General features: G+C 71.6%; 56 protein-coding genes, 2 tRNA genes, 1 pseudogene and 1 riboswitch (1 of these 60 running past the window's edge). Of the genes and pseudogenes, 29 read left to right on the plus strand and 30 right to left on the minus strand.

All coding sequences use genetic code 11. The annotated features are described in order from the left end of the window. Nucleotides 1–1,069, minus strand: a 1,069-nt coding sequence (locus ABD211_RS17375) for an AAA family ATPase (protein ID WP_344132484.1), incomplete at its 3' end; no start/stop codon positions are given. Between the two features lie 228 nt (nucleotides 1,070–1,297). Continuing rightward, the gene (locus ABD211_RS17380; protein ID WP_344132487.1) at nucleotides 1,298–2,560 is read right to left on the minus strand and encodes a WD40 repeat domain-containing protein; all 1,263 of its coding nucleotides are present in this window, start codon (nucleotides 2,558–2,560) and stop codon (nucleotides 1,298–1,300) included. Nucleotides 2,561–2,617: 57 nt separating this feature from the next. On the opposite strand from ABD211_RS17380, the gene ABD211_RS17385 reads away from it, so the two are divergent. Next, nucleotides 2,618–3,169: a hypothetical protein gene (locus tag ABD211_RS17385; RefSeq protein WP_344132490.1), complete on the plus strand. Its 552-nt coding sequence runs from the start codon at nucleotides 2,618–2,620 to the stop codon at nucleotides 3,167–3,169. On the opposite strand, the gene ABD211_RS17390 is transcribed toward ABD211_RS17385, so the two are convergent. Then, nucleotides 3,154–3,456 (minus strand): hypothetical protein, encoded by a 303-nt coding sequence (locus ABD211_RS17390; protein ID WP_344132493.1) that lies wholly within the window; start codon nucleotides 3,454–3,456, stop codon nucleotides 3,154–3,156. The two genes, ABD211_RS17385 and ABD211_RS17390, sit on opposite strands and share 16 nt — an antisense overlap. Before the next feature lie 10 nt (nucleotides 3,457–3,466). On the opposite strand from ABD211_RS17390, the gene ABD211_RS17395 reads away from it, so the two are divergent. Then, the gene (locus ABD211_RS17395) at nucleotides 3,467–4,129 is read left to right on the plus strand and encodes an SDR family oxidoreductase (protein WP_344132496.1); all 663 of its coding nucleotides are present in this window, start codon (nucleotides 3,467–3,469) and stop codon (nucleotides 4,127–4,129) included. A gap of 144 nt (nucleotides 4,130–4,273) precedes the next feature. Here ABD211_RS17395 and ABD211_RS17400 read toward each other — a convergent pair whose 3' ends face one another. From ABD211_RS17400 to ABD211_RS17410, 3 genes are all read right to left on the minus strand, one after another. After that, nucleotides 4,274–4,885 carry a hypothetical protein gene (locus ABD211_RS17400; RefSeq protein WP_344132499.1) on the minus strand — a complete coding sequence of 204 codons (612 nt, stop codon included), beginning with the start codon at nucleotides 4,883–4,885 and terminating at the stop codon, nucleotides 4,274–4,276. 63 nt (nucleotides 4,886–4,948) lie between these two features. Continuing rightward, nucleotides 4,949–5,557 (minus strand): hypothetical protein, encoded by a 609-nt coding sequence (locus ABD211_RS17405; protein ID WP_344132502.1) that lies wholly within the window; start codon nucleotides 5,555–5,557, stop codon nucleotides 4,949–4,951. A 188-nt stretch (nucleotides 5,558–5,745) separates the two neighbouring features. Beyond that, nucleotides 5,746–6,486 carry a VOC family protein gene (locus ABD211_RS17410; protein ID WP_344132505.1) on the minus strand — a complete coding sequence of 247 codons (741 nt, stop codon included), beginning with the start codon at nucleotides 6,484–6,486 and terminating at the stop codon, nucleotides 5,746–5,748. Between the two features lie 136 nt (nucleotides 6,487–6,622). On the opposite strand from ABD211_RS17410, the gene ABD211_RS17415 reads away from it, so the two are divergent. The 4 genes from ABD211_RS17415 to ABD211_RS17430 all read left to right on the plus strand — a co-directional run bounded on the left by ABD211_RS17415 (nucleotide 6,623) and on the right by ABD211_RS17430 (nucleotide 8,848). After that, on the plus strand, nucleotides 6,623–6,961 hold the full coding sequence (locus ABD211_RS17415) for a PadR family transcriptional regulator (RefSeq protein ID WP_344132508.1): 339 nt from the start codon (nucleotides 6,623–6,625) through the stop codon (nucleotides 6,959–6,961). Next, nucleotides 6,958–7,770: an ATP-binding cassette domain-containing protein gene (locus ABD211_RS17420; RefSeq protein ID WP_344132511.1), complete on the plus strand. Its 813-nt coding sequence runs from the start codon at nucleotides 6,958–6,960 to the stop codon at nucleotides 7,768–7,770. Before ABD211_RS17415 ends, ABD211_RS17420 begins: the two co-directional genes overlap by 4 nt. Then, nucleotides 7,767–8,450 carry a hypothetical protein gene (locus tag ABD211_RS17425; protein WP_344132514.1) on the plus strand — a complete coding sequence of 228 codons (684 nt, stop codon included), beginning with the start codon at nucleotides 7,767–7,769 and terminating at the stop codon, nucleotides 8,448–8,450. The genes ABD211_RS17420 and ABD211_RS17425 overlap by 4 nt, the downstream gene beginning before the upstream one ends. A gap of 86 nt (nucleotides 8,451–8,536) precedes the next feature. Further along, nucleotides 8,537–8,848: a hypothetical protein gene (locus tag ABD211_RS17430; protein WP_344132517.1), complete on the plus strand. Its 312-nt coding sequence runs from the start codon at nucleotides 8,537–8,539 to the stop codon at nucleotides 8,846–8,848. A 71-nt stretch (nucleotides 8,849–8,919) separates the two neighbouring features. Here the strand turns inward: ABD211_RS17430 and ABD211_RS17435 are convergent, their stop codons facing one another. After that, a complete protein-coding gene (locus tag ABD211_RS17435) occupies nucleotides 8,920–9,558 on the minus strand; it encodes a GyrI-like domain-containing protein (RefSeq protein ID WP_344132521.1) in 639 nt (212 codons plus the stop codon). Nucleotides 9,559–9,650: 92 nt separating this feature from the next. On the opposite strand from ABD211_RS17435, the gene ABD211_RS17440 reads away from it, so the two are divergent. The 5 genes from ABD211_RS17440 (at nucleotide 9,651) to ABD211_RS17460 (ending at nucleotide 17,268) form a co-directional block, all read left to right on the plus strand. Further along, complete coding sequence (locus ABD211_RS17440; protein ID WP_344132524.1) at nucleotides 9,651–13,412, plus strand: Ig-like domain-containing protein; 3,762 nt, start codon at nucleotides 9,651–9,653, stop codon at nucleotides 13,410–13,412. Nucleotides 13,413–13,425: 13 nt separating this feature from the next. Further along, nucleotides 13,426–14,394 carry a DUF1152 domain-containing protein gene (locus ABD211_RS17445; protein ID WP_344132649.1) on the plus strand — a complete coding sequence of 323 codons (969 nt, stop codon included), beginning with the start codon at nucleotides 13,426–13,428 and terminating at the stop codon, nucleotides 14,392–14,394. 53 nt (nucleotides 14,395–14,447) lie between these two features. Next, nucleotides 14,448–15,581, plus strand: coding sequence for a hypothetical protein (locus ABD211_RS17450; protein ID WP_344132527.1), 1,134 nt, complete (start codon nucleotides 14,448–14,450; stop codon nucleotides 15,579–15,581). An 89-nt stretch (nucleotides 15,582–15,670) separates the two neighbouring features. Continuing rightward, on the plus strand, nucleotides 15,671–16,003 hold the full coding sequence (locus ABD211_RS17455) for a YciI family protein (RefSeq protein WP_344132530.1): 333 nt from the start codon (nucleotides 15,671–15,673) through the stop codon (nucleotides 16,001–16,003). After that, complete coding sequence (locus tag ABD211_RS17460) at nucleotides 16,000–17,268, plus strand: RNA polymerase sigma factor (RefSeq protein WP_344132533.1); 1,269 nt, start codon at nucleotides 16,000–16,002, stop codon at nucleotides 17,266–17,268. The genes ABD211_RS17455 and ABD211_RS17460 overlap by 4 nt, the downstream gene beginning before the upstream one ends. On the opposite strand, the gene ABD211_RS17465 is transcribed toward ABD211_RS17460, so the two are convergent. Further along, nucleotides 17,189–17,563 carry a hypothetical protein gene (locus ABD211_RS17465; protein WP_344132536.1) on the minus strand — a complete coding sequence of 125 codons (375 nt, stop codon included), beginning with the start codon at nucleotides 17,561–17,563 and terminating at the stop codon, nucleotides 17,189–17,191. The genes ABD211_RS17460 and ABD211_RS17465 overlap by 80 nt on opposite strands. Nucleotides 17,564–17,621: 58 nt before the next feature. Here ABD211_RS17465 and ABD211_RS17470 point away from each other — a divergent pair, with 58 nt between their 5' ends. After that, nucleotides 17,622–18,053, plus strand: a complete 432-nt coding sequence (locus ABD211_RS17470) for a hypothetical protein (protein ID WP_344132539.1) — start codon at nucleotides 17,622–17,624, stop codon at nucleotides 18,051–18,053. A gap of 119 nt (nucleotides 18,054–18,172) precedes the next feature. Here ABD211_RS17470 and ABD211_RS17475 read toward each other — a convergent pair whose 3' ends face one another. Continuing rightward, entirely contained in the window at nucleotides 18,173–18,697 is a 525-nt protein-coding gene (locus ABD211_RS17475; RefSeq protein WP_344132542.1) for a hypothetical protein, read from the minus strand. 17 nt (nucleotides 18,698–18,714) lie between these two features. After that, nucleotides 18,715–19,158: a hypothetical protein gene (locus ABD211_RS17480; protein WP_344132545.1), complete on the minus strand. Its 444-nt coding sequence runs from the start codon at nucleotides 19,156–19,158 to the stop codon at nucleotides 18,715–18,717. A gap of 40 nt (nucleotides 19,159–19,198) precedes the next feature. Between ABD211_RS17480 and ABD211_RS17485 the strand changes: the two genes are divergently transcribed. Further along, nucleotides 19,199–19,666: a hypothetical protein gene (locus ABD211_RS17485; protein ID WP_344132548.1), complete on the plus strand. Its 468-nt coding sequence runs from the start codon at nucleotides 19,199–19,201 to the stop codon at nucleotides 19,664–19,666. Between the two features lie 9 nt (nucleotides 19,667–19,675). Here ABD211_RS17485 and ABD211_RS17490 read toward each other — a convergent pair whose 3' ends face one another. Further along, complete coding sequence (locus ABD211_RS17490; protein WP_344132551.1) at nucleotides 19,676–20,056, minus strand: VOC family protein; 381 nt, start codon at nucleotides 20,054–20,056, stop codon at nucleotides 19,676–19,678. Between the two features lie 136 nt (nucleotides 20,057–20,192). Here ABD211_RS17490 and ABD211_RS17495 point away from each other — a divergent pair, with 136 nt between their 5' ends. Then, entirely contained in the window at nucleotides 20,193–20,582 is a 390-nt protein-coding gene (locus ABD211_RS17495) for a YciI family protein (protein WP_344132554.1), read from the plus strand. Between the two features lie 331 nt (nucleotides 20,583–20,913). Here the strand turns inward: ABD211_RS17495 and ABD211_RS17500 are convergent. The 5 genes and pseudogenes from ABD211_RS17500 to ABD211_RS17520 all read right to left on the minus strand — a co-directional run bounded on the left by ABD211_RS17500 (nucleotide 20,914) and on the right by ABD211_RS17520 (nucleotide 23,371). Beyond that, a tRNA-Ile gene (locus tag ABD211_RS17500) sits at nucleotides 20,914–20,987 on the minus strand. Nucleotides 20,988–21,064: 77 nt separating this feature from the next. After that, nucleotides 21,065–21,628 (minus strand): hypothetical protein, encoded by a 564-nt coding sequence (locus ABD211_RS17505; protein ID WP_344132556.1) that lies wholly within the window; start codon nucleotides 21,626–21,628, stop codon nucleotides 21,065–21,067. Beyond that, nucleotides 21,585–22,622 (minus strand): annotated as a pseudogene (locus ABD211_RS17510) (APC family permease); the annotation flags it as partial. The pseudogene ABD211_RS17510 and the gene ABD211_RS17505, both read right to left, overlap by 44 nt. Nucleotides 22,623–22,867: 245 nt before the next feature. Beyond that, complete coding sequence (locus ABD211_RS17515; RefSeq protein WP_344132560.1) at nucleotides 22,868–23,203, minus strand: DUF2000 domain-containing protein; 336 nt, start codon at nucleotides 23,201–23,203, stop codon at nucleotides 22,868–22,870. A gap of 92 nt (nucleotides 23,204–23,295) precedes the next feature. Further along, nucleotides 23,296–23,371: transfer RNA gene (locus ABD211_RS17520), tRNA-Asn, on the minus strand. A gap of 205 nt (nucleotides 23,372–23,576) precedes the next feature. On the opposite strand from ABD211_RS17520, the gene ABD211_RS17525 reads away from it, so the two are divergent. Then, nucleotides 23,577–23,888, plus strand: coding sequence for a hypothetical protein (locus ABD211_RS17525; protein WP_344132562.1), 312 nt, complete (start codon nucleotides 23,577–23,579; stop codon nucleotides 23,886–23,888). A 19-nt stretch (nucleotides 23,889–23,907) separates the two neighbouring features. Here ABD211_RS17525 and ABD211_RS17530 read toward each other — a convergent pair whose 3' ends face one another. Beyond that, nucleotides 23,908–24,588: a ThuA domain-containing protein gene (locus ABD211_RS17530; protein WP_344132565.1), complete on the minus strand. Its 681-nt coding sequence runs from the start codon at nucleotides 24,586–24,588 to the stop codon at nucleotides 23,908–23,910. Nucleotides 24,589–24,640: 52 nt separating this feature from the next. Between ABD211_RS17530 and ABD211_RS17535 the strand changes: the two genes are divergently transcribed. After that, nucleotides 24,641–25,477, plus strand: coding sequence for an SDR family oxidoreductase (locus tag ABD211_RS17535; protein WP_344132568.1), 837 nt, complete (start codon nucleotides 24,641–24,643; stop codon nucleotides 25,475–25,477). Nucleotide 25,478: 1 nt separating this feature from the next. Here ABD211_RS17535 and ABD211_RS17540 read toward each other — a convergent pair whose 3' ends face one another. From ABD211_RS17540 to ABD211_RS17550, 3 genes are all read right to left on the minus strand, one after another. After that, nucleotides 25,479–25,994 carry a hypothetical protein gene (locus ABD211_RS17540; protein WP_344132571.1) on the minus strand — a complete coding sequence of 172 codons (516 nt, stop codon included), beginning with the start codon at nucleotides 25,992–25,994 and terminating at the stop codon, nucleotides 25,479–25,481. A 2-nt stretch (nucleotides 25,995–25,996) separates the two neighbouring features. Continuing rightward, nucleotides 25,997–27,844, minus strand: a complete 1,848-nt coding sequence (gene dnaG, locus ABD211_RS17545; RefSeq protein ID WP_344132574.1) for a DNA primase — start codon at nucleotides 27,842–27,844, stop codon at nucleotides 25,997–25,999. Between the two features lie 73 nt (nucleotides 27,845–27,917). Then, nucleotides 27,918–28,181: a metal-sensitive transcriptional regulator gene (locus tag ABD211_RS17550; RefSeq protein WP_344132577.1), complete on the minus strand. Its 264-nt coding sequence runs from the start codon at nucleotides 28,179–28,181 to the stop codon at nucleotides 27,918–27,920. A gap of 112 nt (nucleotides 28,182–28,293) precedes the next feature. Here ABD211_RS17550 and ABD211_RS17555 point away from each other — a divergent pair, with 112 nt between their 5' ends. Next, a complete protein-coding gene (locus ABD211_RS17555) occupies nucleotides 28,294–28,674 on the plus strand; it encodes a carboxymuconolactone decarboxylase family protein (RefSeq protein WP_344132580.1) in 381 nt (126 codons plus the stop codon). Between the two features lie 280 nt (nucleotides 28,675–28,954). After that, a complete protein-coding gene (locus tag ABD211_RS17560) occupies nucleotides 28,955–29,662 on the plus strand; it encodes a SanA/YdcF family protein (protein ID WP_344132583.1) in 708 nt (235 codons plus the stop codon). Between the two features lie 68 nt (nucleotides 29,663–29,730). Here the strand turns inward: ABD211_RS17560 and ABD211_RS17565 are convergent, their stop codons facing one another. From ABD211_RS17565 to ABD211_RS17575, 3 genes are all read right to left on the minus strand, one after another. Then, complete coding sequence (locus tag ABD211_RS17565) at nucleotides 29,731–30,648, minus strand: helix-turn-helix domain-containing protein (protein ID WP_344132586.1); 918 nt, start codon at nucleotides 30,646–30,648, stop codon at nucleotides 29,731–29,733. Nucleotides 30,649–30,925: 277 nt separating this feature from the next. Next, on the minus strand, nucleotides 30,926–31,396 hold the full coding sequence (locus ABD211_RS17570) for an OsmC family protein (protein ID WP_344132589.1): 471 nt from the start codon (nucleotides 31,394–31,396) through the stop codon (nucleotides 30,926–30,928). Between the two features lie 10 nt (nucleotides 31,397–31,406). Beyond that, nucleotides 31,407–31,763 (minus strand): cupin domain-containing protein, encoded by a 357-nt coding sequence (locus ABD211_RS17575; RefSeq protein WP_344132592.1) that lies wholly within the window; start codon nucleotides 31,761–31,763, stop codon nucleotides 31,407–31,409. Nucleotides 31,764–32,136: 373 nt separating this feature from the next. On the opposite strand from ABD211_RS17575, the gene ABD211_RS17580 reads away from it, so the two are divergent. The 8 genes from ABD211_RS17580 (at nucleotide 32,137) to ABD211_RS17615 (ending at nucleotide 42,528) form a co-directional block, all read left to right on the plus strand. Then, nucleotides 32,137–33,051: a ribonuclease Z gene (locus ABD211_RS17580; protein ID WP_344132595.1), complete on the plus strand. Its 915-nt coding sequence runs from the start codon at nucleotides 32,137–32,139 to the stop codon at nucleotides 33,049–33,051. An 81-nt stretch (nucleotides 33,052–33,132) separates the two neighbouring features. Then, nucleotides 33,133–33,828 (plus strand): M50 family metallopeptidase, encoded by a 696-nt coding sequence (locus tag ABD211_RS17585; RefSeq protein ID WP_344132598.1) that lies wholly within the window; start codon nucleotides 33,133–33,135, stop codon nucleotides 33,826–33,828. A gap of 27 nt (nucleotides 33,829–33,855) precedes the next feature. After that, a riboswitch (S-adenosyl-L-homocysteine riboswitch) is annotated at nucleotides 33,856–33,934 on the plus strand. Between the two features lie 68 nt (nucleotides 33,935–34,002). Beyond that, nucleotides 34,003–37,554 carry a methionine synthase gene (metH, locus tag ABD211_RS17590; protein WP_344132652.1) on the plus strand — a complete coding sequence of 1,184 codons (3,552 nt, stop codon included), beginning with the start codon at nucleotides 34,003–34,005 and terminating at the stop codon, nucleotides 37,552–37,554. A gap of 216 nt (nucleotides 37,555–37,770) precedes the next feature. After that, complete coding sequence (locus ABD211_RS17595) at nucleotides 37,771–38,622, plus strand: S1C family serine protease (protein ID WP_344132601.1); 852 nt, start codon at nucleotides 37,771–37,773, stop codon at nucleotides 38,620–38,622. Nucleotides 38,623–38,633: 11 nt separating this feature from the next. Next, entirely contained in the window at nucleotides 38,634–39,614 is a 981-nt protein-coding gene (locus ABD211_RS17600) for an AAA family ATPase (RefSeq protein WP_344132604.1), read from the plus strand. Further along, nucleotides 39,611–40,483 carry a DUF58 domain-containing protein gene (locus ABD211_RS17605; protein ID WP_344132607.1) on the plus strand — a complete coding sequence of 291 codons (873 nt, stop codon included), beginning with the start codon at nucleotides 39,611–39,613 and terminating at the stop codon, nucleotides 40,481–40,483. The genes ABD211_RS17600 and ABD211_RS17605 overlap by 4 nt, the downstream gene beginning before the upstream one ends. After that, the gene (locus tag ABD211_RS17610; RefSeq protein ID WP_344132610.1) at nucleotides 40,480–41,442 is read left to right on the plus strand and encodes a VWA domain-containing protein; all 963 of its coding nucleotides are present in this window, start codon (nucleotides 40,480–40,482) and stop codon (nucleotides 41,440–41,442) included. The genes ABD211_RS17605 and ABD211_RS17610 overlap by 4 nt, the downstream gene beginning before the upstream one ends. Beyond that, on the plus strand, nucleotides 41,443–42,528 hold the full coding sequence (locus ABD211_RS17615) for a VWA domain-containing protein (protein ID WP_344132613.1): 1,086 nt from the start codon (nucleotides 41,443–41,445) through the stop codon (nucleotides 42,526–42,528). 154 nt (nucleotides 42,529–42,682) lie between these two features. On the opposite strand, the gene ABD211_RS17620 is transcribed toward ABD211_RS17615, so the two are convergent. From ABD211_RS17620 to ppdK, 6 genes are all read right to left on the minus strand, one after another. Then, nucleotides 42,683–43,303 carry a hypothetical protein gene (locus ABD211_RS17620; protein WP_344132616.1) on the minus strand — a complete coding sequence of 207 codons (621 nt, stop codon included), beginning with the start codon at nucleotides 43,301–43,303 and terminating at the stop codon, nucleotides 42,683–42,685. Nucleotides 43,304–43,305: 2 nt separating this feature from the next. Continuing rightward, a complete protein-coding gene (locus ABD211_RS17625) occupies nucleotides 43,306–44,541 on the minus strand; it encodes an NAD(P)/FAD-dependent oxidoreductase (RefSeq protein WP_344132619.1) in 1,236 nt (411 codons plus the stop codon). Nucleotides 44,542–44,546: 5 nt separating this feature from the next. After that, nucleotides 44,547–45,803 carry a deoxyguanosinetriphosphate triphosphohydrolase gene (locus tag ABD211_RS17630; RefSeq protein ID WP_344132622.1) on the minus strand — a complete coding sequence of 419 codons (1,257 nt, stop codon included), beginning with the start codon at nucleotides 45,801–45,803 and terminating at the stop codon, nucleotides 44,547–44,549. Then, a complete protein-coding gene (locus ABD211_RS17635) occupies nucleotides 45,800–46,918 on the minus strand; it encodes an AI-2E family transporter (protein ID WP_344132625.1) in 1,119 nt (372 codons plus the stop codon). The genes ABD211_RS17630 and ABD211_RS17635 overlap by 4 nt, the downstream gene beginning before the upstream one ends. Before the next feature lie 3 nt (nucleotides 46,919–46,921). Continuing rightward, nucleotides 46,922–47,272: a VOC family protein gene (locus tag ABD211_RS17640; RefSeq protein ID WP_344132629.1), complete on the minus strand. Its 351-nt coding sequence runs from the start codon at nucleotides 47,270–47,272 to the stop codon at nucleotides 46,922–46,924. 94 nt (nucleotides 47,273–47,366) lie between these two features. Next, the gene (gene ppdK, locus ABD211_RS17645) at nucleotides 47,367–50,024 is read right to left on the minus strand and encodes a pyruvate, phosphate dikinase (protein ID WP_344132632.1); all 2,658 of its coding nucleotides are present in this window, start codon (nucleotides 50,022–50,024) and stop codon (nucleotides 47,367–47,369) included. Between the two features lie 249 nt (nucleotides 50,025–50,273). Between ppdK and ABD211_RS17650 the strand changes: the two genes are divergently transcribed. After that, on the plus strand, nucleotides 50,274–51,974 hold the full coding sequence (locus tag ABD211_RS17650) for a CDP-glycerol glycerophosphotransferase family protein (RefSeq protein ID WP_344132634.1): 1,701 nt from the start codon (nucleotides 50,274–50,276) through the stop codon (nucleotides 51,972–51,974). A 71-nt stretch (nucleotides 51,975–52,045) separates the two neighbouring features. Next, nucleotides 52,046–53,692, plus strand: coding sequence for a glycosyltransferase family 2 protein (locus ABD211_RS17655; RefSeq protein ID WP_344132637.1), 1,647 nt, complete (start codon nucleotides 52,046–52,048; stop codon nucleotides 53,690–53,692). A gap of 111 nt (nucleotides 53,693–53,803) precedes the next feature. Here the strand turns inward: ABD211_RS17655 and dusB are convergent, their stop codons facing one another. Then, a complete protein-coding gene (gene dusB, locus ABD211_RS17660; RefSeq protein ID WP_344132640.1) occupies nucleotides 53,804–54,925 on the minus strand; it encodes a tRNA dihydrouridine synthase DusB in 1,122 nt (373 codons plus the stop codon). A 296-nt stretch (nucleotides 54,926–55,221) separates the two neighbouring features. Between dusB and ABD211_RS17665 the strand changes: the two genes are divergently transcribed. Beyond that, on the plus strand, nucleotides 55,222–55,439 hold the 5' portion of the coding sequence (locus ABD211_RS17665) for a type II toxin-antitoxin system Phd/YefM family antitoxin (RefSeq protein ID WP_344132643.1). It continues 19 nt past the right edge of the window; 218 of the gene's 237 nt are visible here — the first part of the coding sequence; the start codon lies at nucleotides 55,222–55,224; its stop codon lies beyond the right edge, outside the window.

Genomic DNA, 55,439 nt, shown 5'->3' on the forward strand with positions numbered 1-55,439 from the left:
GCCCCGCCCTGGCCGCCCGCGCGAGCAGCCGCGCCGGCCGCGTGTCCCGCCCGTCCGGCGCGTCCGCCCGGTGCAGCAGGTGCCGCAGCCGGTCGACGCCGCCGGCGGTGACGTCGGCGAGTACGCGATGGGCGGCGAGCCGGTCGGCCAGCCCGGCGTCGTGATAGGCGACCTGGCGCAGCAGAGGATCATTCACGAGTACGCGGTCCGCATCGACGCGGACGATCCCGGCCGCCACGGCCGCGTCCAGTGCGCGCAGGTCGGTCGCGGAGCGTCGCGCCGCGTCGGCCAGTTCGTGGGTGGTGAGTTCCTCGTCCGCCGCCACCAGCAGCGTCAGCCACCGGGCCGCGGGCGGCAGCGCGCTGAGGCGGTCGCGGTGCGCGGCGAGCAGGCGGCTGCCCGGGGGCAGCGTGACCGGCGGGGCCTGCTCGCCGCGGACCTGCTCGGGCGTCAGCGACCGGGCCAGGTCCACCAGGGCGAGCGGGTTGCCCGCGGCGATCGCCACGAGCGCGTCCGCCACGTCGCCGGCGAGCCCGCCGGGTGACAGGTCGTCGAGCAGCGCGCGGCCGGCCCGCTCGTCGAGCGGGGGCAGCGTCCGGCGCGGGATCGTCCGGTCCAGGACGTCGCCGCCGTCGGCCGGGTCAAGGGCGAGGACCATGCCGATCGCGGTGTTGTCCAGGCGCCGGGCCAGGTACGACAGGGTGTCGGCGGATGCTCGGTCAAGGTGGTGGACGTCGTCGACGATAACCAGGATCCGCTCCTGCTGGCGCAGCAGCGCCAACGCGCCCGCAGGGCTCGTCTCCTCCCCCGTCACCGGGTCGAGGAGGCGTCGCAGGCCCGCGTACGGCAGGTCGGTCTCGTTGGGCGACCCGGACGTGGCGAGCACCAGGAAACCGTCGGCCTCGGCGGCGGCCGCCGAGAGCAGCGCGGACTTTCCGGTGCCGGTCGCGCCGACCAGGATGAGCGCCGCGCCGTCGCCCGCGCGGGCGGCCGCGAGCACCGAGGCGAGGGCAGCGGTCTCCGCTGCCCGTCCACGCAGCGGCGGCTGGACCTCGCTCTGGCGCGCCATATGGTCTGCTCCGAGGTTGCGGCTGTCCATATCGTACCGAACTCAACACCCCCTGGCACTCGGCCAAAAAGCCCTGTTGACCTGCGGTTTTGCCTCCTAGGCTCGGCCACCGTCCACACCGGAGGGGAGCGGATGACGGGACCACGACACGATCATCAGAGGCGGTCGCGGTCGCCCGGGCCATGGCGGTACACCAGGCCCGCACCCCTGTCGACTGGTAACGGGGCGTCATTTCTCCTGGTCGCGCGCGTTGTTGATGGCTGCCTGGAGCTGCAGCCAGGTGGGGTCCGTGTCCTCTGCGGAGAGCACCGACTCCCAGTCGCTCATCTCCCAGGTCCGCGTGCCGTCCGTGACGACGAGGTGCTCCTCCAGGTCCTCATCGTCGTCCGGGACGTCCGAGGTGCTGTCCACGAACGTCGTGACCAGGGCCCGCAGCGCGGCGGCGTCACGGGGCGCCGCCGCGCCAGCGGGCACCGACACGAGCACGAGTTCACCGCCACCGCTGGCGACCACAAGTTCGCCCGTCGCCATGGCGGCCAACGCGGTCACCGGGGAGCCGGCCAGTACGTCGTGCTGGTCGGCTTCCTGGTCGGTGACGTCGAGACGCAGAAGCTCCCCGTCCGGCGTGCCGATCCACAGCACGCCCGGCTCGGCGCCGAACGCGGTGTTGTGGCGCGACCAGGCACGCATCTGCTCGACCCACTCGTCCGGGTACGGGTAGCCGGGGTTCGGGTCGCCGAGGATGGTGCCGAGGACACGTTCGAGGGAGGGGAAGTTGAACACCTCCAGCGTCTGGTCGTACGCGTTGCCACGGATCGCGAAGTGCCGACCGTCCCGGCTGAAGATCGGTTCCTCGTACCCGTCGACGTCGAGGATCAGCGCTCGGCGCAGGGTGCGCATGGCACCATCCTGCGTGACCCGCGCGAAGAGGCCGAGCGTCGCGCCCTGGTCGCTGCGGTAGGTGAGCACGAGACCGCCGCCGGGATGCGCGGCGATCCCGGTGTCCCACCACCGGGCGGGCGCGACCTTCCCCGTCCCGAGGTCGATCGTGTCGGAGGCGCCCCAGTCGTTGTCGTCGTCCTCGGCGTCCGACGCCGACGGCATCGCCCACAGCGTCCGACCGTCCGGGCTGAACGCCAGGCGGCGGTACGCGGCGGCGGGTGGGAGGCCGTCGAGCGCGGAGATGCCTGCGGGGGTCCACCGCGTCACGGTGCCCTCGCTCGCCACGAGCAGCAGCGGTTCGTCCGGGTGCCATGCCACGCCCGGCGTCCGGGTGATCCGCTCCCAGCCGACGACGTCGTCGTAGTCGGCCGCGTCGCCGCCGACCGTCCCGAGTTCGCGCAGCTCGCCGCCCTCGCAGCCCCACACGTGGACCATCGGGCGGGCCGAACTCAGGCCGGCGACGAACGGCAGCCGCGGATGGCACACCAACCGCTCCACGGGCGCCCCGCCACCGACCCCGACCCGCGCCATGATCTCCACGTCAGCCATCGCGACACCGTACCGGTAGTGGTGGTTAGATGACGGTCCCTCGGGAGGGAGAGCGACATGGGTGCCTCGTGGTGGAGCGCGCGGACGCCGTACCAGAGTGATGTTCGCGCGGCCTTGCGGCAGGCGCGGCAGGACGCGTACGACAGGGGTGATTTCTGCCGCGACGAGCCGAGCGCGGAGGCCCTGGCGATGACCGAGGAGGAGTACGTCGCCAGGCACATGGCCGACATGCTGGCCGACCTGCCGCAGGAGCTTTTGGACGAGGCCTGGGAGCCCGAGGACTCGGAGATCCGCGAGGAATGGCGCGCGGCGCACGTCAAGGTCACAGGTCCGGACACGCTGCTGGACGCCCAGCCGTTCTCGGGGACCCACTCCGTCATCGACATGGTCGGCGTCGGGGATGAACCGGGCGAACGCCTTGTGACGCCGCTACCGGGCGAGACCCTCGACGAGCTGTTCGGCACCCGGCGGCCCAGCGTGGCCGCCGTCGAGGAGGCCGTCGGCCGGTGCGGGATCGACGGCTTCGGCCGTGACCAGGGCGCGTACCTCGTCGCCCACGACGGTGACAGGCCGGCCTTCATCTACTTCGGCGGTCACAGCGGCGACTGAGCGCCGTCACGAGCCGCGAGCGCGTCGGCCAGGCGGTCGGGCCAGTCGTCGTTCGCGAGTCCGCCGACCACCAGGGCGTCGCGCCAGTCACCGCGGGCGATGACGAGCATCTGCAGGAAGCGTCGGCTGTCGCCCCGGGCGCCCAGCACGATCGCCGCCTGCAGCCGCTCGGCGCCGACCTCGTCGGGGTCGAGCCCGTCGAACTCGGCCAGGAACCCGAGCAGGATCTCCGACTCCTCCGGCGCGAAGTCCCGCCGGACCTTGTCGATCAACCGCTTCGTCGTCACGCGTCAGAGTATGGCCGCCTGCGTCGGCGCTGTCGGCGTGGACCTGCTCGCCGGGACCGGTCTGGCCGAGGCGTTGGCGGGAGCTGACGTCGTGGTCAACCTGACGAACTCGCCCACGTTCGACGACGCGTCGCCCGGGTTCTTCCGGACGACCATGGACAACATGCTCGCCGCCGCCCGCGACGCCGGTGTCGGCCATGCCGTCGTGCTCTCGATCGTGGGCGCCGACCTGGTGCCCGACCGGGTCTACTACCGGGCCAAGGTGCTGCAGGAGGACATCCTCAAGGCCGGCCCGGTGCCGTACTCGGTCGTCCGCGCCACGCAGTTCTTCGAGTTCATTGCGACGGTGCTGACGTGGGCCGCCGATGACACCACGGTCCGCCTGCCCGCCACGCCCGTGCAGCCCATGGCCGCCGCCGAGGTCGCCCGGGCGGTGGCCGACGTGAGCGTGGGCGCGCCGCTGAACGGCACCCGCAACGTCGCCGGCCCGGAGGTCTTCCCGCTCGACGAGCTGGGCAGGATCACCCTCGCCGCGCGGGGCGACCACCGCGCCGTCGTCACCGATCCCGGCGCCGGCATGTTCGCCGCCGCGCCGGGCGACGCGCTCATCGCCAAAGAAGACGCCGTACTCGCCACGACCACCTACCGCGAGTGGCTCGCGGCGGCCCGGTGAGAACGAACCGACTGGAGACGTCCAGCGACGAAGGCGAAGTTGCCGCGATGGGCCACTGCACGAACGCTGAACTGCTGTGGAACCTGTGCTGCACATTTGATGCAACACGGAATACGGCGTGACATGGACCCCTGTGGGTTCAGCTCATGTGGCCGTCGCCACTTCCGGACGGCGTCGGGTCCCCTCCGGCGTGAAGGAGAACGCGTCGGCGAAGGGTCCGGCCCGGTGACGTACGGCGAGCACCACCGGCTCGGGGTACACCCCACGCGGGCCGGTGCCCGGTTCCGCGTCCGCCAGGGAGTTCCAGAGGTGGAAGCAGATGAGGTCGGCGCCACCGTCCTCCGTGGCGTACACCAAAGTGTGGGGATAGAACGGGTTCCGGCCGCCGATCCGAACTGAGGGACGCCCGAACGTCTCCGTCAGCTCGGTCGCTGTCCGGTCCCGTCGCACCCAGTCCTCGACCTCGGCCCGCAGCCGCCGGAACTCCGTCGGCGATAACGCCCGGTCGAGGTCGAGCCAACCCAAGCGGTGGGCGACCTGCGCATACACGGAGGCGACCGCGTCGCGCAGCCCCAGCGCCGGCAGGATGTCGCCGTAGGCGCCCCGCACGCCCGTCGGCAGGCACAGGCCGCTCGCGCGCAGCGACTCCCGCTCGGCCGTCCAGCGCTCCAACACCCCGTCAACGGCTGCCATCGCCTCGAACAGGAGCAGCTCGGCGACCTCGTCCCCGCCGTACATGCCGGGGCGACGAAGCACGTCGTTCACCTTCCCCCGGTGATGCCGGCGCGCCTCGGCAAGAGCGTTCAGACCGTCCATCCGTTATCTGTTCACCAGGTCGCGCAGGGCCGCGATGACGACGCGGTCGCTGACGCTGGCGTAGATCTTCTTGTCGGGGCCGACGAGGACGACGAACGGGCAGGCGTGGTCGTCGCCCGACAGCTTCCTGTCCAGCAGCTTGCGGCCGGTCGCCGCCTCGTACACCCGAAGGCGCCAACCGGCGCGCACCAGCGAGGCGGTGACGGGGTCCGGGTCGTCGAACGTGCAGTTACGGATCTTCGAGCCCGCGCTCACCCGGTCCAGGCAGGCGACCAACTGCACGTTCTTCGGGTCCGCCGGCGTCCAGGTCCGGTCGAGCGACTTCGAGTAGCCCAGCGACGAATGGTACCCATTGTCCTGGATTCGGCCGCCGAATCCGACCCCGTCGTCGACGAGGAGCACCACCGGATGCGGGGCCTTGCCCGCGCGCTTGGGCAGCTCCGGGTAGTAGACGCTCTCGTCGCACACGCGGTTGAGGTCCGTGATGTCCTTCGCCGGGTACGCGCTGGCCCGCGGCCCGTCCTCCACGGGTGCCTCGGTCGCGGGCGCGCTCGCGGCGGGCGCGCTCGCGCTGGGATAGTTGCGCACGACCGGCGCAGCGGCATTCGGCACCGATTGCCGCATATTGGCCCAAACGAAGATGCCGGCCGCAAAGGCGCATACCACCAGGAGTACGACGCTCACGGCGGCGACGACGACGAGACCGCCTCGGATGCCCTGACCGGGCGGTGGCAAATCGGACCAGTCCTCGGGCGCGCCAGCCCCGTCCCCCGTGTGCGTCATACCGTGCTTCCTCCCCCTCAGCGGAGAGGAAGTGTCGCACGGGGCGTGAGCACGCAGAACTCGTTGCCGTCGGGGTCGGCCAGCACAACCCAGCTGACGTCGCCCTGGCCGATGTCCAGGCGCGTCGCGCCGAGGGCGAGCAGGCGCTCGACCTCGGCCTGCTGGTCGCCGTCGGCGGGCGGGGCGATGTCGAGGTGCAGCCGGTTCCTGCCCAGCCTCGGCAGGTACGGCGGGCCGCCCCACGCCATCTTCGAGCCGCCGCGCGGCGACTGGATCGCGGTCTCCTCGTCCTGGTCCCAGACCAGCGGCCAGCCGAGAGCCTCACTCCAGAAGTACCCGACCTGCTGCGAGCCGTCGCAGTTGACCGCGCCGATGAACCCGCAGTCGGCGAGGAAGTTGTTGCCGGGCTCGATGACGCAGAACTCGTTGCCCTCAGGGTCGGCGAGCACGACCTGGCCGTCGTCCGGCCCCTGGCCGATGTCGATGTGCCGGCCACCCAACTCCAGCGCCCTGGCAACGGTCGCCTGCTGCTCTTCCAGGGACGTACTCGTCAGATCGAAGTGGATCTGATTCTGGCCCAGTTTCTGTTCCTGGCTCGGCAGGAACCGCAGCCGGAACCCGGTGTCATCGCGGGGCAGGACGGCGACGCCGTCGCGTGGGTCGTCGACCAGGTCCCACCCCAGGACCCCGGACCAGAACCGCGCCAGGGCCAGCGGCTCGCCCGCGTCGAAGCTGACCGCGTACAGGTGACACGTCATGACGACCCCCGACCCCTCGGAAACGCCGAGCGTAGAGAGCCCTCGAGGTCAACCGCAGCCGAATTTCGGGGCGTCGCGCACTACCTGCACGACTAGGTTGTTGCGCAACATAGCTGGTCCCCCTATGCTCTCGGCCGTGGACCTCGACCGCCGTAACCAGTGGTTGCGGGGCATCCTCGACCTGTGCGTGCTGGCCCTGCTGGCCCGCGACGAGTCGTACGGGTACGAGCTGGGCCAGGCGTTGGAACGGGCCGGGCTCGGTGCCATCCAGGGCGGCACGCTCTATCCGGTGCTGCTGCGCCTGCAGCGCACCGGCTGCGTCACCACCCGGTGGCAGGAGGGCGACGGAGGTCCCGCGCGCAAGTACTACCGGATCACCGACGCCGGCCGGGACTGCCTGGCCCGCGACGGCGAGGACTGGCTCGGCTTCGCCGCCAGCGTGGCCAAGCTGCTGGACGAGGGAGGCGGCCCATGAACGCGGAACCGTGGCTGGCGCTGCTGGCCGGCGAGCTGCGCCGGCAAGGGCTCGCCGATCCCCAGGTGGCGACGGTCGTCGCCGACGTCCGCGCCCACCTGCGCGACAGCGCGGAGGACCCGTACCGCGCCTTCGGCGCCCCCGAGCGCTACGCGGCCGCCGTCGCGGAGAGCCTCCGGGGTCCGGCCTCGCACGCCCGACCGGTCGGCCCGGTCCGCCTCCAGGCGGACGGCATCACCAAGCGGTACGGCCGCCGCCAGGTGCTGCGCGACGTCAACCTGACCGTACGGGCTGGGCAGATCGCTGCGGTCGTCGGCGCCAACGGCTGCGGCAAGAGCACGCTGCTGAACATCTGCGCCGGCCTGATCAGCCCCGACGCGGGCACCGTCACCGTGCACGGCACGTTGTCCCACTCGCCCCAGGACGGCGGCACCGCGCCGTACCTGCTGCCGGACGAGCACTTCGCGCTGGTCGGCGCCGGCAAGGGACTCACCCGCGACCGTTCCCGGACGGCCGGCCGCGCGCGGGCGGGTGAGCTCGGCTGGCAGGACGTCGGCGCGACCCTCGCCGGGCAACTGTCCGGCGGCACCCGGCAGAAGCTCAACCTCGTCATGTCGACGCTGACGGAGCCGGACGTGCTGCTCCTCGACGAGCCGTACCAGGGCTTCGACCGCGGCGCCTACGTGAACCTGTGGCAGCAGCTGTGGCGCCTGCGCGACGACGGCAAGGCGATCGTCGTCGTGACCCACATGCTGAACGAACTCGACCAGGTGGACATCGTGCTCGACCTGACGGAGGCGAACTCGTGAAACGACTGTTGACGGTCGCCGAGATGACACTGCGGGAGCTCGCGCGGCGGCGCGGCGTGATCGCCCTGCTGCTGTTGCTGCCGCTGGCCTTCTACCTGATCCGCCGCGACCAGTACATCGGGCAGTCGATCCGGTCGCTGTTCATCGGCATCGGCTGGGCGGTGAGCACGGCGGCGCTGTTCTCCACCATCGGGGCGCGTTCGATCGAGCCGCGGCTGCGCCTGGCCGGCTACCGCGCCCACGACCTCTACCTGGGCCGACTCGTCGGGCTGTGGACGCTCGGCGTCCTCCTCGCCGCGCCGTTCCTGCTGCTCGTCAGCCTCGACACGACCGGGCTGCGCTACGGCGCCATCTCGCTCGCGATGCTGTGCTGTGTGGTCATCGCCGCACCGCTCGGCATGCTGGTCGGCTACCTGCTCCCCCGCGAGATGGAGGGCACCCTGCTGCTCCTCACGGCGGTCGCCCTCCAAATGATCATCGACCCGGCCACGACCATCGCCAAGGTCACCCCGTTCTGGTCCAGCCGCGAGATCGGCACGTACGCCGTCGACAACATGGGCACCGACTACCTGGTCCGCGGCAGCGTGCACGGCATCGCCGCCACGCTGGTCATGCTGGCCCTCGTCGCGGTGGTCTCGTCGGCCCGCCTCCGCCGCCGGCCCCACCTGCGCCAGGTGTGACGGAAGCCCGGATTTCGCCCCTGCAGGTCGGCGATAATGCGACTGAACCGGCGTATCGCCGGACCGCTCGGCAAAGGGGGCAACGGGTGGGAAGCCGTCAGAACGTCCAGGTGGAGGTGCTCGACGTGGCCGCCGTGGACCAGATGACCGGCAAGGTCGAGGCGGCCGGGGCGAGCCCGAAGATGACCGACAAGGTGCGCAAGTGGCGCGAGCAGCACCCGCTCGCCGCGAAGCAGGCCGCGAAGCGGGCGGACGGTTACGGCCACGCCGTGGTCGGCGAGACCCTGATGTACCTCCACCGCGCCCCGGACGGCATGGTCATCCCCCACGCCTGCTACCCGGACGGCACCGAGAAGGTCTACACGGACCACCTACACGCCGAGTCCGCCTTCGCCTAGACAATCAATCTTGGGACGAAACAAGCGGATATCCGCGTGTTACGTGCCAAGATTACCCACGGAGATCGTTATTAGGCGGGCGCTGGCTCGACCGGCTGTCTCAGGATGGTGCGCCGCTTGTCGGGGGCGACCCTGCGGAAGTCGCTGAGGTAGATCTCGTGGTGCGTGCCGGTCAGGCGGAGCCCCTGGCCGGGGATGACCTCGTGATGCAGGTGTGCGAGCACATCGGCCTCGTCGTCGAACGAACCGACGTGCAGCGTCTGCACGCACCGCCCTTCGGACAGGAGCTGGAGACGGACGTCGTCCAGACGCGCCGGTCGCTTCTTGGCGCCGGCCTGCTCGACGGCGGTCGCGAACATGGCCTCCTCGATCCAGGCCGGGACCATGAGCATCAGCGTCCAGTCCCACCGTGACTTGTCCCGCGCGGTCGTGAACGTGTCCATGTCCTCGGCCCGCCACAAGCCTTCCAGCGGTGGGACGACGTAGTCGCGCCCGAGGCCGCGCTTGCTGGCGAACTTCAGCTTGTACGCCACCGGATAGAGCGCCTCGATCGCCTCAGCGAAGGCGGTGGAGGTGTTGGGGTCGCCATGGCCGTCCACCATGAGGTACCGCATGTCGGGCACGTCGACGATGCGGAACCGGCCCCGTTGCGCCCGGTAGGCGTCGAGGGTCTTCCTGAAGTCCGTCTTGTCGTCGCTGCGCTCCGGCACACGCCGACGGTAGCGCTGAGCGGCCATCCCGTGCGCTATATGAGAGGCATTACATATGATAATACTATTTTGTGGGAGAATGGGCGCATTATATGGCTTCGTGCGGCCGCGTCCTTGTCCTCTGCGCGTTCGCCCTCCCACCGGCGCCGGCCGCCGCCGCGCCGGTCCCGTCGTGTGCCGGCGCGACGCCCGTCGCCGACCGGTCCACCCCGCTGGACCTCGGCGCCGGCGACGGCGTGCTGCTCAACGCCGGTGGGACGTACACCAACGGCGTCAACGGCCTCCCCGGCGGCTCTATCATCTGCGTGGCCGCGGGCACGAGCTTCCGCCCGTCCTGGGTGGTGAACGGGGCCGCCGGCACGATCAGCAACCTCGGCGACGTCGTCTACCCGCCCACCGTCGTCGCCACGGGCTTCGTCCTGGACAACCACGGCACGATGCGCCTCACGGGCGGCCTCAACACCAACGGCGCGGCGACGCTGACCAACGGCGCGGGCGCGACGCTCACCGCCGACTACGACATGGTCTTCGGCAACGGCACGGTCGTCACCAACGCCGGCACGCTCGACCTGCCGGGACTCAACTTCAATCCGCCTGCTCGCCTGGAGAACAGCGGCACCGCCACCATCGGCGCCTTCATCGGCTCCGGGCAGATCGTGAACTCCGGTCGGCTCACCGTCTCGGCGCGCCTGGGGCTCAACAGCGGCTCCTCGGTCGCCAACACCTGCCGGTTGACGGTCGGTGACGACCTCTACAACAGCGGCACGATCACCAACTCCGGCGTCGTCTCGGTCGGCGCGTCCCTGGTCAACAACGGTTCCGGACTCGTCAGCCAGGACGCGGCGGGCACCTCACTCGGCCACAGCTTCGTCAACAACGGCACGGTCACCGGCTTCGGTCGCCTTCGGTTCACCGGCAGCACGATCAGCCAGAACCAGTTTGTGGGTACGGACGCGGCGGCACCGGTCATCTTCGAGGACACCACGCCGACCGGGCCGATCTTCGACGTCTCCAGCGGCACGGTCGCGAACGTGATCCGCGCGCCGGTGACCCCGCCCGACCCGGGGTACCTGCCCACCGGCTGCTCCCTGAGCGGGCCGCCACAGGCGGACCTCGTGGCCACCAAGGTCGGCCCGAACCAGGTGACGGCGAACGCGCCGATGCGGTACCAGATCACCGTGACCAACCTCGGCCCCGCCACGGCCACCGCGGTGCAGGCCCGCGACGACCTGCCGGCGGCGCTGGGCAGCCCTGTTCTCTCGGCCGGGGGCGCGCTCTCCGGCACCACGGCGACCTGGGGGTTGGGCACGCTGGCGCCAGGCAGCTCGGTCACGCTGACCGTGGACGGCGTGGCGCCCGCCTCCGGCACCCTCCTTGACGTGACCTCGGCGGTCGCCGCCACCGCCGATCCCAACCCGTCCAACAACGACGGCAGCTACAGCGCCGCCCGGGTGACCACGACGGTCGTCCCCACGGTCACGGCCAACCGGCCGCCGACGGCCGTCTCCTCCACCGTGCAGACGACCGTGGACCAGGCGGTGTTCGGCCTGGCCGCCGGGTCGGACCCGGACGGACAGCCGCTGACGTGGACCAGGGGCGCTGCGGCCCAGCACGGCTCTGCCGTCGTGCAGACCAGCGGGGTGTACCGCTACACGCCCAACGTCGGGTTCACCGGTCGCGACCGGTTCGGGGTGACCGCGTGCGACAACGGCACCCCGACGCCGCTGTGCGCCACCGCCACCCTGACCATGGTGGTCCGGCCCGTCGCCAACGGGTTGACCATCACCACCACGCCCGACTCGCCGATCACCACCTCGATAACCGTCAACGACCGTGGGATCGTCGGCCCGCCCGTCATCACCGCGCCACCGGCGCACGGAACCGCGACCGTCAACGCCCAGCGCCTGGTCACCTACACACCAGCGGCCGGGTTCGTAGGATCGGACGTGTTCCAGTACCGGATCTGCAGTGAGCTGGCCGGCTCGACGGACGTCTGCGACAGCGCGGCCGTGACGGCGAACGTGGTCCGGATCCAGAACGACCCGCCGCAGGTGGGCGACCGCACGCGGGACACCCCGGCGGGGAGCAAACTGTTCGGGTTCGTGCCGCTCAGCGACCCGAACACCGGCCAGACCGTCACCGCGAGGCTGGGCGCCGCACCGCACGACGGCACGACGACCGTGTGGCCGGACGGCAACTACGTCTACGAGCCGGACCCCGGGTTCAGCGGCATCGACAGGTTCACGGTGGTGGGCTGCGACAACGCCCCGGTCCCCCTGTGCAGCACCGGTACGGTGACCTTGCGCGTGTCCCCGGTCGCGCACGCCGACGCGGTCGCCGCCATCATCAGCACGCCCGTGACCATCGACGTGCTCGCCAACGACATCGCCGCCAGCGGCGAGGTGACTACCACCGATCCGGCCGCCACGGTGGATCCGGACGACCGCACCATCACCTTCACCTCCGCGACGCCGGGCCGCCAGGCCTTCCTCTACCAGGTCTGCAGCGTCAACGACCCGGCGCTGTGCGCGAACGCGACCGTGAGCGTCTTCGTCGATGCGGCCGCGACGTTCAACCATCCGCCGGTCCTGGACGACCTGACCCGGTCGACCATCGTGGACCGCGGGATCTCGGGCAGCTTCGTGGGCGCCGACCCCGATCCCGGGCAGACCACGAGCCTTACGTACACGCAGGAGTCGGGGGCGTCCGGCCTGGCCGTCGACGCGAACGGAAGCTGGACCTACACACCGCCGCCCGGGGTGAGCGGCCGGTACGTGTTCCGCATCGCCGCGACGGATATCGACGGCAACAAGGCCACCGCCGAGTTGACCATCATCGTCCAGCCCGTCGCCATCCCGGACACCATCCTGACCACGGTAAACGTTCCCGTGGAGGCGAATGTCACCGCGAACGACCTGGGGACGGTCGGCCCGCCCACGGTCGTGACGGACCCCGCGCACGGCACGGCCACGGTCGTCGGCACGATGCTGCACTACGAACCGGACGCCGGATACTCCGGACTGGACACGTTCCCGGTCCGCGTCTGCACGGTCGGCGACCCGACGTCGTGCTCGGACGCCAACACCGCCGTGGCCGTACGCCCGGACGCCGTCGACGACACCGCCACGACGCCGGTCGGCACGTCGGTCCTCGTTCCGGTGACCGCCAACGACGCCGGCCAGCTCGGCGTCGTCGTCGTCGTGCAGGCGCCCGCCCACGGCACCGCCAGGGTCGAGGCCGGCGCGATCCGGTACATCCCGTCGCCCGGGTACCTGGGGTACGACCTGTTCACGTACCGGGTCTGCGCGCCGTTCACCCTCGCGGCATGCGACCAGGCCGGGGCGACCGTGGGCGTACTCCCGGTGCTGGGGAATGTGGCGGTGACCACGCACCGGTCCTACGTGGACCTCCGCCCGGCCGGCACGACCACGGGCGTCGGGCCGCCGGTGGTCGTCACGCCACCGACCCGCGGCACGGCGACCGTGCTGCCGAACGGCCTGATCCGCTACGAGGTTCTGCCCGGGTTCCTCGGCACGGACTCGTTCTCCTATGCCCGGTGCGCGGTCGCGGCGCCCGGCCTCTGCGACACGGCGATGATGTCGGTCACCATCGTGCCGATGCCGTCCGGGCCGACCCCGACGCCGCCGCCCGGCGCGCCCACGCCGCCACCGCCTTCCACGCCACCACCCGCCGCGCCGCCGGCGCCCCCGCAGCTTCCGCCCACCGGCGAACACCTGCCGCCGCTGCTGCTGAGCGGCCTGGTCATGATCCTCGTCGGCGCCGCCCTGCGCCGCGTCCGCCAGCGCCCGACGCGCCGCCGACGCCGGGCTACCGATCAGGGAGCCGGTGCCTGATCATTGTCCGGTGATGGGCTCGGACACGTTCTCGTTGGCGACGCCGCCGCTGTTCGTCGCGCTGGCGCCGGCCCGCAACGTCCTGATCGCCGGCGCGGGCGGCGGGTTCGACGTCTACGCCGGCCTGCCGCTGGCCCTCGCGCTACAGGACGCCGGCAAGCAGGTGCACCTGGCCAACCTGTCCTTCTCCCAGCTCGAACTGATCGACACCGACAGCTGGGCGACGCCCAACGTCGCGGCCGTCACGCCGGACACCACCAGCCCGGACTGGTACTTCCCCGAGCGGGCGCTCGCCCGTTGGCTCGCCGCGCAGGGACTGCCCGCCACGGTCTACGCCTTCCCGCCGCTGGGCGTGCAGACCCAGCGGGCCGCCTACCAGTACCTCATGGAGCTGTTGAGCATCGACGCGGTCGTCCTGGTCGACGGCGGGACGGACATCCTCCTGCGCGGCGACGAGTCCGCCCTGGGCACGCCGGTCGAGGACATCACGAGCCTCGCCGCCGCGGCCCGCCTCGACGTGCCGGTGAAGCTGGTGACCTGCCTCGGCTTCGGCATCGACGCGTACCACGGGGTCAACCACGTGCAGGTGCTGGAGAACCTCGCCGCCCTCGACCGCGAGGGCGGCTACCTCGGCGCGCTGTCGATCCCGGGCAACAGCCGGGAGGCGGGGCTCTACCGGGACGCTGTCGCCCACGGCCAGGCCGCCACGCCCGACCGGCCGAGCATCGTCAACGGCCAGATCGCGGCCGCCACCAGCGGCGCGTTCGGGGACGTCCAGTTCACCCGGCGCACGAGCGGCAGCGCCCTGTTCGTCAATCCGCTCATGGCCATGTACTTCACCGTCGACCTCGACAAACTGGCTGCCCGGTGCCTCTATCTCGACCGTCTCGAGAACACCGTCGGCCGCCGTCAGGTGATCGGCCGCATCGAGGCGTTCCGCAACGAGACGCCGACCCGCATCCCCCGCGCGTATCCCCACTAGGACACCGTCGCGTCTGTTGTATCAGCGCGCCGCCGGCGTTCCTCTGTACGGGCATGCCAATTCACGAGTACCCGCATCCGTTGCAGACCGACCAGCAGGTCGTCGACTGCGCCCTGGTGAAGGCCGTCCGCGCGCGCCGACCCGACGACAGCCTCGCCGCGATCATCCTGGCGCAGTCCACCGTCGCCGAACGCGAGTGGCAGGCCTTCATGTTGCGGCGCCCGAGCGGGCCGATGGACATGATCCTGCTCAAGAGCCTGCTGGCGACGGCCGACCTGCACCGGCGCGGCATCATCACGGCGCGCCAGGAGATCGCCGATCCGCCACTCGAGGCGGACGACGAGAAGCTGATCGAGGCCGCCACGGCCCCGTACAAAATCAAGAAGGTGCTGGTCGCCACGTACGGGCTGACCCCGGAGGAGGTGCTGGCGGTCGAGGCGTACAGCAACGCGAACAAGGCCGTCAGGGTGCTGCCCTCCGGCGAGGCGAACCCGCACTACATGGGCGCCGCCCAGCACTGGGGGCCCTACGGCGACGGTTGGGCGGCGCTCGCCGCCGGGCTGCCCAAGATTCCCACGCTGGGCGAGCTCGGGCTCACCCTCACCACGTACCGCGCGGCCCGGGCGCCCAAGAATGAGCACGAGCCGACCGAGATCACCCTGATCAGCCGGCTTCCCGTGGAGGCCAACATCGTGCACGGCGTCACGCAGATGGACATGGGACAGCGGCACTACCTGTCGACGGGCGTCACCTACAACAGCCACTGGCTGCGCGGCGCCGCGGTGGGTGGCCTCATCGCGGTGACCGGCTCCGCCGGGTACTACATCAATCCGTTCGGGCTGCAGGGCTGGCTCGACGGCGCGGAGATCCTCTACCCGCCCGGCTTCGTCACGAAGTTCGAGGGCCTCAACCCGCGCGGATACCAGGTCGAGCTGCCCGTCGCGCACCTGCGCGAGGTGGCCGGGCCGGAGTCCGGCCAGGCCGTGGCCGACGACCACAAGTACACGCTGGCCGTCCAGCGCCACCCCGGGCTCGACGCCGAGAAGGCCGCCCACATCGCCTACCTGGAACGACCCGACCGGGTGACCGACACGCAGATCGCGCTGCTGCGGCTCGGTCTCAGCGACCGGGGCATCACCTACCTCACCGTCGAGGAGCTGCGCGAGGTCCGCCAGCGCGTCGGCTGAACAGATCCTCGAAATAATGTGTCCGATCGGGGAAGCGTCGTTCGTAGCAGGGGTGAAAGGCGGCCACCCGACAACAGGAGATGATCACGATGGCGCAGTACCTGATGTCCGTACTCTTCGACTCGACCGAACTCGCGACCTCGGACGAGGCGGCCGCGATCGACGTCTTCAACGAACAGCTGAAGACCGACGGGCACTGGGTGTTCGCCGGCGGCCTCGCGTCGCCCGACACGGCCACGGTCGTCGACGGCCGGGACGGGGAGCCGGTGTTCACCGACGGGCCCTACCTGGAGTCGAAGGAGCATATCGCCGGCTTCTGGATCATCGAGGCACCGCACCTCGACGTGGCGCTGCGGCTCGCGGCCCTCGGATCGAAGGCCTGCAACCGGCGGATCGAACTCCGACCGTTCCTGGGCGAATGACCGACGACGTCGGTGAGGTGATCACCCGGGTCCACCGCGAGGAGTGGGCCCGGGTGGTCGCGACCCTGGCCAGGCGCCTGGGCGACCTGGACATCGCCGAGGAGATGGCCGCCGAGGCGTTCGCGACCGCCGTCGAACGCTGGCCGGTCGACGGCGTCCCGCCGAACCCGGGCGCCTGGCTGACCACCACCGCCCAGCGCAAGGCCATCGACCGGCTCCGCCGCGAGGTCAAGCGCGACGAGAAGCACCGGGAGGCGCTGATGCTGATCGACATCCCTGAACCGCTCGGCGCCATCGACGACGACCGGCTACGCCTCGTGCTCACCTGCTGCCACCCCGCGCTGGCCATGGACGCGCGTATCGCGCTGACCCTACGGATGGTCGGCGGGCTGACCGTGCCCGAGATCGCCCGCGCGTTCCTGGTCGAGGAGAGCGCCATGGGCCGCCGGATCACCCGCGCAAAAGCAAAGATCAAGGCAGCAAAGATTCCGTACGGCGTGCCGTTCCGCGAGGACATCCCGGCCCGGATCACCGGGGTGCTCGCCGTCCTTTATCTGATCTTCAACGAGGGCTACCTGGCGTCCGACCCCGGCAAGGAGCCGGTCCGCGGCGACCTGACCGCCGAGGCGGTCCGGCTGACCCGGCTGGTCCGTGCCCTCCTGCCCGCCGACGGCGAGGTCGCCGGGCTCCTGGCGCTGATGCTCCTGACGGAGGCCCGCCGGGCCGCGCGGGTGTCGGTGCGGGGAGAACTCGTCGCTCTGCGGGACCAGGACCGCGGCGCCTGGGACCGCGTGCTGATCGCCGAGGGCCACGCCCTGGTCCGCGCGCGTCTCGCCTCCGGCCAGGCGCCGGGGCGCTACCAGATCCTCGCCGCGATCAACGCCGTCCACACGGACGCCCGGGACTTCCGCGACACCGACTGGTCACAGGTCGTCGCGCTCTACGACCAGCTGGTCCGCCTCGAACCGTCACCGATCGTGCGGCTCAACCGGGCGGTCGCGGTCGCCGAACTCGACGGCCCGGAGGTCGCGCTGGCCGAGGTCGACCGGCTGCCGCTGGACGGCTACCACGCCTTCCACGCCACCCGCGCCGAGCTGCTGCGCCGGCTGGGCCGCGGCGAGGAGTCCCGGGCCGAGTACGACCGGGCCATCGGACTGGCCGGCAACACCGCCGAGACGGCGTACCTCACCCGCCGCCGCGACCAGCTTGCCGGTCCACAGGGTCGGTCGCCGGACCTCGCTGCCGGTCTGCCAGTTCCTTCGTGATCTCGTCGTACAGCCCCGCCCAGAACGCCTCACGGTCTTTCCGGCCGGCGGCGAGTGCATGGTGGCGGTGTACGAGCTGTTTTGCCTGCGGCATGGTCACGGCCTTGATCGCCACGAGGCCCTGCATGCACTCCAGGAAGCTCAGCTCGCGCGCGACGAGCGCCGCGATGACCGCGTCGATGTCCGCGTCCGACCCGAGCTCGTGGCCGACCTCGTCGATCGCCGCCACGGCGTCTGGCGGCGGTGGGAAGCGCCACCGCTGCGCATGCTCCGACCATACGAAGGGCTCACTCACGCGGACCAGTGTGCCCCGAGGTCGAGCGGTCGGCGCGGCGAGCCGCTAGGTTGGGCCGATGTCGGCCATCGCGCAGCTCTACCTTGTCCCCCGCGACCTGCTCGTAGCCGAGCAGTTGCCGGTGCACGTGGTCGCCACGAAGTTCGGGCGGCGGATCGACCCGGACGCCTTCCCCTACTCCGGGTACCTCATGCTCGACGTGCTCACCTTCCTGGGTGAACGGGACATTCCGATCGACAGTACGGAGCTGCCGTACCGCACCGACCCGGACGGCCCGTACGACACCGTCATCACCACCGAGCACCGGGCGCTCCTGCCTCAGCTCGACCCGGCCGGGTACCCGCTCGGTGAGATCCGCGAGTTCATGGACCAGTACGACGAGCTCGACGACGACGAACTCCAGGGAGCGTTCACCGACACCCTGAACCTACTGCGTACCACCATCGCCGACCTCGCCGACGACGAGGCCCTGGTGGTCCTGATCTGGTGAGACGACTACGCCGCTCACCTTGGAGTGGTTGGTCAGGTCGTCGATGAACGCGTCGTAGTCCGCGTGGCCCGGGCCGACGATGAAGGTCGACGTCGTGGGCCGCGGCCCGGCCAGCCAGGTCAGTAGTTCCTGGTACGCCTCATCCTTGGGCGCCCACGGGTCCCACAGCAGGCACGGACCGGAATCTCGATGGAGACCGGCTGGTCGGACACGGTCACGACGATGTCGAACCGTTCCTCGACATCGAGCAGGCACAGCGGCGCGCCGACGGACAGCGCGACCGTCGCGAACGTCTGCCTGACTGCGGGTGACGCCAGGAAAACCCGGCTCTGCCCGCTGGTCGCTGAGGTGACGTCGACGTCGGTCGAGTCGTCCCGGTACCTGCGTAACACGTCGTCCTGAGGGAAGCACAGCACCATGTCGAAGCTCGACCGGTCCCTGCCCGCGACCACCTCCGCAAGCTCGACGGTCCGACCAGCCTTGAACCCGTAGGTGGCGGGAAGATCCACCGTCGTACCGTCGGGCAGGGCCACCGTGGTCCGTCGTTCGCCATGGGACGTGTCACACAGGGCCGCGACGGCCGCCAGCAGGCGACCGGCGTCGCGGCGGTGAACGTACACGTCGAAGCTGTAGTCGATGCCCATGCACCCTCCGTCCGAGGTCAGGGCGTGGCGGCCGTGCCGTAGACGTGACGACGGACGAGGGCGTCGCGCTCCAGGACCGTGTCGACCAGTGCCCAGAAGTCGGCGAGGCGCGGGTGCCTCAGGCCCTCCTCGCGGCTGACCTTGTGTCCGAAGACCGGCTCGTCCGGGGATACGAAGCCGCCGTCGACCAGGGTCGCGGCGGGCAGCGGCGAGCCCTGGACCGGCCCGACCCGGCAGGAGAACGTCAGGTGGTCGCTGTAGTCGTCCCGGCCCCAGGTGCCGAGGATCGCGTCGATCCACGCCTCGTGGACGCCATTGTGGTGGTAGCAGCTCGCGTAGTACACGGCCGCCGCGGCGCCGTCCCGGTCGACGTGCGCCCAGGTCCGCTCCGCCTGCGTCCCGCAGCACTGGCAGACGAACTGCCGGACCTGGCGGGTGCTCTCGTCGATCAGGTAACTCACGGCGCGAAGCGTACGTGACGCCGATCGCTACAGTGGCCCGATGGCCGGCGAACTCGTCACCGCGATCGTCTCTCTCGGCGGCGTGGTCCTCGGTGGCGGTCTGTCCTATCTGGTGCAGAGCAACACCCAACGCATGAGCGCGCGCGTCGAGCAGCGCAAGCAGGACGCCGACCGGGCCGAGAGCAGGCGCGCCGAGCGGCTCACCCACCTCGAACGCTTCATCGCCGTTGCCGCCGAAGCGGAACGCGTCGCGTTCAGCCGCCCCGACACCTGGACCGCTGATGACGCTTGGCCCACCAGTGCTCAAGAGATCATGAACCGGCTCTGGGTCGCCGAACGCATGCTCCAGGTGCTGTATCCCGCTGGCGTGCACACTGCCGCCCGCGAATACTTCGTCCGGCTGAACCGTGCTGTCTGGGACGGCGTTCCTACGCTCGACGACCTCTATGCCGAGCTGGACGAACTGCGCGGCGCGTTCCTCGCCGCCGCGCGCTCCGCCCTGGATTGACGCGTGGCGTCACGGCCACGTCCGAGCCGAGTTGGCGAACGTCTCGGGGTCGCTGTGCACCGGCACCACACAGAGCAGGTGGCCGCCCGGCGTGCGCAACGTGTGGGCGTCCTGCCAGCGGGTCACCGGCTCCGCGCCGAGCGCGGCCAGGCGGGCGACCTCCGCTTCGAGATCATCGGTTTCGATGTCAAGGTGGTAGCGCGGCGCGTCATCGACGGCCTGGACGACGGTGAACAGCGAGGGGACGGCATCGACCAGGACGGTGTACTGCTCCTCGCCGGGCGCGGGAAAGCTCGGCACGCCCAACGCCCCGGACCAGAAGTCCACCTCCGCGCCGACCTTCGCGGCAGGCGTGTCGATGAGAATGCCAACGAGCCGACTGCGGTGCATGAGCCATTTTGGCGCTTGCGGGCCGGATGACGAGGTCCCGTGAGAAATTTCTTCTGGCAGTGTCGGATCCGGGGCGACCTGTTCGTAGCTGAGGTGGGACGGCCGGAGTAGGCCGCCAGGACAAGGGAGTCGTGCGATGCCACTGTATTTGATCTCGTTCGATGACGGCGCGATGGATCACATCACCGGCGAGGAGTTGCCTGACGTGGGCAAGGCCGCGCACGCGGTGTCCCAGGAGGCCATGGACGCCGGCGTGTGGGTATTCGGCGGTGGACTGGAACGTCAGCGGGCAAGCATCGTGGCCACTGACGGGGTGGTCACCGACGGCCCGTACCCGGAGACCAAGGAGGTCATCGGCGGGCTCGTGGTCGTTGACGTGCCCTCACGCGAGGAGGCGCTGGTGTGGGCTGCCAAGTTCGCCGCCGCCTGCCGCTGCGCGCAGGAGGTACGGGAGATCATGGCCGACATCGAACAGGACGAGATGCTCCGGCTGGCCGAAAGGCAGGAACAGCGACGTTCGCTGTGATGGCCGGTCGTTGCGTTTGACCGGATCGCCCGCAATCACCGATCGCACACTCGCCGCGACAGCCAGCACCGTCGTGGCGAGTGCGCGCTCAGCGCCGAAGTAGCCTTCGACTGTGGCGACGACCGTGGATGTGGCCAAGCGGCTGGCAGAACAGTCGTTGGCCGTCAGCCTGCCGCGACGATGGCGGCATGTGAAAGCCGTGGGCCCGTGCGCTGCGTGCTATCGGCGCTGGCCGCGAAAAGCCAAGGCGCGGCGTTCACGGACACGTCCGTCACCGATCTTGTCACTGAGCGCGCGAAGCGGCGATCTTCAACTGCGCAAAACACCAGGGTGGGGCGGGCGGGACTCGAACCCGCGACCCAGGGATTATGAGTCCCCTGCTCTAACCGGCTGAGCTACCGCCCCGGCGGGGTCAGCTTACCTACCCTGTTCACCCACGCCTCCGGGGCCGGCGTCCCGGCCCCGGACGGCGTCGGTCCACGTCAGGTTGAGGCCGCCACCGGCTCGCGGACGGTGAGGCTCAGGTAGTCGTCCGCCCGCCCGAGCGCGCTGAACAGGGACGCGCCCGCGATGATCGCCTGGAGGATCCCGAGCCCGATGAACACGGTGGCCGCGCTGCCCACCGTGACCGTCACCCAGCCGCCCAGCAGCGCGCCGAGCGGGATGGGCGACCAGGACGCGACCTGGCCGACCGTCACGACCCGGCCCAGCATGCCGGGCGGCGAGAGTCGCTGACGCAGGGTCCGCATGGTGACGATGAAGTAGGTGCCGAAGCCCGAGAAGTACATGTCGTCGGGCAGTCGTCGGCCGGTGCGCGCGAACAGCTCGGTGGCCTTCTTTGGCATCTCCTCGCTGTGGATCCAGTGCACGTCGTCGCCACCGATCTTCAGGCACTCGCCCTCGTTGGCGTTCTTGCGGTTGATGAAGATCGGGTTGCAGTCGACGCGGTGCGTCTTCTTGACCGCCATGGTGACCGAGAGCATGGTCTCCTTCGGCAGCTGGTCAAGCTCGTGCCGCGGGATCTCGAAGCCGTAGCTGATGTGCATGTGCGGGAGGTGCTCGTGCAGGTGCTCCTCGAGGTTCTCGTGCGGCGCGTGCGGCATGCGGAATGACGACCAGCGGGCCGCAGAACGCGAACACCCCTACCGGAAAGCCGCTGCCGATGAGGGCGCCCCACCACAACGGAGTGCGCCGGGGCAGCAGGCGCACGGCCGCGAACATGCCGGCCGCGGTGACGGCGACCAGGCACGCGGACGTGGCGCGCATGAGCGTGTCCAGGTCGAGGCGCCGGACGACGCTCGCCACGCCGGTCACCGCGCAGGCGATCGCCTGCGCGGTGAGGCTGCGCCGCGGCACGTCACCCGCGCTCCCACCCGTGGCCAGCCATCTCGGCAGGGCGCCGTCGCGACCCAGTGCCGCGCCGAGCCGCGCGCCGCCGGCGATGTAGGCGTTGATGGCGCCGAGGGTGAGGAAGACCGCGGCGCCCGCGGTCGCGACGCGCGTCGCCGGCCCCATGCCGCGCTCCAGCAGCAGGGTCAGCGGCACGTCGGTCCGGGCCGCCTCGGGCCCGAGCACGCCGAAGACGGTGGCTGTGAGGCCCACGTACAGCACCCCCACGATGGCGAGCGTCATCGCCGTGGCCAGGCCGATGTGCCGCGCGGGGTGACGGAACTCGGCGGACAGGTGGCTGGCGGCCTCCCAGCCGGCGAACGCGTAGAGCACGCTCGCGGCGGTGCCGATGGCCAGGCAGCCGTGCGGCGCGAAGGGCTGGAAGTTGGCCACGGTGGCGTGCGGTGCGGCGGTCAGCATCGTGACCAGCAGCAGCAGGACGAGCAGCGAGACCAGCAGCAGCTGCAACCGTCCGGACAGCCGCAGGCCCACGTAGTTCGCGGCGAACGCGATGAACAGCAGCGTGCCCGCGATGAGGAGCACCATGCCGTCGTCGCCGCCGACCGCGGCCGCGACGTACTGCCCGCCGATGATCGCGCCGGCCAGCACGCCCACGGGCACGGCGACGTAGAACCACCAGCCCACCATGGCCGCGGCGCGCGCCGAAGGCGTGGCTGACGAACGTCGCGACGCCGCCGCCGTCGGGGAACCGCGCGGCGAACGCGATGGCGACGGGCGCGCTCAGCACGAGCATGCCGGCCCAGGCGATGATCGACGCGGGCCCGGCGGCGCGGGCGCCCTGTCGGCAGCGCCAGGACGCCGGGTCCGAGTACAGCGCCCGCGTAGAGGGCGGTCCCCTCGGCGAGGCCGAGGCGGTGCGAACCCACCGGCCGGCCCTACAGCGGCGGGACGCGCCTGGTCAGGGCGGTCACCCGGTTGCGCGGGCCGAAGACGGCGATCGCGAGGTAGTCGATGTCCTCGGCCGGGGTCCGCGACAGCTCGACGAGGTACTCCTCGTAGTCGCGGGACCGGCGGGCGACCTCGCTGAACGCGACCACGAGCAGGTCGGGGTTCGCGGTGGCCTTGGCGTGCAGCTCGCGTAGCTGCGCCCGGTCGGCGGTCACGACGGGCACCGGGTGGGTGTTGAGGCTGAGGTGCAGACCGCCGGAGGCGTCCTTGCCGTCCGCGCCGAGCAGCTCCGAGAGGCGTCCCCGGATGCTCAGACCCAGCACTCGGCGGCAGGTCCTTGTCGAGGACCGTAGAACGTGAGGAATTCTCACAAAACGAAGAACCCCGGACCTGAGAACTGGTCCGGGGTGGTGACTGGCTCCCCCGTTTGGACTCGAACCAAAAACCTGCCGGTTAACAGCCGGCTGCTCTGCCAATTGAGCTACGGGGGACCGTGCCTGAGGCCTCGACAAGAGTACACAACCGACCCGGGGTTCGCGCCAGGGGGTATCCCTCGCCGCGCCGCCAGCTACGACAGTAACCCTCACCTGGACAGATCTGGGACGAAACAGCCCGGGTACGGCAGGATGACGCATGAAACGGCCCCCACGCGGGCAGGATAGGGACACCGGGCAGCACGGCAGAGAGGGGAAAGACATGCGCGGCAAGCTTCTGTTCCTCGGCGGCTTGGCGGTCGGCTACGTGCTCGGCTCCAAGGCCGGGCGGCAGCGCTACGAGCAGATCGTGGCGAAGAGCCGACAGGTCTGGGAGAGCCCCACGGTGCAGGAGGCGGCCGGCGTCGTCCAGGCGCAGGCCACCAAACTGTACGACCAGGGCAAGCAGGTCGTGACCGACAAGCTGCACTCCTCAAAGAACGGGCGCACCCCCGCCCTGGCGAGCGACGCCGACCAGGAGGGTGCCTGGGACACCGCGAGCCGGCGGGCAGGGTTCACCGCCGACGCGTTCTGATCCCAGTCATGCACGTCAACTACGGGTGAGGGTCCGGCGCCGTCGGCCCCTCACCCGTGACGTACCGCAGCCCGCCGGCCAGATGCGCCAGGAACTCCGGCTCCGAGTACGCCTCGACCGTGTGCCCCAGCGCCGTGTAGAACATCCGGCCGCCGAGCCGCGAATGGCACCACGCGATGGGGTGCCCGTCGCCCATGCCGCCGCCGGCGTAGCTGCCCTCGTCCACGGTGAGCAGCACGGGCATGCCCGGGTGCCCCGCGAAGTCGTACCACTCGTCGACCCGTTCCCACCGCGCCGGCAGCCCGGCGGTGGCCGGGTGATCCGCTGAGACGACCGAGACGACCCCGCGCTGCACGTCCGGGTGCCCGACGAACTCGGTGCCGAGCAGCTCCCGGTAGAACGGCCAGTCCGGCTCCGCGAGGATCGCCGCGTGCACGCCGAGGAACCCGCCCCCGCCGGTGATGAACCCCGCCACCGCGTCGCGCCGGGCCGCGTCCAGCACCGGGCCCGTGGTCTGCAGAAAAACCACCGCCGAGTACGTCCGGAGAGCGGCGACCGTGAACACGGCCGGGTCCTCGGTCGCATCGACGGCGAACCCGGCCCCCGCCGCGACCCGGCGGAGCGCGTCGACGCCGGCCGGAATGGACTCGTGCCGGTAGCCGGTCGTCTTCGAGAACACGAGGATCCGACGGGTCGCCATGCCGCGACGCTAACGGATGTGTCGCGCGCCCCAACCGGGGTATGGGCCATTCATGAGCGAAGAACCGCAGCAGAGCCCGCCGGGCACCACGGCGGGGATGAACCGCAAGCCGGACCACGGCGAGGACTCCTACCGGGGGTCGGGCCGACTGGCCGGCAAGGCCACGGTCATCACGGGCGGCGACAGCGGCATCGGCCGCGCGACCGCGATCGCGTTCGCCCGCGAGGGCGCGGACGTGCTCATCTCGTACCTGAGCGAGCACGACGACGCCAAGGACACCGCCAGGCTGGTGGAGGAGGCCGGCCGCCGGGCGGTGCTCGTGCCGGGCGACCTGGCCGACCCGGGCCACTGCCGCGCGGTGGCGCACCGCGCGGTGGCGGAGTTCGGCCGGGTGGACGTGCTGGTCAACAACGCGGCGTACCAGATGACCCACGAGAAGGTCGAGGAGATCACGGACGAGGAGTGGCAGCACACCTTCGACGTGAACATCACCGCCATGTTCCGCCTGGTCCAGGCGGCGCTGCCGCACATGGGCGCGGGTGCCTCGATCATCAACACCACGTCGATCAACTACGACCAGCCGCGCCCGACGCTGCTGCCCTACGCGACGACGAAGGGCGCCATCGCGAACTTCACGGCCGGGCTGGCGCAACTGCTGGGCGACCGGGGCATCCGGGTGAACGCGGTCGCGCCGGGCCCGATCTGGACGCCGTTGATCCCGTCGACGATGCCGCCCGACCACGTCAAGGAGTTCGGTAGGAACACCCCCCTGGGTCGTCCCGGCGAACCCGCCGAGGTCGCACCCGTGTACGTCCTGCTCGCGTCCGACGAGGCGAGCTACATCTCCGGGGCGGTGGTCCCGGTGACGGGCGGCAAGCCGATCCTGTGACTCAGTCGGCCGGGACGTAGGCCGCCTCGGCGACCAGCTGGGCGGTCTGCAGCACCACGAGCGGGTCGTGGGTGTCGGTGCCGTCGTCGTAGCGGACGTGCCAGGTCACCCCGTCGACGCCCGGCACCCGCCGGCCCACGACCCGCACGCCGCCGCCGGAGGCGAGCGCGTGGTGGGTGGTCGACGCCACGGACCGGGTGACCCGGGTGTTGATCTGCGACGGGACGTCCCCCGGGTCGGTCAGCGACAGCGTGACGGGCGGCTGGTCGGCCATCACGCTGTAGCCGTCGCCGTGCTCGACGTAGGCGCCCGGGGTGATGGTCAGGCGCGGGTTGTCCCACGCCGCCTTGTGGATCTCGTGCCAGCCCAGCCGCGCCTCCTGGCCGGGCAGCCACAGGCCGAGGTTGGTGGTCACGACCGTGCCGTCGTCGGCCGTCGCGGCCCAGGCGACGACGCGCTCGTCGCGCTCCAGGGCCGGCCGGCGCTCGGCGGGCAGCTTCTTTGCGCGTCCCCACATGGCTACAGCCCTCCGACCGTCTGCTCGCGCAGGGCGCGCGCCTGCCCCTCCAGCGAGACCAGCTCGCCGAAGAGCCGCAGGTGATCGTCCTGGTTGGTGACCGGGTTGATGCGTTGCAGCTTCGACTTCAGGTCGGCGATGCGCCGGCTCACCGCGTGCAGCTGCAGGCGGGCCAGCGTGATCGTCACGTACCGGGGGTCGGGGTCGCCGTCGACCATGAGCGGCTGCACGGCCAGCTCCCCGACGAGCGCCTTGGCGCCCAGGTCGTCGCACGCGTCGCGGACGGCCTCGACCCAGTTCACGCCGCCGACCGCGGAGCTGGCGCCGCCGGCGGCGGCGACCGCGCCGCGCACGGCGACGTGCAGCGGGTGCAGGTAGATGTCGGCGTCGAGGGCGTCGAACGCCGGGCCGGCCAGCACCGGCTCCTGGATGGCGAGCTTGAGGGCCTCGCGCTCGACGAGGACGCGCGGGTCGTTGGCGTCGGGGGCGCTGCGCGGCGACGGCGCGACGGCGGTGCCCTGGCGGCCGGCCGCGTTCGCCACGGCCCGGGTGACCGGCTCGACGTCCATGCCGAGGTCGCCGGCGAGCTTGCGGGCGTACTCGGGACGCAGTGCCCTGTCTTTGATCTTCGCGACGAGCGGGGCCGCGACGCGCAGCGCGCCCACGCGGCCCTCGGCGGTGTCGAGGTCGAACCGGGCGAGCGTGGAGCGCAGCGCGAACGCGATGAGCGGCTCGCGGCGGGCGACGAGGTCGCGCACGGCGGCGTCGCCGTGGGCGAGCCGCAGCTCGCACGGGTCCATGCCGTCGGGGCTGACCGCGATGAACGTCTGCGCGACGAACTTCTGGTCGTCCTCGAACGCGCGCAGCGCGGCCTTCTGGCCGGCCGCGTCCCCGTCGAAGGTGAAGATGATCTCGCCGCCGTACGCGTCGGTGTCCATGAGCAGGCGGCGCAGGACGCTGATGTGGTCGCCGCCGAACGCGGTGCCGCAGGTGGCCACGGCGAGCGGCACGCCGGCCAGGTGGCAGGCCATCACGTCGGTGTACCCCTCGACGATGACCACGCGGCCCTGCTTGGCGATCTCGCGCTTGGCCTGGTCGACGCCGTAGAGGACGTGCGACTTCTTGTAGATCGCGGTCTCGGGGGTGTTCAGGTACTTCGGGCCGTCGTCGTCGTCGAACAGCTTGCGGGCGCCGAACCCGATGATGTCGCCGGCCAGGTCCCTGATCGGCCAGAGCAGCCGGCGGCGGAACCGGTCGATCGGGCCGGACCGGCCCTGCTTCGCCAGGCCCGCGTTGATCATCTCGTCGACCGAGAAGCCGCGGCGGCGCAGCTCGTGCGCGAGGGCGTCCCAGGAGTCGGGGGCGAACCCGCAGCCGTAGCGCTGGGCGGCCGCCCGGTCGAAGCCGCGCCGGGCGAGGAACTCGCGGGCCGGCCGGGCGCCCGGGGTGGCGAGCTGGGCGGCGTAGAACTCGGCGGCCGCCGCGTGCGCGACGACGAGCCGCCCCTTGTTGCCCTGCTGGGCGCGCACGGGCGCGGGGCCCGCCTCCACGTAGCGCAGCTGGACGCCGGCGCGGGCGGCCAGCCGCTCGACGGCCTCCACGAACGTCAGGTGCTCGTGGTCCATGACGAACTTGAGCGCGTCGCCGCCGGCCCCGCAGCCGTGGCAGTAGAAGACGTTGCGGGCGGCCGACACGTTGAACGACGGCGTCTTCTCGTCGTGGAACGGACAGATCCCCTTGAGGTTGCCGCCGCCCGCCGAGCGCAGCGTCACCGACTCGGAGATCACGTCGACGATCGAGGTCTTGTCGCGCACGAGCGCGATGTCCTCGTCGCGGATCTTGCCGGCCACTGCCACCTCCGTACGTGCCGGAGACCATCCTGCCCCACCGGTGGTCGCCGATCCCAGTTGTCCCCCGCCGAAGTCAGGCGAGGGTGAGGAAGAGCTTCTCCATCTTCTTCACGTCGACGCTGTCCGGGCCGTCGCCGTTGGCGACGCACTGGCGCAGTCCGGTCGCGACCACCGCGTACCCACCGCGGCTGAGCGCCTTGGTGACGGCCGCGAGCTGGGTGAGGACGGCCTCGCAGTCGGCGCCCTCCTCCATCATCCTGATGACGCTGCCCAGGTGTCCGTGCGCGCGCTTCATCCGCACGATGATCGCCTTCATCTCGTCGGGCGGCAGTTCCATGGGCTCTCTCCTTCGACGCGGATTGTGATCCTTTGCATCCTATCCCCCCGGGGGGATGTGCTAGCGTCGAACCATATCCCCCCGGGGGGATAAACGACTGAAGGGGGACGCCATGACCGAACACACCTCCACCCACGGCAGGACCGTCCTGCGCGAGCTGTCGCCGCTGCACCGGGAGCTGCGCCGCGCGATCCCCGACGTCTACCGGGGCTTCGGCGAGCTGCACCACGCCGCGTTCGCCCCGGGCGTCCTAGACACCCGAACCAAGGAGCTGATCGCGCTCGCCATCGGGGTGGCCGAGGGCTGCGACGGCTGCATCGCCTCGCACGCCCAGGCGGCGGCCCGCGCCGGCGCCACCCGCCAGGAGGCCGCCGAGGCGATCGGCGTGACGTTCCTGATGAAAGGCGGCCCGGCGACCATCTACGGCCCCCGCGCCTACGAGGCCTTCTGCGAGTTCGAAACGGCCGCCACCGCGGGCGAGCCCGCAGCCTGACCCACCCACCGCAACGCGCCAAACGCGGAAACCTACCGTTCCGGATAGTCACCCGAGAGGAAACGAAGATCATGTGTCGTGCCGTTCGCTGTCGCACCTGCGGCAGGACCACCTGGGCCGGGTGTGGCCAGCACGTCGACCAGGTGCGCGCGCAGGTCCCGGCGCAGGACTGGTGTGCCGGGCACGACGAGCCCGCCCGGGGATGGTTCGGGCGGCTGCTCGGGCGGCGCTGATCACAGCCGCCCCCTGCTGACGGCCCCGATCGACTAGCGTGCGGCCCATGACGGGGGCCGGTGACAACCTCATCTTTCCGAGACGGCGGCCACGACCGGGCCGGCTCCTGCGCGCGCTGGCGACCCTGGGGCTCGCGGCGGGCGCGCTGTCGGCCGTACCCACGGTGTGGGTCATGGGTGAGTCGGGCGGGCGTGTCCACCGCGTCGCGGACGCCCCCACCGCGGACGTCGCGATCGTGTTCGGTGCGCAGCTCGCCGCCGCGGACCACACGCCGTTGATCATGTTGGCGGAACGGCTGGACGCGGCCGTGGCGCTCGTGCGGGCCGGCAAGGTCAAGGTGCTGCTGCTGTCCGGGGACGGGCACGGCACGTCCGGCGACGAGCCGGCCGCGATGACGAAATACCTGGTCGACCGGGGTGTCGACCCGGCCCGGATCGTGACCGACCCGGCCGGGCTGGACAGCTACGACACGTGCGCCCGCGCCCGGCAGACCTACGGCGTCAGCCGCGCGCTGCTCATCTCGCAGGGCTTCCACCTGCCGCGCGCCATCGCGCTCTGCCGCCACCTGGGCGTGGACGCCGACGGTGTGGACGCGGGCCACTGCGCGACCTGCACGCTCAAGACCCGCGTCTGGAACCCCACCCGGGAGTACGCGGCCCGCGCGAAAGCCCTGCTGGACCTCCGCTCGGGCCGCGCCCCCGCGGTCGCGTCCCCGCCGACGCCCGCCGTCGCCACCGCGCTCGCCGGGCTGTAGCCGCGGATATCGGCCTTACGTGGGGAAACCTCGGCGCGAATTGCGCACGTAACTGGCCTTTCGCCGCCTCAGGTGGTCGCGACCACCCAGGGGGCCGGGTCGCCGTGGGCCAGGTCGGTGATGCCGAGGTCGTGCAGGGCGCCCAGGGCCAGCGTGCGGCGGTGGGCGGCGAAGGTGAGGACGTGGGCGATCATCCCGCCGTAGCTGAACACCTCCGGCGGGTCGCACCGGGTGTCGACGAAGGTCTCCGCGAGGCGGTTGTCGTCGCACAGCTCGCGCACGCTCGCCAGGTACGCCGGCCCGACCTCGGCGAGCCGGTCGCGCATGTGCGCCACGGACTCGGCGGCCTCGACGGACCAGTCGTAGTCGTGGTCGGCCATCCGGTTGTTCCACATGTCCAGCTGCCCGACCAGGCGGGACAGCAACCGTCGCAGCGTCGGATCGTCGTCGATGCCGTCGACGGAGATCTCGATCCGCTTGTCGAGCTGCTCGTCGGTCAGCGTGGCCGCGCGGGTCAGCAGCTCGCCGACCAGCCAGACGTGGTGCTCCACCATCTTCAGCAGCAGTTCCATGGGGCCTACCTTCGTGAGGGCCGGCAGCCCGAGGCTCGCCGGCGGGTGGAAGTGGACGCCGTTGGGCGCCGGCAGGCGCAGCGTGCGCGGAGCCTCCCGCCAGGCACTCGGCGTCACCCCGTACGCCCTGGTGAACGCGCGGGTGAAGGCCTCGTGCGAGGAGTAGCCGGCCTCGACCGCGATCTCCAGGATCGTGCGCCGGGTGTGCGCGAGCCGGTGCGCGGAGCGCTCCAGCAGGACGCGTCGACGCAGCGCGGCCGGCGGCTCGCCGGCCGCGGCCGCGACGACCCGGTCGAGGTGGTAGCGCGACAGGTGCATGCGCCGCGCCAGGTCGGCGCCCGTGGCGTCGTGGTCGTCGAGCGCGGCGGAGAGCACCGCCACAAAGGCGGCGAAGGTGTCCGTACGCTCGGTCATGCACCTATGGTGGGGCTGCCGATCCGCCCCCGGCTTGATCCGGTTTGCGGATTCCGGGCGCCGCGTCGCGGCGTACTCCGGAAGAAGGTGTTGATGGGTGATCGCGGCGAGCGCGGGTCAACGGGGACCCGCGATCACCCCCATGTCGCGTCTTCAACCATCTGCATCACACCAATGTAGGCGGCGGGCACCGCACCCTACCGGTGTCAACCAGCCCGTTTAACCCGCCGATCACCCAACGGATATCGGATGATCGGCGCCGGGTTCCGGCCGGCCGTCAGCGGGGAGCCACCAGGATGGTCGGCTCGTGCCGGACGGGGAAGTTGACTGAGTTCGCGATGAAGCACGCGTGGTGCGCGTCGTCGTGCAGCGCGAGCGCCTTCTCCACCACGTCGGCACTGGTCACGGTGACGCGCGGGGCCAGCACCGCCCCGGTGAACCGGCCGTTGTTGGCGCGGGTGACCATCGTGCCGCTCGCCTCGTCGACGTAGTCGGTCACGATGATGCCCGCGTCGGCGCAGAAGTGCAGGTACTGCAGCATGTGGCACTGTGAGAGGGAGGCGAGCAGGAGCTGTTCCGGGTTCCACCGGTCCCGGTCGCCCCGGAAGGTCGGGTCGGAGCTGCCCGGGATCGACGGCGGCCCGTCGGCGCTGATCACGTGGTCGCGACCGTAGTCGCGGTAACCGCTCGTGCCGCTGCCCCGGTCGCCCGTCCAGGTCACCACCGTCGTGTACGTGTGCGTGGCCATATGTCCGTCCCTAGATCGGCGTGCTGGTGGCGGTCATCGGGCCGCCCGCGTCGCCGGTGTTGACCGTCTCGCTGGGCTCGAAGAGCAGCAGTGTCGTCTCCACCGCGCTGACCGGCTGGTGGTGCGTGCCGCGCGGCACGACGTAGAGGTCACCGGGGCGGAGCGTCACATCGCCGTCGTCCATCCGGATGGTCAGCTCCCCGTCGATAACCAGGAAGAACTCGTCCGAATCGACGTGCTGGTGGCGGACGAACTCGCCCTGCACCTTGACCAGCCGGACGTCGTAGTCGTTGACCGTCGCCACCGTCCGCGGCGACCAGTACTCGGTGATCAGGCCCAACTTCTCCGCGATATTGATGCTCCCCATGCCAGCCATCCTGACATTGAACATCCGCCGCAGGTGACCGCGACGCGATGTGGGTTCAGGCAGGGAGATCGATTTACGCAAGATCTCCGTTTCGCGTGCCGGAGTGCGGCCGGGCTGCACTCTGGTACACGAGACGGCGATCTTCACGACAGGCCGGGGGTCATTTGCCGCTTATCGGGTCGCCGGAACTACGCGTCCGCACCGCATTCGGCGATCATGGACCGACCTGCGTCGACGACCGGCGATCGGACTGCACATCCGTACCGGAGATCGCGATCTCCAACCCGACGCGGGCCAACCACTTCGACAGGCGTCGCATCCGCACACGATAAACCCGGAGGCGCCCTGGCAGGGGGCGGCATAGGGTCGTGGGGTGTCGCAGCGTGAACTTGTCGTCCTCGGGACCGCCAGCCAGGCGCCCACCCGTACCCGCAACCACAACGGGTACCTGCTGCGCTGGGACGGCGAGGGGATCCTGTTCGACCCGGGCGAGGGCACCCAGCGCCAGCTGACGCACGCCGACGTGGCCGCCTCCGCGATCACCCGGATCTGCCTCACGCACTTCCACGGCGACCACTGCCTGGGCGTACCCGGGGTGTTGCAGCGCCTCGCCAAAGACAAGATCACACATCCGGTGTACGCGCACTATCCCGCCTCGGGCGCGGAGTACTTCGAGCGGTTGCGCCACGCGGCGCCGTTCCACGACACGAACGACCTGCGGGAGGTGCCGGTCACCGGCGACGGCCAGATCGCCAAGGGGGCGGACTGGACGCTGTCCGTGCGGCACCTCGACCACCGGGTGGACGCGGTCGGCTACCGGCTCGTGGAGGCGGACGGCCGGCGGATGCTGCCCGACCGGCTAGCGGCGGCCGGCGTGACCGGCCCGGCGATCGGGGCACTGCAGCGCGCCGGAAGCCTCACCATCGACGGCCGGACTGTCACTCTCGACGAGGTCAGCGAACCGCGGCCGGGGCAGCGGTTCGCGTTCGTCATGGACACCCGCCTCTGCGACGCGGTCTACGACCTGGCCGAGGGCGTCGACCTGCTGGTGATCGAGTCGACGTACCTCGACGAGGACGCCGAGCTGGCGCAGACGTACGCCCACCTCACGGCCGCGCAGGCGGCCCGGGTGGCGGCGAAGTGCGGCGTGCGGCGGCTCGTGCTGACGCACTTCTCGGCCCGGTACACCGACCCGGCCGCGTTCCACGCGGAGGCCGCCCGGCACTTCGACGGCGACATCGTGGTGGCCGACGATCTCGCCCGGGTACCGGTGCCGTCCCGCCGCTGACCCCCGAAGGCCCGTCGCGGACGCGCCGCCGGTTCAAGGACAATCGATCTCCCACCGGTGAGACCGCCCGGGAGGTCCGCGTTGCCGACGTCGCTCGCCGCCCCGCCCGCCCCGCACGCCTCCCCAGGCCTGATCATCACCACCGCGCTGATCGCGTTGTCCCTCGTCTTCGTCGCGTGGGCGGTGACGGGCTATGCCTCGACCATCGCTCACGAGGGCGGGCACGCGCTGACCGCCTCGGCGTTCGGCGCGACCGTGCTCGAACTGGTCATCAACCGGGACACCAGTGGTCACACCAGGGTTCTCGGGGCCGGGCCGGGGGCCTCGGTCGCCATCGGCCTGGCGGGCTACCTCGGTCCGTCCGCGTTCGGACTGGCCGGCGCGGCCCTGCTGAGCGGCGACAGGGCCCGGGCCGTGCTGTGGCTGAGCCTGTTCTTCCTCGCCTGCGCCCTGCTCGTATCGCGGGGCTGGGTCAGCCGGGTCAGCGTGCTCGCTCTCGGCGGGGCCTTCGTGCTGGTCCTGCGCGCACACAGCCCCAACCTCGAAGCGTGGTTCGCGTACACCTGGATCTGGTTCCTGCTCATCAGTGGCGTGCGCGACACCCTGGGGCTGGCCAGGATCCGCAGCCGGGGGCCGGACCGCGCCACGGACGCCTATCACCTGCGCCAGCTGACCTACGTTCCCGCGTCGGTGTTCACCGGGCTCTTCGTGGTCCTGTCGCTCGCTGCCGCGATCTTCGGCGCGGTCGTCCTGCTAGGTGGTCACCGAGGGGCGTGACCGGCGGCGGCGGGTATCATCGACAGTCGGGCCGAGAGGCGCTGCAACGGGCGACATGCCCGCCACGCTCGGCCCGGATCCACCGCAGCAAGGGCGCCTCCGACATTCTCGGAGGTGCTCGACGTGACTGGATCATCAACGCGCGACGATGTGGCGGCCACGCTGCGGCGGCTGATGGCCGAGCGGGTCCTCGTGCTCGACGGCGCGTGGGGCACCATGCTGCAGGCCGCGGGCCTGACCCAGGCGGACTACCAGGGCGACGTCGTCGCCGGTCACGAGCGCGACGTCACCGGCGACCCGGACCTGCTCAACCTGACCCGGCCGGATCTGATCCTGGACGTGCACCGGCGGTATCTGACCGCCGGCGCGGACATCACCACCACCAACACGTTCACCGCGACGTCCATCGGGCAGGCCGACTACGGCCTGGAGCACCTGGTCCGCGACATGAACGTGCAGGGCGCGCGGCTGGCCCGGCAGGCCGCCGACGAGATCGGCGGGAAGTTCGTGGCCGGCTCGGTCGGCCCGCTCAACGTGACTCTGTCGCTGTCGCCCCGTGTCGACGACCCGGCGTACCGGGCGGTGACGTTCGACCAGGTCAAGGCGACGTACGCGGAGCAGATCGCGGCCCTGGCCGAGGGCGGCGTGGACCTGCTCCTGATCGAGACGATCTTCGACACGCTCAACCTGAAGGCGGCCGTCGCGGCGGCCCGCGAGGTCGCCCCGCAGCTGCCGCTGTGGATCTCCGTCACGATCGTGGACCTGTCCGGGCGGACGCTGTCCGGGCAGACCGTCGAGGCGTTCTGGCGCTCGGTCGAGCACGCCGAGCCGCTGATGGTGGGCGTGAACTGCGCGCTCGGCGCCGCCGAGGCCCGCCCGCACGTGGCGGATCTGGCCCGCCTGGCCCCCACCTACGTCGCCGCGCACCCGAACGCGGGCCTGCCCAACGCCTTCGGCGGATACGACCAGACGCCCGAGGAGATGGCCGCGCTCATCGCCGAGTTCGCCGAGGCGGGGCTGGTCAACGTGGTCGGCGGCTGCTGCGGCACCACACCGGAACATATCGCCCAAATCGCCGCAGCGGTTAAGGACGCCGCACCCCGCAAAATCCCCAGTCCGGAGCGGACCACCCGGTTCAGCGGCCTGGAGCCGTTCGCGATCGGCCCCGACACCGGCTTCGTGATGATCGGCGAGCGGACCAACGTCACCGGTTCGGCCCGGTTCCGGCGACTCATCGAGGCCGACGACTACACCGGCGCCGTGGACGTGGCGCTGGAGCAGGTGCGCGGCGGGGCCAACCTGCTCGACGTGAACATGGACGCCGACCTGCTCGACAGCGAGACGGCGATGACCACGTTCCTCAACCTGATCGCGACCGAGCCCGAGGTGGCCCGCATCCCGGTCATGGTCGACAGTTCGAAGTGGAGCGTGCTGGAGGCCGGCCTGCGCTGCGTGCAGGGCAAGGGCGTGGTCAACTCGATCAGCCTCAAGGAGGGCGAGGAGCCCTTCCTCGCCCAGGCCCGCAAGGTGCGCGACTACGGCGCCGGTGTCGTGGTCATGGCGTTCGACGAGCAGGGCCAGGCGGACACCACCGAGCGCAAGGTGGAGATCTGCGGCCGGGCCTACGACCTGCTGACGCAGAAGGCGGGCTTCCCGGCCGAGGACATCATCTTCGACCCGAACGTGCTGGCGGTCGCCACGGGCATCGCCGAGCACAACGGGTACGCCAAGGCGTTCATCGACGCGCTCCCGCTGATCAAGGAGCGCTGCCCGGGGGCCCGGACGAGCGGCGGCATCTCCAACCTGTCCTTCGCCTTCCGGGGCAACGACGTGGTCCGCGAGGCGATGCACTCGGCGTTCCTGTTCCACGCGGTGCGCGCCGGCCTGGACATGGGCATCGTCAACGCCGGCCAGCTCGCCGTCTACGAGGACATCCCGGCCGACCTGCTGACCCTCGTCGAGGACGTGCTGTTCGACCGGCACCCCGACGCCACCGACGCGCTGGTGACGTTCGCGTCGACGGTCAAGGGCGAGGGCACGAAGCGCGCCGTCGACCTGTCCTGGCGCGAGGCCCCCGTGGCGCAGCGGCTGTCGCACGCGCTCGTGCACGGCATCGTCGACTTCGTCGAGGAGGACACCGAGGAGGCGCGCCAACTGCTCCCCCGGCCCCTCGACGTCATCGAGGGCCCGCTCATGGACGGCATGAAGGTCGTCGGCGACCTGTTCGGCTCCGGGAAGATGTTCCTGCCGCAGGTGGTCAAGAGCGCCCGGGTGATGAAGCGGTCCGTGGCCTACCTCGAGCCGTACATGGAGAAGGAGAAGAGCGGCGGCGGTCGCGGGCAGGGCAAGGTTGTGCTCGCCACCGTGAAGGGCGACGTGCACGACATCGGCAAGAACATCGTCGGCGTGGTGCTCGGCTGCAACAACTACGAGGTCATCGACCTCGGCGTGATGGTGCCCGCCGCGAGGATCCTGGAGACGGCCGTGGCGGAGGGCGCCGACGCGGTCGGCCTGTCCGGGCTGATCACCCCGTCGCTGGACGAGATGGTGGCCGTGGGCGCGGAGATGAGCCGGCGCGGCATCACGCTGCCGCTGCTCATCGGCGGGGCGACGACGTCCAAGCAGCACACGGCGGTGCGCATCGCCCCGGCGTACGCCGGGACGACCGTGCACGTCCTCGACGCGTCGCGCGTGGTGGGCGTGGTGTCGGACCTGCTCGACCCCGACCGGGCCGCGAAGCTGGACACCGACAACCGGGCCGAGCAGGAGCGGCTGCGCGAGCAGCACGCCAACCGGCACGCCCAACCGCTGCTCACGCTCGACCAGGCGCGGGCCAACCGCGAGAACGTCGACTTCGCGGACCTGCCGACGCCGGCGTTCACGGGGCTGCGGCAGGTCGAGCCGGACCTCAGAGAGCTCCGCGAGATGGTCGACTGGCAGTTCCTGTTCCTCGCGTGGGAGCTCAAGGGCAAGTACCCGGCGATCCTCGACAACCCGGTGGCCCGCGAGCTGTTCGACGACGCGAACGCGCTGCTGGACAAGATCATTGCCGAGGGCGCGTTCCAGGCCCGGGGTGTGTACGGCTTCTGGCCGGCCCACGCCGAGGGCGACGACATCGTCCTGCGCGACGGACCGCGGTTCCCCATGCTGCGCCAGCAGACGGCCAAGCCGGACGGCCGGGCCAACCGCTGCCTCGCCGACTACATCGCGCCGGAAGGCGACCACCTCGGCGGCTTCGCGGTCGCGATCCACGGCGCCGACACCCTCGCGGCCCGCTACGAGGCCGAGCACGACGACTACCGCGCCATCATGGTCAAGGCCCTGGCCGACCGGCTCGCCGAGGCCTTCGCCGAGTGGACCCACCTGCGCGCCCGCCGCGACTGGTTCGAGCCCGACGCCCAGCCGGCGCTGGAGGACCTGCACGCCGAGCGGTTCCGGGGCATCCGCCCCGCGCTGGGCTACCCGGCGTGCCCCGACCACAGCTGCAAGCGCGACCTGTTCGCGCTGCTCGGGGCCGACGCGCTCGGTATCGGCCTCACCGAGTCGTACGCGATGACGCCCGCGGCCGCCGTCAGCGGCCTGATCTTCGCCAACCCCGCCTCCCGGTACTTCACCGTGGGCCGGCTCGGCCGCGATCAGATCGAGGAGTACGCCGTCCGGCGCGGCACCGGGGTCGACGAGGTGGAGCGCTGGCTGCGCCCCAACCTCGCCTACGACCCGCAGTAGATCGGGTTCCAGCCGTCCGACCCGGTCGCGGATGTGCGCGCCCAGCGTGCTCTGCCGGAACAGCACCTGACCGCGCGCGTTCACGTCGCCGCTCGGGTGCCACGGAAAGCCCATTCCGGCGACCGTACGCGGAGATTTTCACAACTGTCAATGCGTGTAGGACGCACAGGAAATCGTTGTTACCGATTTTCCAGGTGTTGTAGTTACCGTGAAGTGGTGAGCTCGCCCCCCAGGCTCGGCAGGACGGCGATCGACGCGCGGATCACGCCGCCCACCGACGCCGCGGTCGACGCGGGCACGCGGCCGGCGCGCCCGTCACGGACCACTCTTGTCGCGGCGGGCGCGCTCGCCATCGGCGTACTCATCGCGGCTGTCTGCTACCGGTGGGGAGCCGCCGGCGCGCCGCGGGCAGCGCCCACCCCCGCGCCCAGCGCCGGCGCCTCCGCCGCGCCCACCACCGCCGACATCTACGCGGCCGTCGCGCCGTCGGTGGTCTCCATCGACGCCAACCGCGGCACCGGCAGGGCCGTGGAGGCCAGCGGCACGGGCGTGGTGGCCAACGCCGACGGCACCGTCATCACCGCCCGGCACGTCGTGGCGGGCGCGAAGACCATCACCATCACCTTCGCCGACGGGACGCGCTCCCCCGCGACGATCCTCGCGGAGGACCCGAAGACCGACATCGCGTTGCTCGCCCCGACGACGTTCCCGCAGGTGCTCGTGCCGGCCGTGCTCGGCGGCCGGCTCGCCGTGGGCGATCCGGTGATCGCCATCGGCGACCAGCTCGGGCTGACCCGCACCACGACGACCGGCGTGGTCTCCGGCCTCGACCGCGCCACGACCGCCCCCGACGGCGGCGGCCGCATCGGCGGGCTCATCCAGTTCGACGCGGCCGTCAACCACGGCAGCTCCGGCGGGCCGCTGCTCAGCGCGACCGGCGAGGTCGTCGGCATCGTCGTGGCGCTGGCCAACCCCACCGACGCCGGCACGTTCATCGGCGTCGGCTTCGCCGTGCCCATCGGCGCGGCGCTCTCCGCCGGCGGCGGTGGGCGCGCCCCCCAACAGTGAAAAGGACGAGCATGACGCAGAACCCGATGGAGCAGGTCCTCTACGAGGTCAAGAAGACCATCGTGGGGCAGGACGCGCTGTTGGAACGGATGCTCGTCGCGCTGCTGTCGGGCGGGCACATCCTCGTCGAGGGCGTGCCCGGACTCGCCAAGACGCTGGCCGTGAAGTCGCTCGCCGGCGCCATCGGGGGGCAGTTCAACCGGGTGCAGTTCACGCCCGACCTGGTCCCGGCCGACATCGTGGGCACCCGCGTCTACCACCAGCGCACCGGCGAGTTCGAGGTGTCCCTCGGCCCGGTGTTCACCAACCTGCTGCTCGCCGACGAGATCAACCGGGCGCCCGCGAAGGTGCAGAGCGCGCTGCTCGAGGTCATGCAGGAGCACCAGGTGACCATCGGTCGCGAGACCCACCAGGTGCCCCGGCCGTTCCTGGTCATGGCGACCCAGAACCCGATCGAGACCGAGGGCACGTACCCGCTGCCCGAGGCGCAGGTCGACCGCTTCATGATGAAGGTTCTCGTGGACTATCCGAGCGCCACCGAGGAGTTCGTCATCGTCGAGCGGGCGATCACCGCCACCGCGGCCACGCAGGCGATCGTCAACCTCGAGCAGCTCGCCGACATGCAAGCTCGCGCGCGCCAGGTGTATGTGGACCCCGCGCTGATCGAGTACTCCGTGCGCCTCGCCGGGGCCACCCGGCGGCCCGCCGACGTGGGGCTCGGCGAGCTGGCGCGGTACATCACCTTCGGCGCCAGCCCGCGCGCGTCCATCAACCTGGTGCTCGCCGCCCGGGCGCTCGCGTTCGTGCGGGGGCGCGACTACACGATCCCGCAGGACCTCACCGACCTGGCGTTGGACGTGCTGCGGCACCGGATCGTGCTCTCCTACGAGGCGCTGTCCGACGACATCACCGCCGACGCGGTGCTCACCTGGGTGCTCGGCGCGCTGCCCGCGCCCGAGGCACCCGTCCGCGATCGGCCCGTCGCCCGGTGACCGCCACCCCCGACCGCCTGCTGCGGCGCCTCGAATGGCAGGTCGTCCGTCGGCTCGACGGGCGGCTGCAGGGCGCCTACCGCACGGCGTTCCGGGGGGCCGGCGTCGACTTCGCCGACCTGCGGGAGTACGAGCCGTCCGACGACGTACGCCACATCGACTGGAACGTGACCGCCCGCCTCGACGAGCCGTACGTGCGCCAGTACACCGAGGACCGGGAGCTGACCGCCTGGCTCGTGCTCGACCGGTCCGCCTCGATGCGGCTCGGCGCCGGCAAGGACGCGTTCGGAACCGAGCTGGCCGTGTGCCTGGGCCGGCTCTTCGCGCGCGGTGGCAACCGCGTCGGCGCGATCCTCTACGACAACGGGTTCCAGCGGGTCGTCCCGGCCCGGACCGGGCGCACCCACATTCTGCGCCTGGCCCACGAGCTGATCCGCGAGCCGGCCACCGACGGGCGCACCACCGACCTGGCCGGCATGCTGCGGCTCGCCGCCACCACCGCGCGCCGGCGCGGCCTGGTGTTCGTGCTGTCCGACTTCATCGGCGACATCGACTGGGAGCCCGCGCTGAGCCAGTTGGGCCAGCGCCACGAGGTGGTCGTCCTGCGGCTCGTCCACCCGCTGGAGCTGGACCTGCCCGACCTCGGGCTGATCCTGGTCGAGGACGCCGAGACCGGCGAGCAGCTCCTCGTCGACACCAACGACCCGCTGTTCCGGCAGCGGCTGAGCGACGAGGTCGCCGCGCGCGAGGAGGCGCTCACCGCCGCGATGCGCCGCGCCGGGGTCACCCACCACCGCGTCGCCACCGACCAGGACCTGGTCCAGACGCTGGTCGACCTGGTCCGCTTCTCCCACCGGAGGCGGGCGTGAGCTTTCAGAACCCGGCGATGATCGGTGTGGCCGCAGCGGTCTGTCTGGCTCTGCTCGCCGGCTACCGGTGGCTGCACCGGCAGCGGGCGCGGGCGTTGGCCGGGCTGGGCGCCTCGGCCGTGGCGCGCGGCGCGTGGCGGCGGCACGTGCCGCCGCTGCTGTTCATCACCGCGCTGACGTTGCTGCTGCTCGGCGTGGCCCGCCCCGAGGCGACCGTCTCGCTCCCCCGGCCGTCCGGCACCGTGATCCTGGCGTTCGACGTGTCGAACAGCATGACCGCCACCGACGCCGCGCCGACCCGGCTGGCCGCCGCGCAGTCCGCGGCGGCCGGGTTCGTGCGGGCGCAGCCCGACACGGTCGATATCGGCGTCGTCGCCTTCGGCCAGGGGGCGCTCGCCACCCTGCGGCCGACCGGCGACCATGACGAGGCGCTCGCGGCCATCGCCCGGCTACGGACGGCCGGCGGCACCTCACTCGGCCAGGCGATCCTCGGCGGGCTGGCCGCGATCGTGGGGAAGACCGTCGCCCTGCCCGAGGCGAACGCGGCGCCGCCCGACCTCGGCTACTGGAGCTCGGCCACGATCGTGGTGCTCTCCGACGGGGAGGACACCGGCGGGCCTGACGCGCTGGCCGCGGCCGACCTGGCCGCCAACGCGGGCGTGCACATCCACACCATCGGCGTCGGCACCGTCGCCGGCGCGACCATCGAGGTCGACGGCTTCCAGGTGGCCACCGCCCTCGACGAGGGCCTGCTCACCCAGATCGCGCAGACCACCACCGGCACCTACCACCGGGCCGGGGACGGGAGCTCCCTCGACGAGATCTACCAATCGATCACACTGCGGATCACCGCCAAGCCCGAGCTCATGGAGCTCACCGGCGCGGCGGTCGGGGCGGCGATCCTGCTGCTCACGATCGGTGGACTACTGATGATCAGCCAGTACGGACGGATCCTGTAGATGTCGCTGACCTGGCCCTGGGCCCTCACCGCGCTGCTGGCCTTCCCGCTGCTGCTGGGCTACCGCTGGTGGACCCGGCGACGCCGGCGCCGGCAGGCCGTACGCCTGTCGAGCGTCGCCCTGGTCCGGGCCGCCCTGCCCGGGCGTACGGCGTGGCGGCGGCGCATTCCGCTGTGGCTGTTCGCCATCGGGCTCGTGGTGCTCGGCACCGGGGCGGCCCGACCGCAGGCGTCGGTGCTCGTCCCGTCGAACTCGTCGTCGATCCTGCTCGCCATCGACGTGTCCGCGTCCATGTGCTCCACGGACATCCCGCCGAACCGGCTCACCGCCGCCCAGGAGGCGGCCCGCGACTTCATCGACGCCCAGCCGAAGGGCGCCCGGATCGGGATCGTCGCCTTCTCCGGCATCGCGGCGCTGCTGGTCGCCCCGACCAACGACAAGGACGCCCTGCGCGCGGCGATCGACGGCCTGCGTACGGCCCGGGGCACCGCCATCGGCCTCGGCATCCTCTCCGCGATCGACGCGATCGCCGAGATCAACCCGGACGTCGCGGCCACCGGCGTGGACCTCCCGCCGGGCGCAGCCGGCGCCGGCGGCGAGTACGAGCCCGACACGATCGTCGTGCTCACCGACGGCGCGAACACCCAGGGTGTCGACCCGGAGACGGCCGCCGAGCAGGCCGCCGCCCGCCACCTGCGGGTCTACACGATCGGCTTCGGCACCACGAACCCCGCCCCGGCCGTGTGCACCCCTGACCAGATCGGCGGCGACGCGGCCTTCGGCGGCCCGCCCGGCCAGGGCCGCGGCTTCGGCGGCGGGGGCGGTGTGGGCAACCGTAACCGCGAACTCGACGAGGACGCGCTCACCCAGGTCGCCACCATCACGGGCGGCGAGTACTTCCAGGCAAAGGACGCCGACGAGCTCACCGAGGTCCTGATCGACCTCCCCAGCTCCATCACCCTCCAACGCGAGGACCTGGAACTGACCTCCTGGTTCGCCCTGACCGGCGCCCTCCTGCTCCTCACGGCGCTGACCCTGGCCCACTGGTGGACCCGCCCCACCCTCGTCAGGCCTCGTCCGAGCTAGCGCTCCCCATTTCATCGACGATCTCCGCAAGAAGGAAGTGCACCTTCGGTTCGACGGGGCGCCCGCGATAGACAGTCCCCCAACACCCTTCCGAGCCCGACCTAACCTGCACGTTGGGAGCCGCTGAAAGGGTGCGGCCCCCCGAACGCCCCGTCTAGGGTGACGGTCGGGCGTGGTAGGCCGCCTGCCGCTCGATGGGCGCCGCGGCGAAGTCGCCGTGGCCGTTGATGACCTCGCCGACCCCGACCGACAGGCCCCGGGCCACCCCGAAGCCCTTGAGCACCGCGCCGCGCTCGTCAACGTCGGGCCACGTGTGCTCGCGGCCGGCCGCGAGGGTCACGGACTGCGCGGCGATCTGACCCAGCACCTGGCACCCGGAGCCGAGGGAGCTCCGTCCCACGATCTCCGGCCCGTTGAGCAGCCGGGTCCCGTCGCCGACCACGATCCGCGCGCCGACCTGGTTGGCCTTGAGCTGGACGCCGCCCGGGCCGAGCTGGTTGCCGTCGCCGATCTCGATGACGCCCCCGTCGACGGCGAGCAGCAGCGTCTGCGGCCACAGCGTGTTGCCCTCGCCGATCGCGCACCCGCTGCGCTCATCGCATCGGACGACGACGTTCGGGTAGAGCACGGTGCCGGCGCCGAGCCGCACGCCTTCGGAGATCAGCGTCGAGTACGGGTCGAGCACCACGACCCCGTGGCGACCCAGCCGGAGCAGGTCGAACACACCTTGATAGCCCTGCGACCGCCGGATGGCGTCGATGTCGTTGACGAGCATGGTCAGCCGGTCAGGTCCGCCAGCGCGACGGCCGGGTCCGCGAGCCTGTCGAGATCGACGCTCCGGCCCGCGTAGCCGGCGCGGACGAGTCTCTGGATGTCGTCCTGGACGTCCCAGACGTTGACGTTCATGCCGGCGAGCACCCGGCGCTCCCGCGTCCAGAACGCCAGGAACTCCCGCCCCGCCACGTCGCCACGGAACACCACCCGGTCGTAGCCGTCCGGCTCCACGTACCCCGCGTACTCCATGCCGAGGTCGTACTGGTCGGAGAAGAAGTACGGCAGGCGGTCGTAGACGACGTCGCGGCCGAGCATGGCGCGGGCGGCGGCCGGCCCGCCGTTGCGGGCGTTCGCCCAGTGTTCGACGCGGATCCGCTTGCCCAGCAACGGGTTCAGTGACGAGGCGACGTCGCCGGCGGCGTAGATGTCGGGGTCGGAGGTGCGCATGGACGCGTCGGTGACGATGCCGTCGTCGACGAGCAGGCCGGCGGCCGAGGCGAGTTCCACGTTGGGCGCGATGCCGACGCCGATGACCGCCACGTCGGCGGGGATCTCGAGGTTGTCGTCGAGCACGAGGTGGGTGAGCCGGCCGCTGAGCCCACCGAACTCGCGCACGGTGGAGTCGCGCAGCACGCGCACGCCGTGCGACTCGTGCAGCGCCTGGAAGATCTCGCCGACCTCGGCGCCGAGCACCCGGGCCAGCGGCGGCGCCGCCTCCCGCTCGATGAGGGTCACGGTGCAGCCGTGACCGATGGCCGCCGCGGCGGTCTCCAGGCCGATCCAGCCGCCGCCGACGACGACCACGTTGGCCCCGGGTCGGAAGGCGGCGCGCAGCGCGTCGGCATCGGCGAGGGTCCGCAGGTAGCGCAGGCCGAGGTTGTCGGAGCCGGGCAGGTCGAGCACGCGGGGCCGCGAGCCGGTGGCGAGCAGCAGCTTGTCGTAGCCGATCCGGTCGACGCGGTCGACGGTGACGGTGTGCGCATGCGGGTCGAGCGCCGTGACGGGCAGGCCGAGGATGAGGTCGACGTCGTGCTCGCGGTACCACCCCGGCTCGTGGACGAAGGCCTTGTCGCGCTCCTGCGACCCCTGCAGGTAGCCCTTGGACAGGGGTGGGCGCTCGTACGGCCGCTCGGTCTCCGCCCCGATCAGAGTGATCCTGCCGGCGAATCCCTCGGCGCGCAGGGTCTCGACGGCCTTGGCGCCGGCCAGCGACGCCCCGACTACAACGAACTCCGCCATGCCCGTCACCGTAACCGCTCAAACCAGACAATCGCCGCAGGATCGGTCAGCGACGCGACCTGGTCGATGACGACCCGCAGCCGGGCGGCGTCGTCGGGGGCGGCGCGCCACAGGGGCGCGAACACGGGGTCGAGCTCGGCGGGACCCCGCTGCACGAGCGCGGCCACGAGGGTGCGCAGGATCTCCTGCTCGCGGGCATACCGCGCGCCCGCGCCGGGCCGGCGCATCACGTACCGCAGGGCGATGCCCTTGAGCAGCGCGCACCGGGCCCTCGCGGCGCGGGGCACCACGAGATCGGCCGCGTAGCGGCGCAGCGGCCCGTCCCCGGACCGCTCCCGGGTGGCGGCGATGGCCTCGGCCACGAACCGTCCGATGAGGAGGCTCGCCGCCCGCTTGAGCGCGATCTGGCTGGCGTGGCCGCCGTCGAAGTCGGCCACCGCGGCCACCGCCGGGTCCGCGAGAAGATCATCGAGTACGCCCGACAGCTCGTCGGGCGTCTCGTCCGAGTACGCCTCGGCGACGTCCTTGCACAGCGCGGCCCGCTCGTCGGCGTCGCGCAGCAGCGTCTCCAGCCGCACGAACCCGAGGTGGAACCCGTCCTCGACGTCGTGCACCGAGTACGCCACGTCGTCGGCCCAGTCCATGACCTGCGCCTCCAGGCACCGCCGGGTGGGCGTGTCGGCGGGCGTGCCCGCGCGCAGGAACGCGAAGACGGGCGCGTCGTCGGCGTAGTAGCCGAACTTGCGGGTGTCGTCGCGCCGGGGCCAGGGGTACTTGCAGGACGCGTCGAGGCTGGCCCGGGTGAGGTTGAGCCCCGCGGAGGCGCCGTCGGGCCCGACCACCTTGGCCTCCAGCCGGGACAGGACGCGCAGCGTCTGCGCGTTGCCCTCGAACCCGCCGCACCGCTCGGCGGCGGCGTTGAGCGCGTCCTCGCCGTTGTGCCCGAACGGCGGGTGGCCGAGGTCGTGGGCGAGGCCGGCGACGTCGACCACGTCGGGGTCGCAGCCGAGCCGCTCGCCCATCTCGCGGGCGATCTGCGCGACCTCCAGGGAGTGGGTGAGCCGGGTGCGCAGGAACCCGTCGCCGCCCCCGACCCGGCTGCCGTGCACCTGGGTCTTGGTGGCGAGCCGGCGGAACGCGGCCGAGTGCAGCACCCGGGCCCGGTCCCGGTTGTACGCGCCCCGGACCGTGTCGGCGGCGACCGTCGTCGGGTCCTTGGGTGGCTCGGCGACATACCGCTCGGCGTCCGGGTCGACGGTCACGACGGCGCTGCCTCCTCGTCGGTGATCTCCGGGTCGGCCACGTCCATCTCCCGGATGACGGGCGAGAGCAGCACCTTGATGACGGCGGCGACGGGAATGGCCATGAGCGCGCCCAGGAGACCGAGGACGGCCGCGCCGGTGAGCCCGGCCAGGATCACCGCGACCGCCGGCAGGTCGACCGCGTTGCGCATCACGCGCGGGGCGATCAGGTAGTTCTCCACCTGCTGGTAGATCACGAAGAAGATCGCCACCGCGACGCCGTGCGGCCAGAAGTCGGTGAGGATGACGGTGAACCCGACGGTGATCACGGCGCCGAGCGTCGCCCCGATCATGGGGATGAGGTCCGCGATGGCGACGACGACCGCCAGCGGCAGCGCGAACGGCACCCTGGCGATGGACAGCATGGCGAACGTGGCGATGCCCGCGACCAGCGAGATCAGCAGATTGCCGATCATGTACGCGCCGACCTTGTCGACCACCACGTCCGTGGCGCGGCGCACGAGGGGCCGCTGCCCGGCGGGGAACAGCCGGGCCACCCCGCGCCGCAGTCGGGGCAGGTCGGCGAGGAAGTAGATGGACAGCACGATCACGAGCAGGCTCGTGAAGACCGCGCCGAAGAAGCCCCGGATGAACCCGACCACCCCGCCGCCGATCTTGCCGGGCACCGTGGCCGCGAAGTCCGTCAGCCGCTCGGTGAGCCCGTACCGGTCGGAAAGCTCCCGGTACGCCTTCGACCGGGCCGACAGCTCGCTGATGTACTGCGGGAAGTCGTGGATCAGGTTGTTGCCCTGCCGGATCAGCGGCGGCCAGATGGCCGCGACAAGGCCGATCACCACCGCCAACGCGATCGTGAAGATCAACGCCACGGCCAGGCCCCGGCGCACCCGGTGGTGGACCAGCCAGCGCACGGGCGGGTCCAGGCTGACCGCCACGAACAGCGCGATGAGCACGAGGATCAGCACCGACCGCACCGTGTAGACCGCCATCGCCGCCACCGCGACGGTCAGCAGGCCGAGCCCGGCCGCGACGGCCCACCGGTACACCGTGCGCAGACTGACGGGGTCCGGCGGCCGGACCGGGCGGGCCGGCGGCGCGGGTTCGGCGGGTTCGGTCATCGCCTAGCCCGCCGGCCGCAGCACGCAGAACACGTTGCCCTCGGGGTCGGCCAGCACCGTCCAGCTCACATTGCGCTGACCGACGTCGACGTGGCGGGCTCCCATATCGACCAATCGTTCCACCTCGGCGGCCTGGTCGCCGGGAAGCAGGTCGAGATGTAGCCGGTTCTTTCCGGCGCGTTCCCCGGCGACGGGGCAGAACGTGAGCATCGGCCAACTGTCGGGGTCGCTGCCGATGCGGACCTCGCCGTTCTCCTCGGCGATGACCCGGTAGTCCAGCACCTCGGCCCACCACCGGGCGAGCCGCGCCGGGTCGGCCGCGTCCACCACCACCGCACGCCACCGACTACCCACGGCATCTCTCCCCTCGACGAATACCCGTCGTCGACCTTCCCGACAGGTTACGCCCGTGTGACGAGATCGTCGGGCATCGAGCGCCCAGCGGTAATCAACGGGTGTCCGACGTGCCCACCCCCGCCACCGCCGCCCGCCCGGCCTCCAGCCGCGCCACCGGCACCCGGAACGGCGAACAGGACACATAGTCCACGCCGACCTCGTGGAAGAAGTGGATCGAGTCCGGGTCGCCACCGTGCTCGCCGCACACTCCGATGTGGAGGTCCGGCCGCGCCGCGCGTCCCTCGTCGACGGCGATGCGGATGAGCCGCCCCACGCCGTCCCGGTCGATGGACTCGAACGGGGACACACCGAAGATCCCCAGGTCCAGGTACTTCGTGAAGAACGACGCCTCCACGTCGTCGCGGGAGAACCCCCAGCCCATCTGGGTGAGGTCGTTGGTGCCGAAGGAGAAGAACTCGGCGGCGCCCGCGATGTCGCCGGCCGTGAGGGCGGCCCGGGGCACCTCGATCATCGTGCCGATCGCGGCGTCCACCTCGACCCCGGTCTCCTTCGCCACCAGCCGCAGCACGTCGGTCACCTCGGCGCGCACCGCCTCCAGCTCCTGCACCGCCCCCACGAGCGGCACCATGATCTCCGGCCGGGGGTGCCCGCCGGCCGCCGCGAGCGACGCGGCCGCCTCGGCGACGGCGCGGACCTGCATGGCGAACAGCCCCGGCACGACCAGGCCGAGCCGGACGCCGCGCAGGCCGAGCATCGGGTTCTGCTCGTGCATCCGGCGCACGGCGGCGAGCAGCTCGGCGTCGTGGCCGTCACGCCCGCCGCGCTCGGCCGCGACCGCCACCCGCACCGCGAGGTCCTCCAGCGACGGCAGGAACTCGTGCAGCGGCGGGTCGAGCAGCCGGATCGTGACCGGCAGGCCGTCCATGGCGCGCAGGATGCCGGCGAAGTCGTCGCGCTGCAGGGGCAGCAGCTCGGCCAGAACCGACGCGCGGACGTCATCATCCACAGCGAGGACCAGCCGCTCGACGAGCGTCCGCCGCTCGCCCAGGAACATGTGCTCGGTGCGGCACAGGCCGATGCCCTCGGCGCCGAGCTGCCGGGCCCGGTCGGCGTCCGGCCCGGTGTCCGCGTTGGCCCGTACCCCCAGGCGACGGCGCGCGTCGGCGTGGGCGAGCAGCCGACGGACGGCGACCACGACGGGGTCGGCGCTCTCCCCGCCGTCAACGAGGGCCCGGGCCACGTCGGACTCCCGGACAGGCACGGCGCCGGCGTAGACCGCGCCGGTGGACCCGTCGATCGCGATGACGTCGCCCTCGTTGATCACCTGGTCGCCGACGGTGAGGTGGTCGGCGGCGACGCGCAGCGCCTCGGCGCCGCAGACGCAGGTGCGGCCCATGCCGCGCGCGACGACCGCCGCGTGCGACGTCTTGCCGCCCCGGGAGGTGAGGATGCCCCGCGCGGCGATCATGCCCGGCAGGTCGTCGGGGGTCGTCTCGCGGCGCACGAGGATGACGTCGCGCGCCCGCGCCGCGGCCGCCGCGGCCCGGTGCGGGTCGAACACGGCCTCCCCCACGGCCGCGCCGGGCGCCGCGGCGGTGCCGGTCGCCATCGGCGGCGGCGCCCCCGCGAGGTCGAAGGTGGGGAACATCAGCCGGCCGAGCTGCGCGCCGCTGACCCGCGCGAGCGCCTCGTCGAGGTCGATGACGCCCTCGTCGACGAGCTGGGCGGCGATGACGAAGGCGGCCGCGGCGGTGCGCTTGCCCACGCGGGTCTGCAGCATCCACAGCCGGCCGCGCTCGATGGTGAACTCGATGTCGCACAGGTCCCGGTAGTGCCCCTCCAGGATCGACATGATCCCGGTGAGCCGCGCGTAGCTGTCCGGGTCGCGCTCGCGCAGGTCGTCCAGCGTCAGGGTGTTGCGGATGCCGGCGACGACGTCCTCGCCCTGCGCGTCGGGCAGGTAGTCGCCGTAGGCGCCGGCCCGGCCCGTCGCCGGGTCGCGGGTGAACGCCACACCGGTGCCCGAGTCCTCGCCCAGGTTGCCGAACACCATCGCGACGATGTTCACGGCCGTGCCGAGGTCGTCGGCGATGCGCTCCTGCCTGCGGTAGAGGACGGCGCGCTCGGCGTTCCACGAGCGGAACACCGCGCGGACCGCCAGGTCGAGCTGTTCGCGCGGATCCTGCGGGAAGCCGCGCCCCGTGTGTTCTTCAAAAATCCGTTGGTACGCCGCGACGAGCGCGCGCAACCCGTCGGCGTCGAGATCGTGGGCGGGTTCGTCGAAGGCGTCGGCGGGCACGTCGCAGACGGTGCGGCCGAACATCTGGATCAGCCGCCGGTAGGAGTCCCAGGCGAACCGGTGGGCGTCCGCGTCACCGCCCGCCTGGGCGGCCAGGCCGGCCACGCTGGCGTCGGTCAGGCCGACGTTGAGGACCGTCTCCATCATGCCCGGCATGCTGAACGGCGCGCCCGAGCGCACCGACACGAGCAGCGGGTCGGCCGGGTCGCCGAGGCGGCGCTCCATCGTGGACTCCAGCGCCGCGAGATGCGCGTCGATCTCCCCGGGCAGGCCGGGCGGCAGGTCGCCGTCGGCGAGGTACGCCCGGCACGCCTCGGTCGTGATCGTGAAGCCGGGCGGCACGGGGAGGCCGAGATTGGTCATCTCGGCGAGATTGGCCCCCTTGCCGCCGAGCAGGTGGGAGAGATCCTTGTTGCCCTGTGCGAAGTCGTACACGAACGTGGCGCCCACGGCGCTCCTCCCTGAACAACCGTTAACCCCGCTGGGATTGGCACAGGTTAAGGGCCCACCACGGGCGGGCGAACGACTCGTGACGACCGTTACACGAGTTACGTCCGAATTCGATCCGCCGCTTTCGTGGGAGCGCGACCACGCGCACGAACACGCACCGGCGGCCGTTGCTACCCGCCAGTTGGATCGTTAGGCGGGTCGGCGCGAAATATCCAGTTCAAGGATAATCGACGGGCGGCCGGTGGACTCGTGATCAAGCTGCAGTCATTTCCCCGCGCGGACGTGTGGGCCGTGGCGACCAACGCCCTGGCAGCGCTTGCAGCAGCCACGCTCGTCGCGAGCCCACGAACCGCCACCGGGTACGCCCTGGCCGCCGCGACCGTCCTGGTCAACCTGCGCCGGCACCGCGGCGACGGTCTCGGCCGGTGCGTGACGACCCACCCCGCGCTCGCGGCCGGACTTCTCGCCGCCTATCTCATCCGCCAGCCCGACGGCGCGCCCGCGCTCCTCGCGGCCGGCGCGATCCTGCTGCTCCTCCAGATGGGCGAGGGCGTCTTCGCCAAGCTGGCCACCCCGCTGCTCACCGTGACCAACGCGGCGGGCTGGCGGCGTCTGGCCACCCGGGGCGTGCACCCCACCGCCATCCTCACCGTCAACGTGACAGTGCTCGGGGTCTTCGGCGTCTGCGCGGCGGCCGGCGCGCCACCCGCCGTCGCGCTGGTCGCGGTCTCCGGCGGCGCGCTCATCCAGGCCGCGCTGCTGCTCGCGGCGTTGCGGTCGACCACCAGCCCGTCCGGCCCCGTCGAGCTGAGCCACGAGCTGGCCCGCTTCGCGCCCGAGTTCCTGGTCCACTTCAGCGCCCCGGAGTCGATGAGCTACCAGCTCACGATGTGGCTGCCCGCCCTGGAACGGGTCGGCCGGCCGTTCGCCGTCGTCGTACGCGAACCGTGGCACGTCGCCGAGGTGGCGGCCGTGACCCGGGTGCCGGTGCTGCACTGCCCGACCATCCGGGCGCTGGACCAGATCATCACGCCGAGCCTGCGCGCCGTGTTCTACGTCAACAACAGCATGAAGAACCTGCACATGCTGCGCTTCACCGGCGCGCTGCACATCCAGCTGATGCACGGCGACAGCGACAAGGCCGCGAGCCACAACCCGGTGACCGCGCTGTACGACCGCGTCTACGTCGCCGGGCAGGCCGGCATCGACCGCTACCGCGCGCACGGCGTCGAGATCCCCGCCGACCGGTTCCGGGTGGTCGGCCGGCCGCAGCTCGCCGACATCACCGTCGGCCCCCGGCGGGCACACCCACCCACGGTGCTGTACGCGCCCACCTGGACGGGCTTCTACGAGGACACCAACCACTGCTCGCTGCGGGTGGCCGACCGCATCCTGGTCAGCCTGCTCGCGCGCGGCGCCACGGTGATCCTGCGCGCGCACCCGTCCACCAGGCGCAACCACCGGGCGGCCGGTCAACTCGCCGCCGCCGAGCGACTGCTGGCCCGCGACCGGGCGTCGTCCGGTCGCGCGCACGTATGGGGCGAGGCCAGTTCGCGTGAGATGTCGCTGGTCGACTGCATCAACGAGGCGGACGCCCTGGTCGCGGACGTGTCGAGCGTGGTGACCGACTTCCTCTACTCCGGACGGCCGTTCGCCGTCACCGACATGGCCGGCGCGGGCGCGGCGTTCGCGGCGACCTTCCCGCTCTCGCGGATCGGCTACGTCATCGACCCACAGCTGACCTCGCTCGAGCACGTGCTCGATCTGATGCTCGGCCCGGACCCGCTCGCCGACCAGCGACTGCAGGCCCGGGCGTACTATCTCGGCGACTTTCCGCCCGCCATGTACGAACGCGCATTCACCGATACGGTGCGCGCCGATGTGGCCACCGGAAAAAGGATTCCGGCAATGGCAAGACTCACCACTCCGGGTGATACCCACATGGTGTGACCTGCAGCGCCGCTCTTCGATATGCGAATAACGCCCGTGGCGCACACGATGGCGTCGGTAATCTGGTCGCAATGGAGAACACTGACCGCATTGACGCGACCGTCGTCGTTCCCGTGTGGAATCCCGGCCCCGATTTCGATCGGTGCGTCACCTCGTTGCTCGCGCAGAGCCTGCCCGCCGACCGGTACGAGATCATCTTCGTGGATGACGGATCCACCGACGGCACGGGCGAACGGCTCGACCACCTGGCCGCCGAGCACCCCCAGATCCGGGTCATCCACATCCCCAACTCGGGCTGGCCCGGGCTGCCCCGCAACATCGGCATCGCCCACGCCCGCGGCGAGTACATCCAGTTCGTCGACAACGACGACAGCCTCAGCCCGCGGGCGCTCGAACGGCTCGTCGCCTACGGCCGGGCCAACGACGCCGACATCGTCATCGGCAAGGTGACCAGCGACTTCCGCCCCACCCACCACCCCGTGTTCCGGATGAACCGGCCCCGCTGCACCATGCTGGACGCACCACTGGTCAACATCCTCACGCCGCACAAGATGTTCCGCCGCGAGCTGCTGGAACGGCACCCCGAGCTGCGCTACCCCGAGGGCAGACGGCGCCTGGAGGACCAGCTCTTCGTCATGAAGGCGTACTTCGCGGCGGGAAACATCGCGGTGCTCGCCGACTACCCCTGCTACTACTACAACCGGCGCACCACGGGGAAGAACGCGGGCTCCAACCTGATCCAGCCGGAGGGCTTCTACGGCAACCTGCGCGAGGTCCTCGACGTCGTCGACGCGAAGTCCCCGTCGCCACAGGTCCGCGACCGCATCGCGGTGCGCTTCCTGCGCGCCGACGTGTGCGCCCGGCTCGGCGAGCGCCTGCCGGACCGCAAGCCCGACTACCGCGACCGGCTGTTCAGCGAGATCCGGTCGATCATGGCGGACCGGTTCGACCCGTCGATGGACGCGCTGCTGCCGTCGATGATCCGGGTCCGCGCGTTCCTGGGCCGCGAGGGCCGCCTGGACGACCTCATCGCGTACGCCAGGCGCACCCGGGAGTACCGGGTCGACGCCCACGTCGACCACTGGGCGTGGGCCGACGGCAGGCTGCGGGTGTGCGCCCGGCTGAGCCTGATCGACGCCCACGGTCAACCCCTTCCCCTGGTACGCCGCGACGGCGCCGTCTACCTGGCCACCGGGCTGACCGGCACGGACGTGCCGCTGCCCGCCCGCCTGGTGAACTTCGACGCGCCCGACGAGCTGGCCGACATCGTCATCAAGCGCCGCCGCACCGGCGAGCTGTTCTATGTCCCGACGACCGCCGCGGTCGAGCTGACCCCCGCCGGCGACGACCCGGAGGGCGAACGGGTCCTGGCGACCTACGTCGTGGCGGGCGTGTTCGACGCGGCCACGGCGCTGGCCGGCAGGCCGCTCACCGAGGGCGTGTGGGACATCCTCGGCCGGCTGCAGGTGCTCGGCTGGACGCTGCAGCAACGACTCGGCGGCGACCGCGGCCCGAAGGCCCCCACGCCGCGCGGCGTCGCGCAGGTGGGCGGGCTGCGCCTGCAGCCGTACCTCACCGAGGGCGGCGGGAGCCTCGCCATCGCGGCCGAGAAGCCGCACGGGTCGCTGAAGACCCACGCAGTCCGCGCGCTCCGCCACGTCCCACCGGACACCCGCACCCGCATCCGGACCCTGGCAAAGAAGGTAGCCCGCCGCTAGATCATCCGCAGAACCGATCGGGCGGCTTCGATCCTCGCCACAAGACGGCTCCGGTCTCAGCCGCAGAACCGATTGGGCGGCTTCGATCATCGCCACAAGACGGCTCCGGTCTCAGCCGCCGGAGTCGTCGTGCTCGGCGTCCTCAGGGACCGTCAGGTCATCCCGGTCGTCGAGCCAGCCGTAGGGCAGAACGACCTTGGCGGGGGCGTTGGTGCGCCCGCGCGGCTGACCCAGCACGGCCGTCGGGAACGGGGCGTCGGTGTCGAGCTTGCCGAGCAGGTCGTCGAGCTCCATGAGCGACGACGCCATCGCCATGTCCCGGCGCAGCTCGGAGCCCACCGGGAAGCCCTTCAGGTACCACGCCACGTGCTTGCGGAAGTCGGTCACGCCCTCGCGCTCGGCGTCCCACCACCGCACGAGCAGCTCGGCGTGCCGGCGCATCACGGTCGCGACCTCGCCGAGGCTCGGCAGGACCCGCTCCGGCCGCCCGGCGAAAGCGGCCTGCAGGTCCGCGAACAGCCATGGCCGGCCCAGACAGCCCCGACCCACGACCACGCCCGCGCAGCCGGTCCCGGCGACCATCCGCAGGGCGTCGGAGGCCTCCCAGATGTCGCCGTTGCCGAGCACCGGCACGTCCAGCGCGTCGGCCAGGGTCGCGATCGACTCCCAGTCGGCCTCGCCGGAGTAGCGCTGCGCGGCGGTGCGCGCGTGCAGGGCGACCCACTTCACGCCCGCGTCCTGCGCGATGAGCCCCGCCTCGACGTAGGTGAGGTGGTTGTCGTCGATGCCCTTGCGCATCTTCACGGTGACGGGAATCCCGGCGGGCGCCGCCGCGTCGACCGCGGCCCGCACGATGCTGCCGAAGAGCTTCCGCTTGTACGGGATGGCGGAGCCGCCGCCCTTGCTGGTGATCTTGCGGACGCTGCACCCGAAGTTCATGTCGATGTGGTCGGCGAGGTTCTCGTCGACGATCCGCCGCACGGCCTTCGCGGTCATCTCGGGGTCGACCCCGTAGATCTGCATGCTGCGGGGCGTCTCGTCCACCCCGAACTCGATCATGCGCTCGGTCTTCGGGTTGCGGTGCGCGAGCGCCACCGTGGTGATCATCTCGCAGACGTAGATCCCGGCGCCCTGCTCCCGACACAGCTGGCGAAACGCGACATTCGTGATCCCCGCCATGGGCGCGAGCACCACCGGCGGATCCACGACGTACGTTCCCAGCTGCAAAGTCACGCCTCCGAGGATGACACATCCAGCCGATGACCCGCGCCGCCCGCTGGGGCCGAGGCACGACGCCGCGCGCTGATGACCACCGACCCGATCGTCCTGCACCGAGGCCCTGGCGAAGGGACCGCGGCGGTTACCGTTGACGGCACCGGCACCACCCCTGACCCGTCGCTCGGCGGGTGGGGCATCGCCGACGTCATACATGACCGGCTCTCGTGGCTCGGCGTTCCCGTCCTCGGCGGACTATCCGTCGGGCACGGCTCGCACCGCCCACGGTGTCTCACCCGCGATACAGTCGCCACGTGAGCGAAGTGACAATTCGCGACCTCCGTAACCATGGGGGCGAGATCCTCAACCGCGTCGCGGCCGGCGAGGCGATGACCGTCACCCGTGACGGCGAGCCCATCGCCGAGCTTCGACCGTTGCCGCGCCAACCGGTGCCGGCACCCCTGTTGCTGCAACGGTGGCGCCGCTTGCCGGTCGTCGACCCAACTCAGCTGCGCGCCGACATCGACAACGT

Source organism: Luedemannella flava, assembly GCF_039528515.1.
Classification (GTDB): Bacteria; Actinomycetota; Actinomycetes; order Mycobacteriales; family Micromonosporaceae; genus Luedemannella; species Luedemannella flava.

What these genes read in the sequence shown, in the direction of transcription:
- ABD211_RS17380 (WP_344132487.1), bottom strand. Translation starts at nt 2,560, where the DNA reads ATGGCTGACGTGGAGATCATGGCGCGGGTCGGGGTCGGTGGCGGGGCG.
- ABD211_RS17385 (WP_344132490.1), top strand. Translation starts at nt 2,618, where the DNA reads ATGGGTGCCTCGTGGTGGAGCGCGCGGACGCCGTACCAGAGTGATGTT.
- ABD211_RS17395 (WP_344132496.1), top strand. Translation starts at nt 3,467, where the DNA reads ATGGCCGCCTGCGTCGGCGCTGTCGGCGTGGACCTGCTCGCCGGGACC.
- ABD211_RS17410 (WP_344132505.1), bottom strand. Translation starts at nt 6,486, where the DNA reads ATGACGTGTCACCTGTACGCGGTCAGCTTCGACGCGGGCGAGCCGCTG.
- ABD211_RS17420 (WP_344132511.1), top strand. Translation starts at nt 6,958, where the DNA reads ATGAACGCGGAACCGTGGCTGGCGCTGCTGGCCGGCGAGCTGCGCCGG.
- ABD211_RS17440 (WP_344132524.1), top strand. Translation starts at nt 9,651, where the DNA reads ATGGCTTCGTGCGGCCGCGTCCTTGTCCTCTGCGCGTTCGCCCTCCCA.
- ABD211_RS17445 (WP_344132649.1), top strand. Translation starts at nt 13,426, where the DNA reads ATGGGCTCGGACACGTTCTCGTTGGCGACGCCGCCGCTGTTCGTCGCG.
- ABD211_RS17450 (WP_344132527.1), top strand. Translation starts at nt 14,448, where the DNA reads ATGCCAATTCACGAGTACCCGCATCCGTTGCAGACCGACCAGCAGGTC.
- ABD211_RS17455 (WP_344132530.1), top strand. Translation starts at nt 15,671, where the DNA reads ATGGCGCAGTACCTGATGTCCGTACTCTTCGACTCGACCGAACTCGCG.
- ABD211_RS17460 (WP_344132533.1), top strand. Translation starts at nt 16,000, where the DNA reads ATGACCGACGACGTCGGTGAGGTGATCACCCGGGTCCACCGCGAGGAG.
- ABD211_RS17470 (WP_344132539.1), top strand. Translation starts at nt 17,622, where the DNA reads ATGTCGGCCATCGCGCAGCTCTACCTTGTCCCCCGCGACCTGCTCGTA.
- ABD211_RS17475 (WP_344132542.1), bottom strand. Translation starts at nt 18,697, where the DNA reads ATGGGCATCGACTACAGCTTCGACGTGTACGTTCACCGCCGCGACGCC.
- ABD211_RS17485 (WP_344132548.1), top strand. Translation starts at nt 19,199, where the DNA reads ATGGCCGGCGAACTCGTCACCGCGATCGTCTCTCTCGGCGGCGTGGTC.
- ABD211_RS17490 (WP_344132551.1), bottom strand. Translation starts at nt 20,056, where the DNA reads ATGCACCGCAGTCGGCTCGTTGGCATTCTCATCGACACGCCTGCCGCG.
- ABD211_RS17495 (WP_344132554.1), top strand. Translation starts at nt 20,193, where the DNA reads ATGCCACTGTATTTGATCTCGTTCGATGACGGCGCGATGGATCACATC.
- ABD211_RS17505 (WP_344132556.1), bottom strand. Translation starts at nt 21,628, where the DNA reads ATGCACATCAGCTACGGCTTCGAGATCCCGCGGCACGAGCTTGACCAG.
- ABD211_RS17525 (WP_344132562.1), top strand. Translation starts at nt 23,577, where the DNA reads ATGCGCGGCAAGCTTCTGTTCCTCGGCGGCTTGGCGGTCGGCTACGTG.
- ABD211_RS17530 (WP_344132565.1), bottom strand. Translation starts at nt 24,588, where the DNA reads ATGGCGACCCGTCGGATCCTCGTGTTCTCGAAGACGACCGGCTACCGG.
- ABD211_RS17535 (WP_344132568.1), top strand. Translation starts at nt 24,641, where the DNA reads ATGAGCGAAGAACCGCAGCAGAGCCCGCCGGGCACCACGGCGGGGATG.
- ABD211_RS17540 (WP_344132571.1), bottom strand. Translation starts at nt 25,994, where the DNA reads ATGTGGGGACGCGCAAAGAAGCTGCCCGCCGAGCGCCGGCCGGCCCTG.
- ABD211_RS17550 (WP_344132577.1), bottom strand. Translation starts at nt 28,181, where the DNA reads ATGGAACTGCCGCCCGACGAGATGAAGGCGATCATCGTGCGGATGAAG.
- ABD211_RS17555 (WP_344132580.1), top strand. Translation starts at nt 28,294, where the DNA reads ATGACCGAACACACCTCCACCCACGGCAGGACCGTCCTGCGCGAGCTG.
- ABD211_RS17560 (WP_344132583.1), top strand. Translation starts at nt 28,955, where the DNA reads ATGACGGGGGCCGGTGACAACCTCATCTTTCCGAGACGGCGGCCACGA.
- ABD211_RS17565 (WP_344132586.1), bottom strand. Translation starts at nt 30,648, where the DNA reads ATGACCGAGCGTACGGACACCTTCGCCGCCTTTGTGGCGGTGCTCTCC.
- ABD211_RS17570 (WP_344132589.1), bottom strand. Translation starts at nt 31,396, where the DNA reads ATGGCCACGCACACGTACACGACGGTGGTGACCTGGACGGGCGACCGG.
- ABD211_RS17575 (WP_344132592.1), bottom strand. Translation starts at nt 31,763, where the DNA reads ATGGGGAGCATCAATATCGCGGAGAAGTTGGGCCTGATCACCGAGTAC.
- metH (WP_344132652.1), top strand. Translation starts at nt 34,003, where the DNA reads ATGGCCGAGCGGGTCCTCGTGCTCGACGGCGCGTGGGGCACCATGCTG.
- ABD211_RS17600 (WP_344132604.1), top strand. Translation starts at nt 38,634, where the DNA reads ATGACGCAGAACCCGATGGAGCAGGTCCTCTACGAGGTCAAGAAGACC.
- ABD211_RS17615 (WP_344132613.1), top strand. Translation starts at nt 41,443, where the DNA reads ATGTCGCTGACCTGGCCCTGGGCCCTCACCGCGCTGCTGGCCTTCCCG.
- ABD211_RS17620 (WP_344132616.1), bottom strand. Translation starts at nt 43,303, where the DNA reads ATGCTCGTCAACGACATCGACGCCATCCGGCGGTCGCAGGGCTATCAA.
- ABD211_RS17625 (WP_344132619.1), bottom strand. Translation starts at nt 44,541, where the DNA reads ATGGCGGAGTTCGTTGTAGTCGGGGCGTCGCTGGCCGGCGCCAAGGCC.
- ABD211_RS17635 (WP_344132625.1), bottom strand. Translation starts at nt 46,918, where the DNA reads ATGACCGAACCCGCCGAACCCGCGCCGCCGGCCCGCCCGGTCCGGCCG.
- ABD211_RS17655 (WP_344132637.1), top strand. Translation starts at nt 52,046, where the DNA reads ATGGAGAACACTGACCGCATTGACGCGACCGTCGTCGTTCCCGTGTGG.